55 protein-coding genes and 1 pseudogene (1 of these 56 running past the window's edge) are annotated in these 56,369 nt (G+C 59.0%); 25 read left to right on the forward strand and 31 right to left on the reverse strand.

Annotation, left to right across the window (positions count from 1 at the left end; translation table 11 throughout):
* Positions 1-337, reverse strand: partial view of an MOSC domain-containing protein gene (locus tag MO767_RS09500; protein ID WP_282480261.1) — the 5' portion only. The gene continues 191 nt to the left of window position 1, outside the view; only the first 337 of its 528 coding nucleotides appear in the window; its start codon is at positions 335-337; its stop codon lies off the left edge, out of view.
* Positions 334-960, reverse strand: a complete 627-nt coding sequence (locus MO767_RS09505; protein ID WP_008154887.1) for a DUF1780 domain-containing protein — start codon at positions 958-960, stop codon at positions 334-336. The genes MO767_RS09500 and MO767_RS09505 overlap by 4 nt, the downstream gene beginning before the upstream one ends.
* A gap of 128 nt (positions 961-1,088) precedes the next feature.
* On the opposite strand from MO767_RS09505, the gene MO767_RS09510 reads away from it, so the two are divergent.
* The 5 genes from MO767_RS09510 to MO767_RS09530 all read left to right on the forward strand — a co-directional run bounded on the left by MO767_RS09510 (position 1,089) and on the right by MO767_RS09530 (position 6,368).
* On the forward strand, positions 1,089-1,556 hold the full coding sequence (locus MO767_RS09510) for an FAD/FMN-containing dehydrogenase (protein WP_282480262.1): 468 nt from the start codon (positions 1,089-1,091) through the stop codon (positions 1,554-1,556).
* A 300-nt stretch (positions 1,557-1,856) separates the two neighbouring features.
* Entirely contained in the window at positions 1,857-3,224 is a 1,368-nt protein-coding gene (locus tag MO767_RS09515; protein ID WP_282480263.1) for an aromatic acid/H+ symport family MFS transporter, read from the forward strand.
* The gene (locus MO767_RS09520; RefSeq protein WP_282480264.1) at positions 3,221-4,441 is read left to right on the forward strand and encodes a benzoate/H(+) symporter BenE family transporter; all 1,221 of its coding nucleotides are present in this window, start codon (positions 3,221-3,223) and stop codon (positions 4,439-4,441) included. The genes MO767_RS09515 and MO767_RS09520 overlap by 4 nt, the downstream gene beginning before the upstream one ends.
* 17 nt (positions 4,442-4,458) lie before the next feature.
* On the forward strand, positions 4,459-5,724 hold the full coding sequence (locus MO767_RS09525) for an OprD family porin (RefSeq protein WP_282480265.1): 1,266 nt from the start codon (positions 4,459-4,461) through the stop codon (positions 5,722-5,724).
* A complete protein-coding gene (locus tag MO767_RS09530) occupies positions 5,721-6,368 on the forward strand; it encodes a methyl-accepting chemotaxis protein (protein WP_282480266.1) in 648 nt (215 codons plus the stop codon). Before MO767_RS09525 ends, MO767_RS09530 begins: the two co-directional genes overlap by 4 nt.
* Before the next feature lie 18 nt (positions 6,369-6,386).
* Here MO767_RS09530 and MO767_RS09535 read toward each other — a convergent pair whose 3' ends face one another.
* The gene (locus MO767_RS09535) at positions 6,387-6,629 is read right to left on the reverse strand and encodes a DUF2790 domain-containing protein (RefSeq protein ID WP_282480267.1); all 243 of its coding nucleotides are present in this window, start codon (positions 6,627-6,629) and stop codon (positions 6,387-6,389) included.
* Between the two features lie 121 nt (positions 6,630-6,750).
* Here MO767_RS09535 and MO767_RS09540 point away from each other — a divergent pair, with 121 nt between their 5' ends.
* The 3 genes from MO767_RS09540 (at position 6,751) to MO767_RS09550 (ending at position 8,729) form a co-directional block, all read left to right on the forward strand.
* Complete coding sequence (locus MO767_RS09540; protein ID WP_282480268.1) at positions 6,751-7,683, forward strand: LysR family transcriptional regulator; 933 nt, start codon at positions 6,751-6,753, stop codon at positions 7,681-7,683.
* A gap of 77 nt (positions 7,684-7,760) precedes the next feature.
* Complete coding sequence (locus MO767_RS09545; protein ID WP_008153325.1) at positions 7,761-8,450, forward strand: energy-coupling factor ABC transporter permease; 690 nt, start codon at positions 7,761-7,763, stop codon at positions 8,448-8,450.
* A gap of 63 nt (positions 8,451-8,513) precedes the next feature.
* Complete coding sequence (locus MO767_RS09550; protein ID WP_282480269.1) at positions 8,514-8,729, forward strand: hypothetical protein; 216 nt, start codon at positions 8,514-8,516, stop codon at positions 8,727-8,729.
* Positions 8,730-8,732: 3 nt separating this feature from the next.
* On the opposite strand, the gene yacG is transcribed toward MO767_RS09550, so the two are convergent.
* From yacG to pilB, 5 genes are read right to left on the reverse strand one after another with little or no spacing between them, the layout of a single operon-like run.
* Positions 8,733-8,933 carry a DNA gyrase inhibitor YacG gene (gene yacG / locus MO767_RS09555; RefSeq protein WP_140681081.1) on the reverse strand — a complete coding sequence of 67 codons (201 nt, stop codon included), beginning with the start codon at positions 8,931-8,933 and terminating at the stop codon, positions 8,733-8,735.
* Positions 8,930-9,553, reverse strand: coding sequence for a dephospho-CoA kinase (gene coaE / locus MO767_RS09560; RefSeq protein ID WP_282480270.1), 624 nt, complete (start codon positions 9,551-9,553; stop codon positions 8,930-8,932). Before coaE ends, yacG begins: the two co-directional genes overlap by 4 nt.
* Positions 9,550-10,422 (reverse strand): A24 family peptidase, encoded by an 873-nt coding sequence (locus tag MO767_RS09565; RefSeq protein WP_282480271.1) that lies wholly within the window; start codon positions 10,420-10,422, stop codon positions 9,550-9,552. The genes coaE and MO767_RS09565 overlap by 4 nt, the downstream gene beginning before the upstream one ends.
* A 1-nt stretch (position 10,423) precedes the next feature.
* Entirely contained in the window at positions 10,424-11,641 is a 1,218-nt protein-coding gene (locus MO767_RS09570; protein WP_282480272.1) for a type II secretion system F family protein, read from the reverse strand.
* 2 nt (positions 11,642-11,643) lie between these two features.
* The gene (pilB, locus tag MO767_RS09575) at positions 11,644-13,344 is read right to left on the reverse strand and encodes a type IV-A pilus assembly ATPase PilB (RefSeq protein WP_282480273.1); all 1,701 of its coding nucleotides are present in this window, start codon (positions 13,342-13,344) and stop codon (positions 11,644-11,646) included.
* A gap of 225 nt (positions 13,345-13,569) precedes the next feature.
* On the opposite strand from pilB, the gene MO767_RS09580 reads away from it, so the two are divergent.
* Entirely contained in the window at positions 13,570-13,977 is a 408-nt protein-coding gene (locus MO767_RS09580) for a pilin (protein WP_282480274.1), read from the forward strand.
* Positions 13,978-14,289: 312 nt separating this feature from the next.
* A complete protein-coding gene (locus MO767_RS09585; RefSeq protein WP_282480275.1) occupies positions 14,290-14,643 on the forward strand; it encodes a BON domain-containing protein in 354 nt (117 codons plus the stop codon).
* A gap of 299 nt (positions 14,644-14,942) precedes the next feature.
* On the opposite strand, the gene MO767_RS09590 is transcribed toward MO767_RS09585, so the two are convergent.
* The 16 genes from MO767_RS09590 to dksA all read right to left on the reverse strand — a co-directional run bounded on the left by MO767_RS09590 (position 14,943) and on the right by dksA (position 35,818).
* A complete protein-coding gene (locus MO767_RS09590) occupies positions 14,943-15,239 on the reverse strand; it encodes a DUF2845 domain-containing protein (protein ID WP_129441159.1) in 297 nt (98 codons plus the stop codon).
* Positions 15,239-18,190, reverse strand: a complete 2,952-nt coding sequence (locus tag MO767_RS09595) for a DUF748 domain-containing protein (protein ID WP_282480276.1) — start codon at positions 18,188-18,190, stop codon at positions 15,239-15,241. The genes MO767_RS09590 and MO767_RS09595 overlap by 1 nt, the downstream gene beginning before the upstream one ends.
* Before the next feature lie 93 nt (positions 18,191-18,283).
* Complete coding sequence (locus tag MO767_RS09600; RefSeq protein WP_282480277.1) at positions 18,284-19,300, reverse strand: class I SAM-dependent methyltransferase; 1,017 nt, start codon at positions 19,298-19,300, stop codon at positions 18,284-18,286.
* Positions 19,301-19,395: 95 nt separating this feature from the next.
* The gene (locus MO767_RS09605; protein ID WP_282480278.1) at positions 19,396-20,268 is read right to left on the reverse strand and encodes an oxygenase MpaB family protein; all 873 of its coding nucleotides are present in this window, start codon (positions 20,266-20,268) and stop codon (positions 19,396-19,398) included.
* 65 nt (positions 20,269-20,333) lie between these two features.
* On the reverse strand, positions 20,334-22,271 hold the full coding sequence (gene acs, locus MO767_RS09610; RefSeq protein ID WP_282480279.1) for an acetate--CoA ligase: 1,938 nt from the start codon (positions 22,269-22,271) through the stop codon (positions 20,334-20,336).
* A gap of 194 nt (positions 22,272-22,465) precedes the next feature.
* Positions 22,466-24,130, reverse strand: a complete 1,665-nt coding sequence (gene pgi, locus MO767_RS09615) for a glucose-6-phosphate isomerase (protein WP_282480280.1) — start codon at positions 24,128-24,130, stop codon at positions 22,466-22,468.
* Positions 24,131-24,359: 229 nt separating this feature from the next.
* Complete coding sequence (panD, locus tag MO767_RS09620) at positions 24,360-24,740, reverse strand: aspartate 1-decarboxylase (RefSeq protein ID WP_008153310.1); 381 nt, start codon at positions 24,738-24,740, stop codon at positions 24,360-24,362.
* A 198-nt stretch (positions 24,741-24,938) separates the two neighbouring features.
* A complete protein-coding gene (panC, locus tag MO767_RS09625) occupies positions 24,939-25,799 on the reverse strand; it encodes a pantoate--beta-alanine ligase (RefSeq protein WP_282480281.1) in 861 nt (286 codons plus the stop codon).
* Positions 25,796-26,596 carry a 3-methyl-2-oxobutanoate hydroxymethyltransferase gene (gene panB / locus MO767_RS09630; RefSeq protein ID WP_282480282.1) on the reverse strand — a complete coding sequence of 267 codons (801 nt, stop codon included), beginning with the start codon at positions 26,594-26,596 and terminating at the stop codon, positions 25,796-25,798. The genes panC and panB overlap by 4 nt, the downstream gene beginning before the upstream one ends.
* Before the next feature lie 255 nt (positions 26,597-26,851).
* Entirely contained in the window at positions 26,852-27,337 is a 486-nt protein-coding gene (folK, locus tag MO767_RS09635) for a 2-amino-4-hydroxy-6-hydroxymethyldihydropteridine diphosphokinase (RefSeq protein WP_282480283.1), read from the reverse strand.
* Positions 27,338-27,340: 3 nt separating this feature from the next.
* The gene (locus tag MO767_RS09640; RefSeq protein WP_008153304.1) at positions 27,341-28,741 is read right to left on the reverse strand and encodes a polynucleotide adenylyltransferase PcnB; all 1,401 of its coding nucleotides are present in this window, start codon (positions 28,739-28,741) and stop codon (positions 27,341-27,343) included.
* Between the two features lie 875 nt (positions 28,742-29,616).
* Positions 29,617-31,053 (reverse strand): sigma-54 dependent transcriptional regulator, encoded by a 1,437-nt coding sequence (locus MO767_RS09645; RefSeq protein ID WP_282480284.1) that lies wholly within the window; start codon positions 31,051-31,053, stop codon positions 29,617-29,619.
* Positions 31,054-31,075: 22 nt separating this feature from the next.
* The gene (locus MO767_RS09650; protein WP_162247459.1) at positions 31,076-34,030 is read right to left on the reverse strand and encodes a sensor histidine kinase; all 2,955 of its coding nucleotides are present in this window, start codon (positions 34,028-34,030) and stop codon (positions 31,076-31,078) included.
* Positions 34,014-34,190, reverse strand: a complete 177-nt coding sequence (locus MO767_RS09655) for a hypothetical protein (protein WP_003176118.1) — start codon at positions 34,188-34,190, stop codon at positions 34,014-34,016. Before MO767_RS09655 ends, MO767_RS09650 begins: the two co-directional genes overlap by 17 nt.
* Positions 34,191-34,267: 77 nt before the next feature.
* Positions 34,268-35,164, reverse strand: coding sequence for a tRNA glutamyl-Q(34) synthetase GluQRS (gluQRS, locus tag MO767_RS09660; protein WP_282480285.1), 897 nt, complete (start codon positions 35,162-35,164; stop codon positions 34,268-34,270).
* A 213-nt stretch (positions 35,165-35,377) separates the two neighbouring features.
* On the reverse strand, positions 35,378-35,818 hold the full coding sequence (dksA, locus tag MO767_RS09665) for an RNA polymerase-binding protein DksA (RefSeq protein WP_282480286.1): 441 nt from the start codon (positions 35,816-35,818) through the stop codon (positions 35,378-35,380).
* Positions 35,819-36,150: 332 nt separating this feature from the next.
* On the opposite strand from dksA, the gene MO767_RS09670 reads away from it, so the two are divergent.
* Both MO767_RS09670 and sfsA read left to right on the forward strand, forming a co-directional pair.
* Positions 36,151-37,323, forward strand: coding sequence for a pyridoxal phosphate-dependent aminotransferase (locus MO767_RS09670; protein WP_095133108.1), 1,173 nt, complete (start codon positions 36,151-36,153; stop codon positions 37,321-37,323).
* The gene (gene sfsA, locus MO767_RS09675) at positions 37,323-38,036 is read left to right on the forward strand and encodes a DNA/RNA nuclease SfsA (protein ID WP_282480287.1); all 714 of its coding nucleotides are present in this window, start codon (positions 37,323-37,325) and stop codon (positions 38,034-38,036) included. Before MO767_RS09670 ends, sfsA begins: the two co-directional genes overlap by 1 nt.
* Here the strand turns inward: sfsA and MO767_RS09680 are convergent.
* Positions 38,033-38,350 carry a Rieske (2Fe-2S) protein gene (locus MO767_RS09680; RefSeq protein WP_134422261.1) on the reverse strand — a complete coding sequence of 106 codons (318 nt, stop codon included), beginning with the start codon at positions 38,348-38,350 and terminating at the stop codon, positions 38,033-38,035. The genes sfsA and MO767_RS09680 overlap by 4 nt on opposite strands.
* A 166-nt stretch (positions 38,351-38,516) precedes the next feature.
* On the opposite strand from MO767_RS09680, the gene MO767_RS09685 reads away from it, so the two are divergent.
* Genes MO767_RS09685 through MO767_RS09700 form a run of 4 tightly spaced genes read left to right on the forward strand, consistent with a single transcriptional unit; the run spans position 38,517 to position 42,062 of the window.
* Entirely contained in the window at positions 38,517-39,389 is an 873-nt protein-coding gene (locus MO767_RS09685; RefSeq protein WP_282480288.1) for an ABC transporter substrate-binding protein, read from the forward strand.
* A gap of 50 nt (positions 39,390-39,439) precedes the next feature.
* Positions 39,440-40,423, forward strand: coding sequence for an iron ABC transporter permease (locus MO767_RS09690; RefSeq protein WP_282480306.1), 984 nt, complete (start codon positions 39,440-39,442; stop codon positions 40,421-40,423).
* The gene (locus MO767_RS09695) at positions 40,423-41,190 is read left to right on the forward strand and encodes a heme ABC transporter ATP-binding protein (protein ID WP_123367828.1); all 768 of its coding nucleotides are present in this window, start codon (positions 40,423-40,425) and stop codon (positions 41,188-41,190) included. The genes MO767_RS09690 and MO767_RS09695 overlap by 1 nt, the downstream gene beginning before the upstream one ends.
* A gap of 20 nt (positions 41,191-41,210) precedes the next feature.
* Positions 41,211-42,062: a ChaN family lipoprotein gene (locus tag MO767_RS09700; protein WP_282480289.1), complete on the forward strand. Its 852-nt coding sequence runs from the start codon at positions 41,211-41,213 to the stop codon at positions 42,060-42,062.
* Between the two features lie 232 nt (positions 42,063-42,294).
* Here the strand turns inward: MO767_RS09700 and MO767_RS09705 are convergent, their stop codons facing one another.
* The 4 genes from MO767_RS09705 to MO767_RS09720 form a co-directional block, all read right to left on the reverse strand.
* Positions 42,295-43,095 carry a cyclic nucleotide-binding domain-containing protein gene (locus MO767_RS09705; protein ID WP_282480290.1) on the reverse strand — a complete coding sequence of 267 codons (801 nt, stop codon included), beginning with the start codon at positions 43,093-43,095 and terminating at the stop codon, positions 42,295-42,297.
* Between the two features lie 15 nt (positions 43,096-43,110).
* Positions 43,111-43,383: a TfoX/Sxy family protein gene (locus MO767_RS09710; RefSeq protein ID WP_007971093.1), complete on the reverse strand. Its 273-nt coding sequence runs from the start codon at positions 43,381-43,383 to the stop codon at positions 43,111-43,113.
* A gap of 245 nt (positions 43,384-43,628) precedes the next feature.
* Positions 43,629-43,973, reverse strand: a complete 345-nt coding sequence (locus MO767_RS09715; RefSeq protein WP_282480291.1) for a pentapeptide repeat-containing protein — start codon at positions 43,971-43,973, stop codon at positions 43,629-43,631.
* 91 nt (positions 43,974-44,064) lie between these two features.
* The gene (locus tag MO767_RS09720; protein WP_282480292.1) at positions 44,065-45,621 is read right to left on the reverse strand and encodes a bifunctional aminoglycoside phosphotransferase/ATP-binding protein; all 1,557 of its coding nucleotides are present in this window, start codon (positions 45,619-45,621) and stop codon (positions 44,065-44,067) included.
* Positions 45,622-45,739: 118 nt separating this feature from the next.
* Between MO767_RS09720 and mrcB the strand changes: the two genes are divergently transcribed.
* From mrcB to MO767_RS09735, 3 genes are read left to right on the forward strand one after another with little or no spacing between them, the layout of a single operon-like run.
* A complete protein-coding gene (gene mrcB, locus MO767_RS09725) occupies positions 45,740-48,064 on the forward strand; it encodes a penicillin-binding protein 1B (RefSeq protein WP_282480293.1) in 2,325 nt (774 codons plus the stop codon).
* Positions 48,065-48,080: 16 nt separating this feature from the next.
* On the forward strand, positions 48,081-48,815 hold the full coding sequence (locus MO767_RS09730; protein ID WP_282480294.1) for a tetratricopeptide repeat protein: 735 nt from the start codon (positions 48,081-48,083) through the stop codon (positions 48,813-48,815).
* Complete coding sequence (locus MO767_RS09735; protein WP_090179935.1) at positions 48,815-49,150, forward strand: YqcC family protein; 336 nt, start codon at positions 48,815-48,817, stop codon at positions 49,148-49,150. The genes MO767_RS09730 and MO767_RS09735 overlap by 1 nt, the downstream gene beginning before the upstream one ends.
* Before the next feature lie 20 nt (positions 49,151-49,170).
* On the opposite strand, the gene MO767_RS09740 is transcribed toward MO767_RS09735, so the two are convergent.
* Complete coding sequence (locus tag MO767_RS09740; protein WP_282480295.1) at positions 49,171-49,593, reverse strand: DUF4124 domain-containing protein; 423 nt, start codon at positions 49,591-49,593, stop codon at positions 49,171-49,173.
* A gap of 400 nt (positions 49,594-49,993) precedes the next feature.
* On the opposite strand from MO767_RS09740, the gene MO767_RS09745 reads away from it, so the two are divergent.
* From MO767_RS09745 to msrQ, 6 genes are all read left to right on the forward strand, one after another.
* Complete coding sequence (locus MO767_RS09745; RefSeq protein WP_282480296.1) at positions 49,994-51,718, forward strand: acetolactate synthase 3 large subunit; 1,725 nt, start codon at positions 49,994-49,996, stop codon at positions 51,716-51,718.
* 2 nt (positions 51,719-51,720) lie between these two features.
* The gene (ilvN, locus tag MO767_RS09750; RefSeq protein WP_003176102.1) at positions 51,721-52,212 is read left to right on the forward strand and encodes an acetolactate synthase small subunit; all 492 of its coding nucleotides are present in this window, start codon (positions 51,721-51,723) and stop codon (positions 52,210-52,212) included.
* A 48-nt stretch (positions 52,213-52,260) separates the two neighbouring features.
* Positions 52,261-53,277 (forward strand): ketol-acid reductoisomerase, encoded by a 1,017-nt coding sequence (ilvC, locus tag MO767_RS09755; RefSeq protein ID WP_007948647.1) that lies wholly within the window; start codon positions 52,261-52,263, stop codon positions 53,275-53,277.
* 144 nt (positions 53,278-53,421) lie between these two features.
* Positions 53,422-54,276, forward strand: coding sequence for a CDP-diacylglycerol--serine O-phosphatidyltransferase (pssA, locus tag MO767_RS09760; protein ID WP_008156794.1), 855 nt, complete (start codon positions 53,422-53,424; stop codon positions 54,274-54,276).
* Between the two features lie 58 nt (positions 54,277-54,334).
* Complete coding sequence (gene msrP, locus MO767_RS09765) at positions 54,335-55,348, forward strand: protein-methionine-sulfoxide reductase catalytic subunit MsrP (RefSeq protein WP_282480297.1); 1,014 nt, start codon at positions 54,335-54,337, stop codon at positions 55,346-55,348.
* A complete protein-coding gene (gene msrQ, locus MO767_RS09770; protein WP_282480298.1) occupies positions 55,348-55,968 on the forward strand; it encodes a protein-methionine-sulfoxide reductase heme-binding subunit MsrQ in 621 nt (206 codons plus the stop codon). The genes msrP and msrQ overlap by 1 nt, the downstream gene beginning before the upstream one ends.
* A 114-nt stretch (positions 55,969-56,082) precedes the next feature.
* On the opposite strand, the pseudogene MO767_RS09775 reads toward msrQ, so the two are convergent.
* Positions 56,083-56,369, reverse strand: a pseudogene (locus tag MO767_RS09775) (hypothetical protein); the annotation flags it as partial.

Here is a 56,369-nt window from a genome sequence, read left to right on the forward strand (position 1 = left end):
ATATCGCCTGGCCAATCCTGAAACGTCGGCCCTTGAGGCTGAAGAGATTGATGCCGCTGACGACGATGTTGCGCCGCAAATCCTGCGCTAGCACCGGTTGATCCGCCGGGCGGCCCATCAGCGAATTAATCACCGCCAGATGCTCCCATTGCATCAGCGTTACTTGCCGCGCATTGCGTACGCCGGGACGCGCGTGATCACCGGTCAAACCGGCTTCAAGCCGCGCCTCCACGGCATCGAGTTCGATCATTTGAGAACGTGATTGCGGCCGCACGCCGATCCAGCGAATGCGACCCGTTTGCGGCACTTCGGCAATCAGCTCCTGCAATGGACTCACAGGCTGATCCCGACGTCGAACACAATGCTGCGACCCAGGTTGCTGCGCAGGAAATCCGGCGCATCCGGGTGCGCGAACAGCACACGGGCGAAGGTCGGACCGACCAGCGACAACGAACGCCAACCCTGGCGCAGGTATTCGGTCGGCGGCGGGAAGTGGCTGTTGAGGTCCAGCACTTCGCGCTTGAGGCTGGCGAAGGCGATGATGTCCAGTTCGCCCAGGTCCATGCCGCGTTCTTTATAGTTGTGGGCTTTTTTGCGCAAGGTTGGCGCCAGTCTCAGCAAGAATTCATTGGCCGGGATGCGCCGGGGTTTGGCCTCGCGGCGCACCAGCGAACTCAAGGAAAACGCGCTGCGCCTGCGTTGCAGCTCATCGCGCCATTCGTCATTGAGGCGTCGGCCTTCATCGAGCACGAAAAACACTTCGAAACTGGCGTCACGAAACAGCACGTCCGGCGGCTCCCCGGCCGGGGCGAATTCGTCGGCGCGATAGGGAATGTTCAGGCCTTGCAGCAGGCGCTGACAGACCCAACGCTCACGCTCCCATTTGCGGGCATTGGACAGGAACGCGTTGGCTTGCTCGGCCGCGATGGTGAGCAGGCGTAAATAATCTGAGTCATCCATAAGCCCAAGCTTAGCGTTCATTTGCGACAAGCAGAAAGCGTGAAACGTAAACAGGGGCACTGGGCGCTCAGAACGCGCGGTGTAGACTGATGGCCATTACGCACATGCGCTCGAACGAGGAGTTGAACGTGAAATATTGGCCTGTGTTGTTGCTCAGTCTTCTGCCTTTTTGGGTTCAGGCGCTGGAGGTGGGTGAGCGGCTGGCGCCGTGGACCTTGCTTGATCAGTTCGATCAGGCCTTCACACTCGATAACCAGACTCAGACGCTGCTGGTGGCGCGGAGCATGGACGCCGCCAAACTGGTCGCCGCCGCTCTGCAGGACCAGCCCAAGGGCTACCTGGAGGCTCGGCACGCGGTATTTGTCGCGGACATCCAGCGCATGCCTCGACTGATCGCGAAAATGTTCGCTGTACCGGCCATGCGCGATTATGCCTATCGAGTGATGCTTGACCGTGATGGTCGCGTGGCGCCGCGCTATCCCGGGCCTGTGGATAAAGTGCTGTGGTTGCAGCTCAAGGACGGTCAATTGGTGGCTCAGCACGAATACGCCACGGCTGCGCAATTGCGTGAGGCGCTGGAGAAGGCCCTGCGCTGATTGGTACAGAGCGGCTGTGACCGCAGACGCTGACATCTGAATCATCCATCAGCCCGCGCTTAGCGTTCAAATGTGATCGCAATGAAGGCAGTTCATCGGAGAGGTTCCGATCTGCCGGATTTGCGGCCCGCCATCCCCGCAACACTCCTCATACCACGCCCGGTTCAGGGCATTGCACAAAACGGATAACGATCTGCGCAAAGCGGATATTGCCCTGTGCCTGTCGCCTTTACCCTCGGCTATACGGACGTTAGCCGCGTTACCGACGCTCAAAAAAAACAACAACAAGAGAAAAATGCCATGCGCAAGATCGACGTACATGAGGTTATCGACAACGCACGATTCAACCGCTTTCACTGGATGGTGCTGTTCTGGTGTGCCCTGATCATCATTTTCGACGGTTACGATTTGGTGATCTACGGCGTAGTGCTGCCGATGCTGATGAAAGAGTGGGGGCTCAGTCCCTTGCAAGCGGGCGCACTGGGCAGTTATGCACTGTTCGGGATGATGTTTGGTGCACTGTTTTTCGGCCCGCTGTCGGACAAGATCGGCCGCAAAAAAGCCATCACGATCTGCGTGATGCTCTTCAGCGGTTTTACCGTGCTCAATGGTTTCGCCCGTAACCCCACCGAGTTTGGCCTCTGCCGGTTCATTGCTGGCCTGGGCATTGGCGGTGTGATGCCCAACGTTGTGGCGTTGATGAACGAGTACGCGCCGAAGAAAATCCGCAGCACGCTGGTGGCGATCATGTTCAGCGGCTATTCGGTAGGCGGCATGCTCTCGGCGGGGCTCGGTATCGTGCTGATCCCGAGTTCTGGCTGGCAATCGGTGTTTTACGTGGCGGTGCTGCCGTTGCTGTTGTTGCCGTTGATCATGTACTTCCTGCCCGAGTCGGTGGGTTTCATGCTGCGTCAGGGGCGCAATGAAGAGGCGCGCAACATCCTGCAGCGGATTGATCCGGCTTACGTCGCACACGCCAGCGATCTATTGCACATGAGCGAAGTGAAGGGTACCGGCACCCCGGTGTTGCAACTGTTTCGCGAAGGTCGTGCGCTGCGCACGCTGATGTTGTGGCTGGCGTTTTTCTGCTGCTTGCTGATGGTCTACGCCTTGAGTTCCTGGCTGCCAAAACTGATGGCCAACGCCGGTTATAGTCTGGGGTCGAGTCTGTCGTTCCTGCTGGTGCTCAACTTCGGTGCCATTTTCGGCGCGGTCGGCGGCGGCGTTCTGGGAGACAAACTCAACCTGCCGCGGGTGTTGGCGGTGTTCTTCGCCGTGGCTGCGGTGTCGATCACTTTGCTGGGCTTCAACAGCCCGATGCCACTGTTGTACCTGCTGATCGCCATCGCTGGCGCCACGACCATTGGCTCGCAGATTCTGTTGTACGCCTGCGCCGCGCAGTTCTACTCCATGACCATTCGCTCCACCGGTTTGGGCTGGGCGTCGGGCATCGGGCGCAACGGTGCCATCGTCGGACCGCTGCTGGGCGGTGCCTTGCTCGGGATTAGCCTGCCGCTGCAACTGAACTTCATGGCCTTTGCCTTGCCCGGTGCGGTGGCCGCGATTGCCATGACCGTGTTCGCCATCAGCAGTCGGCGCAGTGCTAAACAAGCGCTGTCGGGCCTGCGCCATGGTTCGCTCGACGGGGCTGTTGGCGACGTTTCATGAGAGCGTTAGTCCGGGACTTTTCCCTGTCTGCGGCAGTCGCCGGATTTATCGCCACGGTGATTTCCTACGCAGGCCCGTTGGTGATCATCTTTCAGGCCGCCGAGACCGCGCACCTCTCGCGGGAGGTGCTGTCGTCGTGGATCTGGGCGATTTCCATCGGCAGCGCTGTGCTCGGCATCGGTCTGAGCCTGCGTTACCGCGTCCCGGTGATCATCGCGTGGTCGGCGCCGGGTTCGGCGTTGCTGGTGGCGCTGTTGCCGGGGATCTCCCTGCCGGAGGCGGTGGGTGCGTATCTGGTCAGCAGCCTGATAATTTTTCTGGTCGGGGTGTCGGGGGCGTTTGACCGGATCATCAGCAAACTGCCGGCTGCGATTGCGGCAGCGATGCTGGCGGGGATTCTGTTCAGCTTTGGCACCGGGTTGTTCGTGTCGTTACAGGGCAAGCCGTTGCTGGTGCTGGCGATGTTCGCCACGTACCTGATCTGCAAACGGCTGATGCCGCGGTATGCGGTGTTGATGGTGCTGCTGGTGGGCTGCTCGATGGCTTTTCTCGCCGGTGATTTGCACAGCGAGGCGTTGGTGATCGGGTTGGCCACGCCGGTGTGGATCACGCCTGCGTTCAGCCTGAGCGCGACCCTGAATATCGCCTTGCCGCTGGTGATGGTGGCGCTGACCGGTCAGTTCGTTCCCGGCATGGCGGTGCTGCGCGCCAGCGGTTACGCAACACCGGCCGGCCCGATCATCGCCAGCAGTGCGGTCGGCACGGCGTTGTTGGCACCGTTCGGTTGCCATGGGCTGAATCTGGCAGCCATCACCGCGGCGATTTGTACCGGGCGCGAGGCCCATGAAGATCCCGGCAAGCGCTATGTGGCCGGGGTTGTGGGCGGGCTGTGTTACCTGGTGCTGGGGATCTTCGGCGCCACCCTGGTTTCACTGTTTTCCGCGTTTCCCAAAGAACTGATCGCAGCCCTGGCCGGGCTGGCGCTGTTTGCTGCGATTGCCGGGGCATTGGCCGGCGCAATGGCCGTGCCGAGTGATCGCGAAGCTGCGTTGGTGACCTTTCTGACCACCGCGTCGGGCATGTCGTTGTTGGGTTTGTCCGCTGCATTTTGGGGGCTGATTTTCGGCATGGTCACGCACGTGTTGTTAAACGCCCGTCGTCCCGTTCCCCGCAGCGAATCCGCTGCAGCTGAAGCACTTCAACCTGTCGATCAATAAAAATAAGAGAAAAAACAATGAAACAGATTCTTCCAACCGGTTCAGTGTTGTCCTTGGCTGTTGTCTCGAGTTTCTCCGCCGGTTCGATGGCGGCCGAGGGCGGCTTTATCGAAGACACCACCGCCACCTTGCAAGCACGCAATTACTATTTCAGCCGGGACTTCTCCGACATCGTCGGGGCCAACAAACAGTCGAAGGCTGAAGAGTGGGCGCAGGGGTTCATCCTCAACGTCAAATCCGGTTATACCCAGGGCCCCGTCGGTTTTGGTGTGGATGTCATTGGCCTGCTCGGCCTCAAACTCGACAGCAGCCCGGATCGGGTCAATACCGGTTTGCTGCCGGTGCAGAGTGACGGGCGTGCGGCGAATGATTACAGCCGTCTGGAAGGCGCGTTGAAGGTGCGCGTCTCCAAAACCGAACTGAAGGTGGGTGAGTTGCAACCTAACCTGCCGGTGCTGGCCTTCAGCGATATCCGTTTGCTGCCGCCCAGCTATCAGGGGGCGAGCATCAGCTCAAACGAGATCAATGGCCTGACCTTGCAAGGTGGCCACTTAAGTTCCACCAGCCTGCGCAACGAGGCCGGCGACGAAAAGATGCAAGCCATGCTCGGTCATGTACCGCAGCGTCAGGTCAGCAGTGATGGTTTCAACTTTGCCGGCGCCGATTACGCTTTCAACGATAAACGCAGTTCGGTCAGCGCCTGGTTTGGGCAACTGGAAGATATCTACAACCAGCGCTTTCTCGGGCTCAAGCACAGCCAGCCGTTGGGCAACTGGACCTTGGGCGCCAACCTTGGTTATTACGATTCGCGCGAAGACGGCAAAAAACTGCTGGGTAACATCGACAACCAGGCGTTCTTCTCCTTGCTGTCAGCCAAGCGTGGCGGCCACACGTTCTATGTCGGCTATCAGGGCATGTACGGCGACAGCGCCTTCCCGCGAGTCTTTGCCAACATCAGCCCGCTGGGTAACGAGGTGCCGACCTACGAGTTCGCCTACACCGATGAGCGCTCCTGGCAGGCGCGTTACGACTACGATTTCGCCGCCCTCGGTGTACCGGGGCTGACCAGTACCGTGCGTTACATCACCGGCAACAACGTCGACACCGGCAAGGGGTTTGAAGGCAAGGACCGCGAACGCGATCTGGACATCGGCTATGTGCTGCAGAGCGGCAGCCTCAAAGGCCTCGGGATCCGCGTGCGCAACGCGATGGCTCGCTCCAACTACCGCAGTGATATCGACGAAAACCGCCTGATCCTCAGTTACACATGGACGCTGCTATGAACCCTGAAAAAGAACAGCCACCGCACAAAATCGGCTTGCAGGTCACGCTGGAGCAATTGACCGAGTCCGTGCTGCAAACTGAGGAAGACATGCGCTTTGCCAATCAACTGGCGCGCACGGCAGGTGAACGGGTGAAGGCGAGTGCGCTGAGCATGCAGTCTTCGGCCCGTGTGCTGGAAGATCTGAACCTCTACATGCAGCGTCTGGATCAAGTGTTCGACGAGCTCGGCAGGCAGTCGATGCGCATCGGCGCGATTGTCGGCAGCATCCAGGACATCTCCCGTCAGACCAACTTGTTGGCGTTGAACGCAGCCATTGAGGCGGCGAGGGCGGGCAGCCATGGCCGAGGGTTTGCGGTGGTGGCCGATGAGGTGCGCAATCTCTCGCGTCAGGCAGCGGACTCCAGCGCGCAGATCCGGCAAATCGCTACGGGGCTGGAACAGTCCGCTGAACAGGCCCGCCAAGGTCTTCAGCAGTTGTCCGGCTCTACCCGTCTGGGCCTGGAAAAGGCCGGAGTGGCCCTGCACTCGATGGGCGAACTGCAAAGTGGCGCGGTTGCCAGGGTCGAGGTGGTCGAACGCATCATGGCGCGCCTGTCCGGCCTGCATGATCTGGCCTTGCAGGCGAAACGAATGATCGTGTGAGTCGTGCAGTGCCAGTGATTACAGGTTACTGGTGCAGTCACCCATAACCTCGTACGTCACGCGATGAGTCTGGCCTTGATGATCGACATACTCCATGGCCGCCGGCACAACCCTGCAGGCGGTCGCGGTGTTTGACACTGAAACCACTTCGGCGATGTCCAGCGGCTGTGCCGGGTTGTACGAGGTAGCGGCGGGTTCGTTGCCGGCGGCCATGGCCGAGGTGGCGACAACGGTCAGAAACAGGCTGATCAGGGTTTTCATCTTTCCGTGCTCCGTGTTGATTCCGATACCTGAATTCTAGTCTTTGCCCGCGACTGATAAAGGGGCCAGCGCCTGATGCAGCCTTACATGAAATGTAACAATCACCGCCCGTGGAGGGCTTATGGATCTGCTCAATAACTTGCGGGTGTTCGTCCGCGTGGTGGACTGCGCAAGTTTCACCGCCGCCGCCGATGCGCTGGACCTGTCGACCGCGCAAGTCTCGCGACTGGTGGCCGATCTGGAGCAGCATGTGCAAGCGCGCTTGCTGCAACGCACCACGCGGCGATTGAGACTGACCGAGGCCGGTGAACGCTTTTTGGTGCGCAGTCGGCAAATACTCGAAGAAATGGAGGTGGCCACGGCAGAGGCCCGCGGCGCCCATCTCAAACCGAGTGGACGGCTGCGGGTTCACAGCATGAATGCCTTGGGCGTGCTGATCACGCCATTGATCGCCCGTTACAGCGAGCTTTACCCCAATGTGGTGTTCGAGCTGACGCTGTCGCAGCGCAATCCCGACCCACTGGAGGAAGGGCACGACGTGGTGATTTCGATTGCCCACGAACTGGCCGATTCGCAAATGGTCGCCCAGGCCATCGGGCAGATTTACAGCGTGCCCTGCGCGTCCCCGCACTACCTGCAACGGCGTGGCGTGCCGCGCACACCGATGGCACTGAACGATCATCAGTGCCTGCGCATGCTCGACCCGTTGTACAGCGATGAATGGGTGTTCCGGGACGAAGAGGGCGAGCATGCCGTCAGCCCGGCCAGGACCTTTCAATGCAACGTCGCCGAATCGATGGTCAAGGCGTCGGAATCCGGCATGGGGATCAGCCTGATTCCGTTCTATACCGCGACGCGCCCCTTGAGCGATGGCACCTTGTTGCGCTTGCTGCCGGCCTGGCGCCCTCGTGAGCGCAACGTCTATGCGTTGTACCCGTCGCGGCGTTTTCTCGATGCCAAGGTTCGGACCTGGGTGGACTTTCTCAAGGCCGAATTACCCAAGCTATTCGCTGAACACGAGGCGGTGATGAACGATCCACGGCATTGGGCCTGAAGTCGAAGGGTGAACAAGGGGGGGGTGTAGACTGAGGGCCTGTTCCCTTTCGGCAAGACAAAGGAGTGTGCCCAGCCATGATCGGCGCCGAGTTGCTGTCACCTGAAACCCTCACGGCGGGGTGGTTGATCTATGTACCAGTGCTGATCTGGGCCGTAGCGCGAGCACCGTGGGTCGAACTGTTCAGCGACAGTCGCCGCCAGCATCTGTTGTTCGGCACGGTGTTCGCGCTGTTCATGCTCTGGCTGGTGCGACAAGACTTCGACACCGGCGTGTCCTACCACTTTATCGGCATGACCGCCGTGACCCTGTTGCTCGACTGGCCGCTGGCGATTGTCGGCGGGTTGGTCGCGCAAGCGGGATTAGTGCTGCTCGGGCGGCAAGATCTGGCGGCGATGGGGGTCAACGGCGCGCTGCTGATTCTGCTGCCGGTGCTGGTCACCGAATGCTGCGCCATCCTGGTGGAGCGAGCGCAGCCACGTAATCCCTTTGTGTATATCTTCGTGTCCGGTTTTTTTGCAGCGGCGCTGTCGGCGTTGCTGTGCCTGCTGCTGGCGCTGTGGCTGCTGTGGTTCGACGAACGTTTCGCCATGCCGTATTGGCTGGAAGATTTTGTCGGTTATCTGTGGCTGCTGATTTTCCCGGAAGCGTTCATCAACGGCATGGTGGTCAGCGCGCTGGTGGTGTTTTGCCCCGAGTGGCTGGAGACGTTCAATCGCACGCGCTACCTTTCGGCACCCTGGAAAGACGACGATCCCAAATCTTGATCCACATCAAAGGCAAAAATCGCTCACGAATCCATGCTCTGGAAAACCTTCAGGAGCATCGAAATGAGTGTCTACGAATGGGCAAGGCAGGAGTTGCGTCAGAGTCTGGATGGGGCGCAGGAAGTGGGGTTTGATCCGGGGTTGAGCCTGCGTGCCTTGCTCAGTGCAGTGGTGCAACAGAGCAAGGCAATGCGCAGCGCCGAAGACCTGGCCGATGAGTTGCGTTTTCTTGCGGAAAACCTCGATGACAGCCAGGACTACGGTTTTATGCGGCCTTGAAGATCAGTGACGCGGCTCGAAGTCTTCGCTGAACAGATCGTCTTCGGCATCCGGGCTGACCGGAATCTTGTGTTCTTCCGAGGCCCAGGCGCCCAGGTCAATCAGCTTGCAACGGTCGGAACAGAATGGCCGGAATTTGTTTTCCGGGCTCCATTCAACAGGGGCGCCGCAGGTTGGGCAATCGACGGTTGGGGTTTGGCTCATGACTGGCCTCCACGCAAAGTAAGGTAAAAGTGATGCAGGCGTTCGACCTCGCTGTGCAGCCAGGCGAGGTCTCGGTCATTGACCACCACATCGTCGGCATGGCTCACGCGGTCCTGTCGGCTGGATTGGGCCTTGAGGATCGCCTGGACCTGTTGCTCGCTGGTCTGGTCACGCTGCAGGGTGCGCTCGATCTGTAATTGTTCCGGGGCATCGATCACCAGAACCCGTTGGGTCATGGCGTACTGCCCGGACTCGATCAGCAGCGGCGAAACCAGAATCGCGTAAGGCGATTGTGCCTTGGCCAGATGATCGGCGATTTCCTTGGCGATCAGCGGATGCAGCAACGCTTCGAGCCAACGACGTTCCTCTGGCACTTCAAAGATCAGTTTGCGCAACGCCGCGCGATCCAGCTGCCCGTCGGCTTGCAATACGCCGGGGCCGAAGTGTTCGGCGATTTTGGCCAGCGCCGGGCGCCCCGGCTCTACCACCCAACGCGCCGCGTGATCGGCGTCCACCACGTGTACGCCCAGGTCGATGAAGTGCTGGGCAGCCGCGCTTTTGCCGCTGCCGATGCCGCCGGTCAGGCCGAGAATCCAGGGTTTTTCCACAGGGGTATTCATTTCAAACCGACAAACTGCCAATAGAAGTCGGTTATTTGACCACCCCAGAGCAAGGCAATCCAGCCGGCAATTGCCAGAAAGGGTCCGAAGGGGATCGGCGTGGAGGTTTTCGCGTTGCGCAAACGCAGCAAAATCACGCCGACAACGGCGCCCACCATCGACGACAACAGGATGGTCAGTGGCAGGATCTGCCAGCCGCCCCAGGCGCCGAACATCGCTAACAACTTGAAATCACCGTGGCCCATGCCGTCCTTGCCGGTGATCAGCTTGAACAGCCAGAACACTGACCACAACGCCATATAGCCGGCCACCGCGCCCCACAATGCTTCATGCAGGGACACGAAAAGTCCGAAGCTGTTGACGATCAGCCCCAGCCATATCAGCGGCAGTACCAGCGCATCCGGCAGCAGTTGGTGCTCGGCGTCGATCAGGCTCATCGTCAGCAACCCCCAGCTCAGGAGCAGCGCCATGCAGGCCTGCCAGCCGAAACCGAAATGCCAGGCGATGAACGCCGAGAGCAGGCCGCAGGCCAGTTCGGTCAGCGGGTAGCGTTTACTGATGGCTGCCGTGCAGTTCGAGCATCGACCTCGTAAGAACAGATAGCTGATTACCGGAATGTTTTCCCAGGCACGGATTCGATGGCCGCACTGTGGGCACTGGGAATGGGGCAGCATCAGGTTGAAGGTCGGTAGCGGTGTTTCGCCTGGCAAGCCCAACACTTCACGAGCCTCCTCACGCCATTCGCGGTCCAGCATTTTTGGCAGGCGCCAGACCACCACGTTGAGAAAGCTGCCAATCAGCAGGCCGACCAACAGGGCTGCGATGACGAAGGTCAACGGGTGGAGGGTCAGAATGTCGTTCAAGGGCATGTCAGATCGCTGTACCGAGTTGGAAGATGGGCAGGTACATCGCAACCACCAGGGCACCGACGATAACACCCAGCACCACCATGATGAACGGCTCCATCAGGCTGGTGAGGTTATCGACCATGTTGTCCACTTCGTCCTCATAGAAGCTCGCGACCTTGTCGAGCATGTCGTCCAGCGCGCCGGACTCTTCGCCAATCGCGGTCATCTGGATCGCCATGTTCGGAAAGATACCGGAGGCGCGCATGGAAAAATTCAGCTGCATACCGGTCGACACGTCCTGCTTGATGCGCAGCACCGCTCGCTTGAACACGATGTTGCCGGTAGCGCCGGCCACCGAATCCAGGGCTTCCACCAGTGGCACACCCGCCGCAAAGGTAGTCGATAGCGTGCGGGCGTAACGGGCCACGGCGGACTTGTACATCAGCGTGCCAATCAGCGGCAATTTCAGCAGCCAGGTGTCCATTCGGTCCCGAAAGCCTTGCGACGTTTTAAACGCGTGGCGCACGCCGAAGATGGTCGCGATCAGCACGCCGAGCATCGCCCACCACCAGTCCTGCATGAATTGCGAGAGGCCGATGACCATCACGGTGAAGGCTGGCAATTCGGCGCCAAACCCTTTGAACACCGATTCGAACTGCGGCACCACTTTGACCAGCAAAATCCCGGTCACAATGATCGCGACGAACACCACTGCCAGTGGGTAGGTCATGGCTTTCTTGATCTTGGCCTTGAGGCTTTCGCTTTTTTCCTTATAGGTCGCCACTCTCTCCAGCAGGGTATCGAGGGCACCGGCCTGTTCGCCGGCATCGACCAGGTTGCAGTAGAGCTCATCGAAATACTGAGGTTTTTTGCGCAGGGACGCGGCGAAGCTGTTACCCGCCGCGACTTCCTGTTTCACCTCGTCAACCAGTGTGCGCATGGCCGGGTTATCGAAGCCTTCGCCGATGATGTCGAAGGACTGCAACAGCGGTACACCGGCCTTCATCATGGTCGCCATCTGCCGGGTGAACAGGGCAATGTCCTGGGCCTTGATGCGCTTGCCCAGGTTGAAAATCGAGGTGGACTTCTTGCGCACCTTGCCGGGGTTGATGCCCTGTTTGCGCAACTGGGCCTTGATCAATGCCGGGTTGAGGCCGCTCAACTCGCCGGTTATTTTTGCGCCTTTGCGGTCCGTGCCTTCCCAGGCATAGACGCTGATTTTTGCTGCTTTGACCGCCATATTCAGTCCTTGGTGACCCGGTTGATTTCTTCAAGGCTGGTGATGCCTTGCATGGCCTTGAGCAGGCCCGAGGTGCGCAGGTCATTAAAACCGTCCTTGCGCATCTGGATGTCGATTTCCAAGGAATTGCCTTCGGCCATGATCAGCCGTTGCAGGTCGGGCGTGTTCTTCACCACTTCATAAATCCCCACTCGCCCCTTGTAACCGCCGTTGCACTGATCGCAACCGACAGGCTCATAGATCGTGAATGAGCCGATGCGTTCCTCGGGGAAGCCTTCCTTGATCAGCGCTTCCCGGGGAATCTCGATGGGCTTCTTGCAATGGCTGCACAGCTTGCGAGCCAGGCGCTGGGCAATGATCAGGCTGATCGAGGTGGCAATGTTGAAACCCGCAATGCCCATGTTGTGCAGGCGAGTCAGGGTTTCGGCGGCGCTGTTGGTGTGCAGGGTCGACAGCACCAGGTGACCGGTCTGGGCCGCTTTAATGGCGATTTCGGCGGTTTCGAGGTCGCGGATCTCACCGACCATGATCACGTCCGGGTCCTGTCGCAGAAATGAGCGCAGCGCCTGGGCGAAGTCCATTCCCTGCTTGGGATTGACGTTGACCTGGTTAATGCCTTCCATGTTGATCTCCACCGGGTCTTCGGCGGTGGAGATGTTGATGTCCACGGTGTTGAGAATGTTCAGCCCGGTGTAGAGCGACACGGTCTTGCCCGAGCCGGTCGGCCCGGTTACCAGAATCATCCCCTGCGGCTGCTTGAGAGCGGCCATGTACAGTTCTTTCTGGTCGGGCTCATAGCCGAGGGCGTCGATGCCCATTTGAGCGCTGGACGGGTCGAGGATCCGGATCACCACTTTCTCGCCCCACAGGGTCGGCAGGGTATTGACCCGAAAGTCGATGGATTTGCTCTTGGACAGGCGCATCTTGATCCGCCCGTCCTGGGGCCGGCGCCGTTCGGAGATGTCGAGGCTGGCCATGACTTTCAGCCGTGCGGCGATGCGATTGGCCAAGTGAATCGGTGGCTTGGCGACTTCACGCAAAATACCGTCGGTGCGCATCCGCACACGGTAGGTTTTTTCGTAGGGCTCGAAATGCAGGTCGGAAGAGCCGCTTTTGATCGCGTCCAGCAACATCTTGTGAACGAAGCGCACCACGGGCGCATCATCGGCATCCTGGCCGGCGATAGTGTCTTGTTTGTTGTCATCGATCGACTCGATGTCCACGTCATCGAGGTCAACGTCGGCCATGTCTTCCAGGCCGGTGCCTTGGGTATCGAAGAATTTTTCGATGGCGTCGTTGAGCTTGTCGTCCTCCACCAGGATGGCTTCGGTATTCAGCCCGGTGCTGAACTGGATGTCATTGATGGCTTGATGATTGGTCGGGTCGGAAACGCCTACGAACAACTTGTTGCCGCGCCGCCAGAGGGGCAGGGCGTGGTGCTGGCGAATCAGCTTCTCGCTGACCAGACCCTTGGGTTGGGTTTCCTTGTCCAGACAGTTGAGGTCGAGCAAGGCCATGCCGAAGTGTTCCGAAGCGATCTCGGCGACCTGGCGGCTTTTCACTAGCTTGTTCTGCACCAAATAGGTGACCAGCGGGGTTTTATCACGTTGGGCTTGCTGATACGCCTGTTGCGCGCTTTTGTCAGTGAGCAGCTCGGCCAGGACCAATTGCTTGGTCAGACCGCTAAGGGCGATGTCATTCATTGGGATACCGGACGCAGACAGTTCATGACTTATAGCCTAGTCAAGCGGAGGAACCTAACCAGCGTCTCTCAAGTGACAAAAAGTGTCAGATAGTGCGGCTTCTGGGGGTAGGAAAGGGCGTTGCACTCGCCGCGCGTCCAGCCAACAGGGAGCACGGCGCTTGGCATGGGCTGTGCTGCGGCTAGTTCAGATCATGAGATTTCGACTCATGCATGGAGCTTGTCTATGAATACTCAGAAAGGTTTTACGCTTATCGAACTGCTGATCGTGGTAGCGATCATCGGGATTCTGGCGACGTTTGCGTTGCCTGCTTATTCGAAGTACCAGGCGCGGGCCAAGGTTACAGCCGGTCTGGCGGAGATTACGGCGTTGAAGGTCCCGTTTGAGGATCTTATGAATCAAGGGACCAATCCGGATCTGGCGGGGATCGGCGGGAATGCAACGACGGGCAACTGCACAACGACAGCTTCTGGCACTGCAACTGACGGCAAGGGCACTATCGTTTGCACAATTCTCAATGCCCCAGGGCCGGTGCTGAGTAAAACAATCACCCTTACGCGTACGTTGACTGGCTGGACATGCGCCACGACGGCTGAGAAGGATTACGCGCCAAAAGGCTGCCCTGGCGCCTGATTTTTTCACGCACAACGAATGCCCCGCCTCTCACGATGCGGGGTTTTTTTTGTTCTGCGCGCGGTCGAATAGGATATTGAAGAAAACCCCCGGCAATTCATGGCCTTAGGCCTGCGGTAAAACCCGCAACTTGCATGTCGATAATTTGGAAATCATGCATTTTGCATGATTCCAAAAATCAGGTGTTTTTATAAGCTATTGATTTATATGTATTTATTGTCTGTTTCGAAGTTGGCACAGCGTTCGCAATATCTCCAGTAACCCTGCTGACAAGACACGCAGCAGACTTTATGAAAAACAGGAGTTACTCGTATGAAGAAGTTCGCTATCGCTGCCGCTACTGCTACCGCGCTGACCCTGACTATGGCCAGTGCAGCATTTGCACAGACCACCACCACCCAGGCCCCGATGACTCTGGCGGCGGGTGAAATGACCAAGGCTAAGGAATCCACTTCCGATACCTGGATCACCACTAAAGTCAAAACCGACCTGGTGACCGAAAAAGGCATTCCTGGCACCGACATTAAAGTCGAAACCAACAAAGGCGTCGTGTCCCTGTCGTCCACCGTTGCGGTAACCGACGCTCAGAAAACCACCGCCGTGGCTATCGCCAAGAAAATCAAAGGCGTCAAAGCGGTCTCCGCTGACGGCCTGAAAGCCGAGTAAGGCAAGACTTCTCGCCTGGACTGGGAGAAGGCGCGGCAGGCGGGCCGAGCAATACGTCAGCCGCTTCTGGAGAGTTCATGCGAAAGGCCATAAGGATGTGGCCATTACAGGCCCCGGGCATTCGTGTCAGGGGCCTGTTCTATATGGGGCGACGCAAAACAACTGTGGGAGCGAGCTTGCTCGCGATGAGGCCATAACATTCAACATCTGTGTTGATTGTTATACCGCTATCGTCGGAACGCCGCCCGGAGCAAGCTCGCTCCCACATTGACCGGGGCCTACATAAGATTGGGGTGGATTCAGTTACCGCGCTTGCTGGTGATCTGCTTCAAACGATTACCTTCAAAACGCAGGTACTGGTACATCCCGCCGTTGGGCCCGTAGGTCCATTCCTCGACTTGAAACTCTTCCCGCCGGTTAGCGCTGCGCTTGTAGCCCAACAGATCACGGCTGACCGGTTCACCGCATTTCTGCAGTACTTCGCTGGACCTGTCCCCGACACTGACCAATTGACTGCCGCAGCGTAGGGTATCGGCTGCCGAGGCCTGACTGGCAGCCATTGCCAGTGCCAGGTACATCAGCCATTTCGCGCCCATCACTCGGCATCCAGATGCAACGGCGTCACCACTCGGCCGTCACTTTGCGCTTCGCCGAGGTTAGCGTCGATGAAGTACACGCGGTCATCGGCCAGCTGACCCTTGTCGACCAGATAGTCCTTGATGCTGCTGGCGCGTTCCTGACCCAACTGACGCAACAGCACGTCGCTGGAACTCCAGAACTTGATCACGCCTTCGCGCATTTTTACCGTGCGTTCTTCCTTGCCAAGATCCTTCCACTCGGCGGGCGGCTGCGTCTTCAGGCGCGTGCGGTAAATTCCTTCCAGCAGCGAACCCTTCTCGTTGTCCGGTACTTGCACCAGCGAGGCCTGAGCCGGCACTTTGTCACCGCGGCGCTGGAGCATTTTGTAGTAGTTGTATTGGTATTCCCGTTCCAGACGTTGCTCGGCGATCAGTGGGCCATCGCTGCTTGCGGCAGCCGTGCCTTCGATTTCCAGGCGCAAGGCCGGACGTTCCTTGAGGGCCTGGGACAGTTTGACCAACGAACCCTCGGCATCCTTGCTCAGGTCGCTTGAACCCGGCGCAAACGAGACAGTGCCCAGATCTTCCGAGCCGCCGCCACTGACCAGCCCGCCAATCATTTTGAACGGCGCTGCAGCAGCTTTGACGATCAGATTGCGCAGGGTCTGCCAGACAATCGGCATGATGCTGAACTGTGGGTTGTTCAGGTCGCCGGTCACCGGCAGTTCGATGGAAATCTTGCCGTCGACGTCCTTGAGCAACGCGATCGCCAGTTTCAGCGGCAGGCTCACGGCGTCCGGACTGTCGACTTTCTCACCCAGTTGCAGCTGCTCGACCACCACTTTGTTTTCGGCCTTGAGCTGGCCCTTGGTGATCAGGTAATGCAGGTCGAGATTGAGTCGGCCCTTGCGGATGCGGTAGCCGGCGAACTTGCCGGAGTAGGGCGTCAGCGTGGTCAGTTCAACACGTTTGAAGCTGGTGGCAATGTCGAGGCTGGCCATCGGGTCGAACGGGTTGACCGAGCCCTTGATGGTGACCGGTGCATAGCGGTCGACCTTGCCTTTGATATCGACACTGGCTGGTTTCGCCTGACGGCTGTCGATGGTGCCGATCTGGCCGTTGAGTTGTTGCACGGCGGTGGCGAAGTTCGGGGTCAGGCTGAAGTCGGCGAAGTTGGCCGAGCCGTCGTTGATGGCACTGCCGCCAATGTGGATGCCCAGCGGTTTTTCCTTGCCGGCAGGTTTGGCAGCAGCCGTTTTGGCGCCGGAGTCGGCCGGTTGCGGAATCAGCAGGTCATCGATGTTGGTGGTGCGGTCATCGTTGATCATGAAGCGCGCATAAGGCTGGAACAGATTGACCTTGTCGATCGACAGGCTGTCGCCGTGCTGATAATTCAGACCTTCGAGCACCAACTGCTGCCACTTGAGAAAGTCGCGGGTTTTGAGGGTGTCGAGGGTATGCAGTTGGTCGACCTGAGCACGGCCGGTGACGCTGAATGCCAGCGGCTCGGTGCTTTTCAGATCGACCGTCAGATCACTGCCGAGCATGCCGCTGCGCAGTTCCAGGCGAATGAACGGGGTGATGTAGGACTGGGCGACGCGCAGGTCGATGTCCTTGGTTTGTACTTTTAACTTGGCGCTGACCGGGGCGAGATTGACGATACCGTCTGCCGTGATCTTGCCTTGCTTGCCCACGCCCGTATCGAGCTTGAGGTTAAAAGGCGAGCCATTGAGGCTGTCGAAATTCTGCAGGTCCAGGTTCAGCGGGCCGACGTCCAGCGCCACGGCGGGTTGCGCCTTGCGGTCAGCCAGGTGCACCTGGTAATCGCGCAGTTGCACGTCTTTGAGTAGAACCTGCCATGGTTTGCTCGGTGGCGCCGGTTCGGGTTTCGGTGAATCGGCAGCGGCTGGGGTGCTGGCCGGTTCGGCCTTGGCTTTGACGGCTGCTTTGGACGGTTGGCTGGCGAACAGTTTCTGCCAGTCGAGTTGCCCGTCGGCTTCTAGGGCGGCCCAGGTTTCCAGTTTTTTGCTGCGGATTTTGCCGACGACCACTTGCTGCTTGGCCAAGTCTACGGTGGTTTCGCTGATGTCCAGACGCTCGAGTTTCGCCAGCGGTCGACCGTCCGGTGCTTTGATCGCGAACGGCGCGATGCTGACGGCAACGTTGCTCAACAGCAGTTCGGTTTCCTTGGCCAGGTTGAGTTTGTAGTCGGTGCTGAGGCTCATGACGCCGTCTTCGAGCACCAATGGCAACGAGTCACGCACATAGGGCCAAAAGGATTTCATCTTGCCGTTGGTGATCTTCAGCTTACCTTCGGAGGCGATCGGGATCAGGCTGAAATTGCCGGTCCAGTCGACCTGTCCACCTGCCGGGCCGATGGCCACCAAGGTCATGTTGGCACTGTCTTCAGGCAGGGTACTGAGGTTTTTCAGTTCGAAGTCGAGTTTGTCGTAGAGGAATTCGATGGGTTCGCTGGGGCGTTGATCCTGGAAGTGCACGACACCGCCGGCCAGTTTGATCCGCTCGATGCGCAACGGGAACGGTTTGGCGTTCGGGTCGGCCGGGGCCGGTTCACTGACGGGGATTTTGAACAGGCCAAGCAGATTGAGCTTACCGTCCTTGCCGAAGAGGATTTCGGTCTTGGATTTGTCTATTTCGATATCGGACAGGTGCAGCGCCTTGGTCCAGAGGCTGTCGATCTGCAGGTTGGCGTACAGGCGTTCGAAGCCGATCTGTTCCTTGCCCGGCTCGCCGATGATCAGGCCCCACAGGGTCACTTCAAGGCTGAACGGGTTGAGTTCGATACGCTGGATCGTCGCGGGCGTCGTTGCGTAATTGGCCAATTGTTGATTGGCCACCCGCAACGCGATACCCGGCAAAATCAGAAACCCCAGCAGACTGTAGAGGGCTAGAGCGGTCAACAGAGCGCCAATAGCGCGAATCAATCCTTTGGGCATGTGCGGCTTCATCTGTCTGAATCGGAGTGCGTTGGAGTATGGCACGCGTTTCCGGTTCCGAAGTGATCATGCTTTATAGGATTTATCTGATTTTTCAGACGAATCTCAGAGCTGCAGAATCAGGGTTTTCAGCGGCGGCTGTGCATCCATTGACGGAAAATCGCCGCCAGGTTTCATCACTGTCCACTCGCGCACTGGCCGGCCGGCTTTCTCTGCACAACGCAAAACCTGGTCGCGCCAGTCGTCCATGCTGACTTTTGCCAGGTTGTTGCAGCAGATCAACACGCCATTATCGGCGGTGGTCAGCAGTGCCGGCTTCAACAGGCTCTGATAGTCGCGCAGCAGGTCGACAGTGCCGAAAGCGCTCTTGGCCCAGGCTGGTGGGTCCAGCAGCACCAGGTCGTACTGACGCTGTTCCAGACGTTGATAGCTTGGCAGTTTCTGCCCGCGGCGCTGGCTGATCGGCAGGCCGGCCAATTGGCGAATGGCCGGGAAGTAGTCGGACTGGATGAAGTCCATGGTCGGCAACTGGGGATTGAGCAGGCCGTTCTCACGGCCGACGGCCAGGTTGCCCTCAGCGAAGTCGAGGTTACAGACTTCGCTCGCGCCACCGGCCGCAGCACTCAGGCCGACGCCACAGGTATAGGCGAACAGGTTCAGCACACTTTTGTTTTTGCTGTGCTGCTTGACCCAGCCGCGCGTGTTGCGCAGGTCGAGGAACAGCAGCGGATCCTGGCCGGCGTGGCGACCGCGAACCCGGTAATTCAAGCCCCATTCGTGACCGACCAAGTCTTGCAAGGCGGCCTCGTCGGCGCGGTAGACGGTATCTTCACGGTCGATGCGCGAGTTGCCACGGGAGCGATCGTTGTAGACCAGCAGCGTTTCGAGGCCCAGGTGCTGATTGATGGTGTCGTGCAGTTGCAGCAGTGCATCTCGCTCCAGCGACTGGTGAAAGCTTTGCACCAGCAATTGCGGGCCGTAGCGGTCGATTGTCAGGCCGCCGGCGCCTTCCTGGCTGCCGTGGAACAGGCGATAGCAATCGGTGCCTTGCTGATGCAGTTCGGCCAGCAGGTCCTGACGACGATCGAGGGCGGCGCGCAGCGCCTGATTCAAGGAAGACATGCCGGGCGCCTTGCAGGAGGGAATTTGGCGCGGGAGTTTAACAGCTTGCGCAGAGAAAAACTGATCGTTCCCGCGCGTGGGAATGATCGGAGGGATCAGGTCAACAACCCCATCCGTCGTTTGGCCCGGTGCACCGAGCCGTTACGCACCGCCCAGCGCAGCATTGGCACGCTGCGATTGACGCTGGCGCGGATCAGCTTGCGTTGCAGCGGGCTCTGGCTGACGCCCAGCATGTCACTGGCCCAGTCCGGCAGCAGGTCGATCCCGGCCTGCATCATCAAACCGCCGAAAGGTTTGGCCAAACGGCTGGGGGACGGGGCGTTCAACAACAGCCGTAACACTTCGCGACTGCGCTCATCGCACAGCAGCTGTGGACGAATGCGCTCAAGGTAATCGGCAATCTCCTGACGTGAACGCGGCACGTCACGGGCGCCGAGCCGTTCGGCAACCAGCGCGATTTCCGCGTAGTAACGGTCTTGATCAGCCAGGGACAGGTCCGGATTGCGGTAACGCAAATGGGCTGCGAGGAAGTTGCTGACTTCGGCCACGTGCACCCAGGTCAACAGATCGGGATCACTGGCGGCGTAGGGCCGGCCATCCGGTGCCGTGCCGGTCACTTGCAGGTGGATGGTGCGAACTTTCTCGATCAGCCAGTCGGCGTCCTTTCGCGAACCGAAGGTGGTGCCGGAAATGAACTGCCCGGTGCGACGCAGTCGGCCGAGCATGTCCTCGCGGAAATTCGAATGGTCCCAGACCCCGGCCAGGGCCAGTGGATGCAGTGCTTGCAGCATCAGGGCGCTGATGCCGCCGATCAGCATGCTGCTGAAGTCGCCATGCACTTGCCAGCTCACCGAATCGGGACCGAACAGGCCGGGATCACCCTTGGGGTTTTCCAGGTCGAGCTTGCCCAGAGACAGACCGGTCAGGCTCATGACCTGGGTTTCGATGCGGGTTCGAATGAATTCCATGGCGACTCAGTGGCGGAAAAGGAGGCGCGGCCATTAAGGGCCGCGCAGGCTTTTGAAACAAGCGATTACTGGTTCAGGCGTTTATCGACCAACTCCTGGACCACGCTCGGGTCAGCCAGGGTCGAGGTGTCGCCCAGGCTGTCCAGTTCGTTGCAAGCGATCTTGCGCAGAATGCGCCGCATGATCTTGCCCGAGCGGGTTTTCGGCAAGGCCGGCGCCCACTGGATCAGGTCCGGTTTGGCGAAGCTGCCGATTTCCTCGCTGACGTGAGCCAGCAGTTCTTTCTTCAGTTCGTCACTGGGCTCGGTGCCGTTCATGGGGGTGACGAAGGCGTAGATGCCCTGACCCTTGATGTCGTGGGGGTAACCGACCACCGCCGCTTCGGCGATGCTGTCGTGCAGCACGAGCGCGCTTTCCACTTCCGCGGTGCCGATGCGGTGTCCGGAGACGTTGATCACGTCGTCGATGCGCCCAGTGATCCAGTAATCGCCATCCTCATCGCGCCGGGCGCCGTCGCCGGTGAAGTAGTAACCGGGGTAGGGCTTGAAGTAGGTATCGACCATTCGTTGCGGGTCGCCGTAGACGCTGCGGATCTGCGCCGGCCAACTGGACTTGATCGCCAGCACGCCGCTGCCGGCGCCTTTGATTTCCTTGCCCGCTTCATCGAGCAACACCGGTTGCACGCCGAACATCGGTTGCGTGGCGCAGCCGGGTTTGATCCGTTGAGCGCTGACCAGAGGGCTGAGCATGATGCCGCCAGTTTCGGTCTGCCACCAGGTATCGACGATCGGACAGCGCTGTTCGCCGACAGCATTGAAGTACCACTCCCACGCTTCCGGGTTGATGGGCTCACCGACACTGCCGAGTAATCTGAGGCTCGCGCGGGAAGTTTCCTTCAACGGTTCGGGGCCTTCACGCATCAGGGAGCGCAGGGCGGTCGGGGCGGTATAGAAAATGTTCACATGGTGCTTGTCGATCACCTGCCAGAAGCGCGCGCTGCTGGGGTAGCTTGGCACGCCTTCGAAGATCAGCGTGGTCGCGCCGTTGGCCAACGGACCGTAGACGATGTAGCTGTGGCCGGTGACCCAGCCGACATCGGCGGTGCACCAGAAGACTTCGTCGTCGCGGTAGTCGAGCACGTACTTGAAGGTCATCGCCGCTTGCAGCAGATAGCCGCCGGTGGTGTGCAGCACGCCTTTGGGTTTGCCGGTGCTGCCAGAGGTGTAGAGGATAAACAGCGGGTCTTCGGCGTCCATCGGTTCAGGCGGACAATCGTCGCTGACGTCGCGCAGCGCCTGGTGATACCAGATGTCCCGGCCCTCGACCCAGTCCACTTCGCCCTGAGTGCGCTCGACCACGATGACGGTGCTGACGTTCGGGCAACTTTGCAGCGCCTTGTCGACCTTCTGCTTGAGCGGCACGAATTTGCCACCGCGCACGCCTTCATCGGCGGTGATCACGGTGCGGCAGTCGGCATCGAGAATCCGGTCACGCACAGAGTCCGGAGAGAAACCACCGAACACCACCGAATGCACCGCACCAATGCGCGTGCAGGCGAGCATGGCGTAGGCAGCTTCGGGGATCATCGGCATGTAGATGCACACGCGGTCGCCTTTCTTCACGCCACGGCTTTTGAGCACGTTGGCCAGGCGACAGACGTTGTGATGCAGTTTTTTGTAGGTGATCTGCGCGGATTCGGCAGGGTCGTCGCCTTCCCAGATGATCGCGATTTGATCGCCGCGCTTTTCCAGGTGGCGGTCAATGCAGTTGTAACTGACATTTAACTTTCCGCCGGCGAACCAGCTCGCCTCGCCGGTTTTCAGGTTATAGCGCTGGACGGTATCCCACGGCGTACTCCAGTCGAGAAAGCGTGTGGCCTGTTCGGCCCAGAAGGTGCTGGGGTGTTCGATGGATTCGCGGTACAGGCGCTTGTAGTCGTCTTGACTTAATTGTGCAGCCCGGCGGACGGCATCGGCTTGAGGGAACGTGCTGATATCGAACATGACGGTTCCTTATTCTTGTTTTTGCGACAAGAGATAAAGATGCGCCGAGTGACCAACGGGTTCAAGTCATACACAAAACAACTGTGGGAGCGAGCTTGCTCGCGATAGCGCTCTGTCAGTCAACTTTTTCGTTGAATGTTAAGCCGTCATCGCGAGCAAGCTCGCTCCCACAGGTTTAGCGGTAGTGCGTCAAATCACCCGCGGTGACGACCGCGGAAGTAGTTGATCAGGCCTTGGGTTGAAGCATCGTCAGCCGGGGTTTCTTCGCTGCCGACCAGGCGGTTGTAGACGCCTTTGCCGAGCTCTTTACCCAGCTCCACGCCCCACTGGTCGAAGGCGTTGATGCCCCAGATCACGCTTTGCACGAAGACTTTGTGTTCGTACATCGCTACCAATGCGCCGAGACGACGCGGGCTGATGCGCTCGACCACCAACGTATTGCTCGGACGGTTGCCCGGGATCACCTTGTGAGGCGCGAGTTTCTGTACGTCTTCTTCGCTCATGCCTTTGTCGCGCAACTCGGCTTCGGCCTCGGCAAGGGTCTTGCCCAGCATCAGCGCCTGGCTTTGCGACAGGCAGTTGGCGTACAACCATTGGTGGTGGTCGGACACCGGGTTGAAGCTGACGATCGGCACGATGAAGTCGGCCGGGATCAGTTGAGTGCCCTGGTGCAGCAACTGGTGATACGCATGCTGACCATTGCAGCCCACGCCACCCCAGATCACCGGACCGGTGTCGGTGGACACTGGAGTGCCGTCCTGGCGGACGCTCTTGCCATTGGATTCCATGTCCAGCTGTTGCAAGTGCTTGGTGATGTTGCGCAGGTAGTGGTCGTACGGCAGGATCGCGTGGCTTTGCGCGCCCCAGAAATTTCCGTACCACACGCCGAGCAGGGCCAGCAGCACCGGCATGTTCTGTTCGAACGGTGTGCTCTGGAAATGCTGGTCCATGGTGTAGGCACCGGACAGCAGTTCCTTGAAGTTCGACATGCCGATGGCCAGGGCAATCGGCAAACCGATGGCCGACCACAGCGAGTAACGACCGCCAACCCAGTCCCACATCGGGAAGATGTTTTCTTCGCGGATCCCGAATGCCACCGCCGCTGCATTGTTGCTGGAGACGGCGATGAAGTGACGGTACAGCTCGGCTTCAGAACCACCCTGAGCCAGGTACCAGGCACGTGCGGCCTGGGCGTTCTTCAGGGTTTCGAGGGTGTTGAAGGATTTCGACGAAACGATGAACAGCGTGGTTTCGGCGCGCAGCTTCATGGTCAGTTCGTGGAACTCACTGCCGTCGATGTTCGCCAGGTAATGGCAGCGCACGCCTTTCTGGGCGTAGGACAGCAGCGCTTCGGAAACCAGCTCCGGGCCGAGGAACGAGCCACCGATGCCGATGTTCACCACGTCAGTGATCGGCTTCTCGGAGTAACCGCGCCACAAACCGTCGTGGATACGGCCCACGAGGTCGGTGATCTGGTTCAGGACCTTGTGCACTTCCGGCATCACGTTGACGCCGTTGACCGACAGCTTGTCGCCGACCGGACGGCGCAGGGCGGTGTGCAAGGCCGGACGACCTTCTGAGGAGTTGACGATTTCGCCTTCGAACAGCGCTTTGATCGCGCCCTGGAGATCGACTTCGTTGGCCAGGCCCACCAGCAGATCTCGGGTCTGGGCGTTGATCAGGTTCTTCGAGTAGTCGAGAAACAGGCCGCAGCTGCTGAGGGTGAATTGGGTAAAGCGCTGAGGATCTGCATTAAAGGCTTCGCGCATGCTGAAATCCTGCATGGCTTGGCGGTGGTCATTCAACGCTTGCCAGGCGGGCAGAGCGGTAACGTCTTGAGGGGTGCGGTAATACGCCATCGCTGCGGGTTTCCTTTTTACTTGAACGGCCTTTTGAACACTAAAAATACCAGAGCGCTGTGGGTGGGCGTCCGGTCAACTGCGTCGACACGATTTCATGACACAGGGCGAATACAGTAAACCTCGCGCTGCGATCTGTCTTGACTTTGTCTGACCCGTTCCCGGTACTTTTTTATACAGCGAGCAGGGAACGGTCCGACAAATGGAAGGGGGAGGGGCTAAGAGTGGATCAGGCGACCTGAACCGGAATGGCATTGCTGGTGTGGCTCAGTTCATTACCCGGCGCCATGTAGAGCATGCGTGGCTTGAAGTTGAGCAGTTCGGCTTCGCTGTAGTGGGCGTATGCGCAGATGATCACGCGGTCACCGACCTTGGCCTTGTGCGCCGCGGCACCGTTGACCGAGATCATGCGCGAACCTTCTTCGCCACGAATTGCGTAAGTGGTGAAGCGTTCACCATTGTCGATGTTGTAGATCTGGATCTGTTCGTACTCACGGATACCGGACAGGTCCAGCCATTCGCCGTCGATGGCGCAAGAACCTTCGTAATCGAGTACAGCGTGGGTGACTTCGGCGCGATGCAGCTTGGCCTTGAGCATGATGGCGTGCATGAGTGTTTCCCCAGGTCGGAATCGAACGGCGGGCATTGTGCCCAAAGGCTTGAGGGCCAGCAATACGGCGTTTTGAGTCACCGCCGAACCCCTGTGGGAGCGAGCTTGCTCGCGATGGCGATCCGTCAGTCACATCCTGTGTTGGATGTGCCTACGTTATCGCGAGCAAGCTCGCTCCCACAGGGGGGTTACGGTGTTTTAGGCAGTAGCGTCGAGGTTCAGATGCAGGTTATCGATCAACCGCGTAGTGCCCAGGAACGCCGCCACCAGAATCACCAGATCCCGATCCTCCGGGGTCGCCGGACGCAAGGTTTGGGCATGGCGAATTTCCAGATAGTCAGGACGCAAACCAGCCGCTTCAAGCTGCTTGATCTGCGCGCTGATTACGGCCGGGAAATCCCGTTCGCCCTGTTTGATCGCGTCGGAAATCTGGCTCAAACCGCGATACACAACCGGCGCAACGGCCCGCTGTTCTTCGCTGAGGAAACCATTGCGCGACGAGAGCGCCAGGCCATCGGCTGCACGTACCGTCGGTTCGCCGATAATCTGGATCGGCATGTTCAGGTCATGCACCAGGGCGCGGATCACCGCCAGTTGCTGGAAGTCTTTCTGGCCGAAGATCGCCAGATCCGGCTGGACCATGTTGAACAGCTTGGTGACCACCGTCGCCACACCTTCGAAATGCCCGGGACGGCTGGCGCCGCAGAGGCCTTCGGAGAGTTGGGGGACGCTGACGCGGGTCTGGCCGACTATGCCGTCGGGGTACATTTCTTCAACGGTTGGCGCGAACAGCAAGTGGCAACCGGCCTGGAGCAGTTTCTCCTGATCGGCTGCGAGGGTGCGCGGGTACTTGTCGAGGTCTTCGCCGGCGCCGAACTGCAGCGGGTTGACGAAAATGCTCGCGACCACGAAATCCACCCGTTGGGTGGCTTTGGTCACCAGTGCCACATGACCGCTGTGCAGGTTGCCCATGGTCGGCACGAAGCCGATGCGCTTGCCTTCGCTGCGGGCACGGGCCACGGCGGCCCGCAATTCGCGTACGGTTTTTACGGTGTTCATGCAGAGAATCCGTGTTCGATACCAGGGAAAGTCGCCGCTTTGACTTCAGTGACGTACGCACCAAGCGCCGCTTGAATGTTTTGTTGCCCGGCCATGAAGTTCTTCACGAACTTCGGCACACGGCCAGTGATCGACAGGCCGAGCATATCGTGCAGAACCAGTACCTGGCCGTCGGTGCCACTGCCGGCGCCAATGCCGATCACCGGAATACCCACAGCCTGGGTGATTTCTTCGGCCAGTTCACTCGGAACGCATTCGAGCAGCAACATCGCCGCACCAGCCTGTTCCAGGGCGATCGCATCGGCACGCATCTGCCGCGCCTGGTTTTCGTTGCGACCCTGGACTTTGTAACCGCCGAGGATATTCACCGATTGCGGTGTCAGCCCCATGTGCGCGCACACCGGGATACCGCGCTCGGCCAGCAGACGGATCGAGTCCGCCAGCCACAACGCACCTTCAACCTTGACCATGTGCGCACCCGCCTGCATCAACAGGGCACTGTTGGTCATGGCTTGTTCGGTGGTGGCGTAGGCCATGAAGGGCAGGTCGGCGAGGATCAACGCATCGGTGTTGCCACGTTTGACGCACGCCACGTGGTAAGCCATTTCAGCGGTGGTGACCGGCAGGGTGCTGTCGTGACCTTGCAAAACCATGCCAAGGGAGTCGCCCACCAGCAGCACTTCGACACCAGCCTCATTGCAGGCGTGGGCGAAGGTGGCGTCATAGCAGGTCAGCATGGTGATTTTTTCACCTTTTTGCTTGAGACCTTGCAGAGTGGTCAGGGTGATGGCTGGCATGAAAAGTTCCTCATTCAGGCGCTGTGGAAACTACTGCGAGTAACGCGCGTGATTCTTCGTTAAATACAGGCGCACGGTCTGTTGTCGTGCTTTTAAGGCCTGGATTGCGCCCTTCAACGCCGTGTTGGCGGCAGCGGGACGCCTATAGTCGTGAGGAGAACTCGGGAAGTCAATTGTGTGTGTTACCGCATTGTTACGCGTGGGGTGTTACCGGGGTAACTGATGCGATTCAGCAGGATTAGTGACGGTGGCCACTCAGGCGGCCGGAAGACGTTCCAAGCCGACGAACGGGCAGGCAGCGAGTAAATCACTCAGGCTGCGACCATCGGCCAGACGCAAATCCGCAGGCGCCAGTTCGGCCAGCGGATAGAGAACGAAAGCTCGCTCTTGCATATGGTAGTGAGGCACCTTGAGGCGAGGTTCATCGATCAGCCGATCACCGAACAATACGATGTCGAGATCCAGCGTACGCGGCCCCCAACGTTCAAGGCGCTCGCGGCCCTGCCCGTTCTCGATGGCTTGCAGCGCATCAAGCAGCACCAGCGGCGGGAGCGTGCTGTCGAGGGCGGCAACCGCGTTGGTGTAACGCGGTTGGCCGGGCAGCAGCGAGTCGCTCTGATAAAACGCGGAAACGCCGATCAGTTCGGTCTGCGGCAACTGCGCCAGCGCGTCGACGGCGCTGCGCAATTGTTCGGCGGGGTCAGCCAGATTGCTGCCCATGCCGATGTAGATGCGTTCCATGGATTACTCGCCCGTGGCGCTCGGTGCGCCAGCGGTGCGTTTGCGCTTGGCGCCACCGCTGCGGCGACGTTTGCGTGGCGCGCCGGTGCCGTCATCCTTGCCGCTGAGGTCGCGGATCATGTCTCGACGTTCGCTGTCGTTGGCGTCCTGATAATCCGTCCACCATTCGCCCAGGCCATCGGTCTGCTCGCCGGCGCTTTCGCGCAGCAGCAGGAAGTCGTAACCGGCACGGAACCGTGGGTTGTCCAGCAAAAGATCGGCGCGCTTGCCGCTGCGGCGTGGCAGGCGCTCTTGCATGTCCCAGATCTCGCGGATCGGCATGGTGAAGCGTTTCGGAATCGCGATGCGCTGGCACTGTTCGGCAATCAACTCGTGAGCCGCTTCCTGCATGGCCGGAATCGGCGGCATGCCACGCTCTTGCAGGCGCAACACGCGAGCCGGCAGGGCAGGCCAAAGCAGCGCCGCAAACAGGAACGCCGGGGTCACCGGTTTGTTCTGTTTGATCCGCAGATCAGTGTTGATCAACGCTTCGCTGATCAGCGTGTGGGTGTACGTCGGGTTGTATTCCAGCGCCTCGGCACTGGCCGGGAACAGCGGATCGAACAACTGCAGGTCGACCAGCATCTCGAAGGTGTCCGCGGCATGGCCGGAGAGGAACAGCTTGAGCACTTCTTCGAACAGGCGGGCCGATGGAATCTCGCGCAGCATCGGCGCCAGTTCACGGATTGGCGCGGCGCTGTGTTTTTCGATGCCGAAATTCAGCTTGGCGGCGAAACGCACGGCTCGCAGCATCCGTACCGGATCTTCCTGGTAGCGTTGCTTCGGATCGCCGATCAGGCGGATCAGGTGATTGCGGATGTCGTGTACGCCGTTGGCGTAGTCGAGGATGCGCTCGCTGACCGGATCGTAATACAAGGCGTTGATGGTGAAGTCGCGGCGTTGCGCGTCTTCTTCCAGCGTGCCATAAACGTTATCGCGCAGGATGCGCCCGCTCTCGTTGCGTGAGGACTGGTTGCTGTCTTCCTCTTCATCGTTTTGCGGGTGATTGGCGCGGAAGGTCGCGACTTCAATGATTTCGCGACCAAAGTGGATGTGCACCAGCTTGAAGCGACGACCGATGATCCGCGCGTTGCGGAATTCGGCTCGCACCTGTTCAGGTGTGGCACTGGTGGCGACGTCGAAATCTTTTGGCGTGATGCCGAGCAGCATGTCACGCACGCAGCCGCCGACCAGGTAAGCCTGGTAACCAGCGTTCTGCAGGCGTTCGACGATGTTCACCGCGTAGCGACTGAATTGGGCCTTTTGCAGCGAATGTTGGCCGCTGTTGAGCACTTCAGGCGTACTGCGAATGTGTTGCGTATGACGCTTGGGAGAACGGAATGACTGGAACAGCTTCTTCAGCATGGGATGCACTGTTTGAAGGAATGTTCGGCCAAAACGAAGAATGACCGCATGATGGGCGGGGATTCTAGCATTTAGTCGGGGGATGGTGTAGGAAGCTGCGCAAGCGCTTGAAGCAGGGGGCTTGATGGTGCGGATTGGCTCTGTGTAGCAGCTGCGAGGCTGCGTTCGACTACGCAGTAGTCGTAAAACCAGAGATTGCGGTATGTCAGAAGAAGCCGGGTGCCTGTATTGCGACTGCTCCGCAGTCGAACGCAGCCTCGCGTTGCTCGGCAGCTGCTACAAAGTGCCGCTACAAGGGCCAAACGGCAGAAACTACAAGGGGAGCCGAAGCTCCCCAAGAAAGTAGTTGCATGCTCTATTTTTATTTTTGATTCGGGCTTTTTGTTTTTGTTGAGTGCCCTCGCCATGAAGATTTTCCTTCATGACCCTCCCAATCGGGAGTCAAGAGCAAACGGATTGCTTTGGTCGCTGTGTTGCAGTGATCTTGCGATCCAACCAGTGCAGGCTCTGTCTTGTGACAGTTTTGTTGTTCTCGGCCTGGTCGTGGGGCAAGCCCCAAATACAACGCCTCTCCAAAAGAATCAGTTAGCTGCGCCTCTCGCCGTCTTGTTTTTATTGTGCGTGAGTCGATACGTCTTATTTTTATTGTCTTGTGCATTGCTTGTTATTGTTCTTGTACTAAACATATAGCAGGGTGCGTGCCAACTTTTGCGAGGCCCAGCAAAACAAGGGGTTAGGCTGGCTGGTGAGGTTTTCAGAGGCCAAAAAAAACCGGGGCTTCGTTACCGTAAGCCCCGGCTTCTGTTACGTGAAAAAGCTGAGGTAACAGTTTTTTCACAAAGTCACGTGTTACCCGCGCATCAGACAGGCACGGTTCAGCTCTCGCTCGCCACTCCGGTCTTGCGCCGCGGAATGCCCAGGCGCTGACGGCGTTCCCACAGGCATTTGCGACTGACACCGAGTTTGCGCGCCAGCTCGGTTTCGGTCATGTGGTCCTGGTGCTCGAGTACGAAGTGCTGGAAGTAGTCTTCCAGTGACAGGTCTTCGGTCGGCTCATGGCTATTGTTACCAGCGGCGCTGCCCTGTTGTGGGGGCAGGCCGATGAAATCGTCATCGTCCAGATCGCTCAGTTCTATGTCGATCCCCAACAGCTCGGCGGAAATCTCCGGGCTCTCGCACAGGATGACGGCACGTTCTACGGCGTTTTCCAGCTCCCGAACGTTACCCGGCCAGGAGTAATGACGAATCGCCTGCTCGGCATCCGGGGCGAACTTCAGGTCGGTGCGGTTGACCCGCGCGCTCTGCCGCGCCAGGAACGCGGTGGCAATTTCGTTGACGTCCGCGCCGCGCTCGCGCAGGGCCGGCAATTTCAGGGCGATCACGTGAAGGCGGTAATACAAGTCTTCACGGAACTGGCCGATCTTCGCCAGGCTCTTGAGGTCCCGATGAGTCGCGGCGATCAGACGCACATCGACTTTTTGGGACTGCACCGAACCCACACGACGAATTTCACCTTCCTGCAGCACGCGCAGCAGGCGGGCCTGGGCTTCCAGTGGCAGTTCGCCAATTTCGTCGAGGAACAAGGTGCCGCCGTCGGCCGCTTCCACCAGACCGGCGCGCCCGGCGCTGGCGCCAGTGAACGCGCCTTTTTCGTGGCCGAACAGTTCGGACTCGATCAGGCTTTCCGGAATGGCAGCGCAGTTCACCGAAATCATCGGCGCCTTGGCGCGTTTGGACAAATTGTGCAGGGCGCGCGCCACCAGTTCTTTACCGGTGCCGGATTCGCCCTGGATCAGGACGTTGGAGTCGGTTGGCGCGACTTTGCGGATCTTGCTGTAAAGATCCTGCATCGGCGGGCAGGAGCCGATAATGCCGATTTCGCCGTTGTTGTTGCTGGCGCCCGGTTTCGCGGCGCCATTACCGGCTTTGCCGACGGCAGGTTCACCGCTGGCTTGCACCGCTTGACGGTCACGCAGGATTCGCGCGACAGCTTGCAGCATTTCATCGTGATCGAAAGGCTTGGCGATGTAATCCACCGCACCCATCTTCATCGAGTCGACTGCCGAACGCAGGCTGGCGTAGCTGGTCATGATCAGCACCGGAGTGCCTTGGCCAAGTTTGATCAACTCGGTGCCAGGCGCGCCAGGCAGACGCAGGTCGCTGACGATCAGGTCGAACGTGGGAATGGTGAAGCGTTCTTGTGCTTCCTGCACTGAACCGGCTTCGCTGACCTGGTACTGGTTACGTTCCAGCAGGCGGCGCAAGGCGGAGCGGATAATTGTTTCGTCTTCGACGATCAAAATGTGCGGCATTGATTCGATACTCTCGACGGTCTCAGTTCACAGCGGACGTCGCTTCGACATGACGCGGCAAGGTCACCCGGATACGGGTGCCGCGCTGGCTTTGAACATCAGCCGGGCTGTCGATGGTGATTTGTCCATAATGCTCTTCAACGATGGAATAGACCAGTGCAAGGCCCAGACCGGTGCCTTCGCCAGGATCCTTGGTGGTGAAGAAAGGTTCGAACAATCTATCCATGATGTTCTTCGGAATACCGCTGCCTTCGTCTTCCACGATCAAGTCGACCGTGTGTTCGCCGGCTTCGCTTTTGACCCGCACCGCGCTGCCGGGAGGCGAGGCGTCGCGGGCGTTTGAGAGCAGGTTGATCAGTACTTGTGCAAGCCGCTGGGGGTCGCCTTCGACCCAGTGATCGGGATCGCACAGGTTGTAGAACTGCACTTCGAAATTGCGTCGGTTCAGGGCCAGCAAACCGATGGCATCCTGGGCCACTTCGGCCAGACAGACGGGCTCGTCGCTGTGCTGATGGCTGCCGGCGTGGGCGAAGCTCATCAGCGACTGAACGATGCGCGACACGCGTTTGGTCTGCTCCAGGATCTGCCCGCTGATTTCCTTCAGTTCGCTGTCTTCTTCGCGCTCTTCGCGCAGGTTCTGCGCCAGGCAGGCGATGCCGGTGATCGGGTTGCCGATTTCATGGGCCACGCCAGCGGCGAGTCGGCCGATGCTGGCCAAGCGCTCGGAGTGCACCAGTTTGTCTTCGAGCATCTGGGTTTCGGTCAGGTCTTCCACCAGTAGAACCAGGCCGCTGTTACCCGGGGCCAGCGGTTCATCGATCGCGGCTTTGTGCAGGTTCAGCCAGCGGGTCTGGCCATCGAGGGCCAGGTGCTGTTTGTGTAAATGCTCGTCCGGCAGATTGATGAAGCCTTGCAGCAGCTCTTTCCAGGGATCGGCAATGGTGCTCAGGCGCGAACCAACCACACGCTGCGCGGCAATCCCGGTCAGCTCCTCCATGGCTTTGTTCCACATGAGGATTTCCTGATCCTTGGCCAGCGAGCAGACGCCCATCGGCAATTCCTGCAAGGTCTGGCGGTGGTAGCGGCGCAGGGCATCTAGTTCGGCGGCAAGCCCGGTCAGGCGCGAGTGGTAATCCTCGAGGCGACTTTCGATGAAGTGGATGTCTTCGGTGACGTAGTTTTCGCCGCCAGCCTTATAAGGCAAGAATGTTTCGACCATGTCTTGAGCCACGCTCGGCCCCATCAGGCCGGAGAGGTTGGCTTCAATACGGTCGCGCAAGCGGCGCAAGGCGTAAGGCCGGCGCTCATCGAAAGGCAGATAGAGGTCACGCAGAGCCTGTTCGACTTCTTTCTGCGCAGCCTTGGCGCCCAATGGTTTTGCAAGCTGTGTGGCGAACTCCTGGGGTGACGCGGCGTGCAGCTCGCGGCGTTGCGGCCGGCGCACGTTGTCCACGGCACAGGCTTCGGCGGCGCTGGCCTCTTCGCTGCTGGCGTTGGTGAACAGCGAGATCAAGGTGAACATCAGCACGTTGGCCGCCAGCGACGCGATCGCCGCCATGTGCCAACTGGTGTCGTCCAGCACGTAGATCATGTTGAGCAGCGGAATGTAGAAGCCTTGCAGGTTGCCGACCAGCGGCAGCAGCATGGTCACCAGCCACACCAGAATCCCCGCGAGCAAACCGGCGATGAAGCCGCGGCGGTTGGCGGTCGGCCAGTACAGTACCGACAGCACACCTGGCAGGAACTGCAGGGTGGCGACAAAGGCGACGATGCCCAGATTCGCCAGATCCTGTTCCGCGCCCAGCAGCAGGTAAAAACCGTAACCGGCCATGATGATCGCGACGATCAGCGCCCGGCGGGTCCACTTCAGCCAGCGATAGATATTGCCTTCGGCGGGCGGCTGATAAAGCGGCAGCACCAAGTGGTTCAGCGCCATCCCGGACAGCGCCAGGGTGGTGACAATGATCAACCCGCTGGCCGCCGACAATCCACCGACATAGGCCAATAGCGCCAGGGCCTTGTTATTGGCGGCGATGCCGATGCCCAGCGTGAAGTATTCCGGGTTGGTGGTGGCGCCGAGTTTCAGTCCGGCCCAGAGAATCAGCGGTACCGCCAGGCTCATCAACAGCAGGAACAGTGGCAAGCCCCAGCTCGCACTGACCAGCGAGCGCGGGTTGAGGTTTTCGGTAAACGTCATGTGGTACATGTGCGGCATCACAATCGCCGAGGCGAAGAACACCAGCAGCAGCGTGCGCCATGGGCCTTCCTGCAATGGCGTGTGCAAAGCGGCGAGGGCGGTCTGGTTTTGCAGCAGCCACAGTTCAAGCTGTTGCGGGCCGTCGAACACGCCATAAAGGGCGTACAGGCCGACGCCGCCAATGGCGATCAGCTTGATCACCGACTCGAAAGCAATCGCGAACACCAGGCCTTCGTGTTTCTCGCGGGTGGCAATGTGGCGGGAACCGAAGAAAATCGTGAACAGCGTAATCAGTGCGCAGAAGCTCAGGGCTACGCGATGTTGTACCGGCTCGCGGGTGAGGATGCCGATGGAGTCGGCCACCGCCTGAATCTGCAACGCCAGCAGCGGCAGCACGCCGATCAGCATGAAGATCGTGGTCAGTGCGCCGGCCCAGGTGCTGCGGAAGCGGAAGGCGAACAGATCGGCGAGCGACGACAGCTGATAAGTGCGGGTGATCTTCAGAATCGGATACAACAGCACCGGCGCCAGCAGAAACGCGCCGGAGACGCCCAGATAGCTGGATAAAAATCCGTAGCCGTATTGATAGGCCAGGCCCACCGTGCCGTAAAACGCCCACGCACTGGCATACACGCCCAGCGACAGGGTGTACGTCAGCGGGTGGCGAATGATCGCCCGGGGGATCATGCCCCGTTCGCTGACCCAGGCTACGCCGAACAGCACCGCCAGGTAGGCGGCGCTGATCAGGATCATCTGGGTCAGGCTAAAGCTCATCGGCATCTTTTTGGCTCTGCAGGATGAAGGTCACGACGATCAGAATCAGCCAGAGCAGATAAGGGCGATACCAGGCGCCAGTGGCGTCGATCCACCAATCCATGATGGCCGGGGAGAACAGATAAATCCCCACTACCAGGAGCAGGACCAAGCGATAGATGTACATCCCGGCCTCTCTTTTTTATGCGCGTGCCCGAAAACGTGCGGCGATGGTAACGGATGGGCGCGCCACTGCAAGTGTGATCACTGTAGTTGTGCTTCGGGCAGGTTGAGTGCGCGCGGGATCAGCACTGCATCCCAGTGGGCGATGCCCCAGTTCAACACTTCCCGTGGGGTGGCGTAAGCCAGTTCGGCACCGGGATTGTGCCCCAGTGCGCGCAATGCACGCAGCAACAAGGGGGTTGCCTGATCTTCGGTCAACGGCGGCGAGCGATAGGACTTGCCGAGCTTGTTGCCATCGGGCTGGGTAATCAGCGGGATATGCAGATAACGCGGTTGCGGCAGGCCAAGCAGTTCTTGCAGGTAGAGCTGGCGCGGTGTTGAGTCGAGCAGGTCGGCGCCGCGGACGATATCGGTAATGCCTTGCCAGGCGTCGTCCAGCACCACCGCCAGTTGATAGGCGTAGAGCCCGTCGCGGCGACGAATCACGAAATCGCCGACTTCCCGGCCCAGGTGTTGGCGGTATTCGCCTTGCACCCGGTCGATGAAGTGGTATTCCAGCTCGGGGACGCGCAGGCGAATCGCCGCATCTTTGGTGCCGTGGCCGGCGTTGCGGCACAGTCCCGGATAAATCCCGTGATAGGGCGCAAGTGTTTTGCGCGAGCAGGTGCACGCGTAGGCCAGGCCATGATTGAACAGGCGATTGAGGACTTCGGCGTAGGCATCGTGCCGGTCACTCTGTCGGACCATTTGGCCATCCCACTCGAAACCGTAGCTTTCCAGCGCCTTGAGAATGGCCGCTTGAGCGCCGGGCTCTTCCCGTGGTGGATCGAGATCTTCCATTCGCATCAGCCAGCGGCCACCCACCGAGCGCGCGTCGAGGTACGAGGCCAGCGCTGCGACCAGCGAACCGAAATGCAGATGTCCACTGGGCGTGGGGGCGAAGCGCCCGATGTAGGTGGGGGAGGCGATGGCAGTCATGGCTGGATATTACTTTGTTGGCGCCTGATAAGCGCACGGCTTGATACCGCTATCGCGAGCAAGCTCGCTCCCACATTTGATCTGCGGCGTTCACAAATCCAGTGTGGGAGCGAGCTTGCTCGCGATGGCGATCTTAAAGTCACAGCAGGTATCAGCAAATGTCAGAAACAAAAACGGAGCGTTCGCACGCTCCGTTTTTCGTTCAAGTCGAGATTACTTGCCGACTTGCTTTTCCTTGATTTCCGCCAGGGTCTTGCAGTCAACGCACATATCGGCGGTAGGGCGGGCTTCCAGTCGCTTGACGCCAATTTCGACGCCGCAGGACTCGCACCAGCCATACTCTTCGTCTTCGATCAGTTGCAGCGTCTTGTCGATCTTTTTGATCAACTTGCGCTCGCGATCGCGGGCACGCAGCTCGAGGCTGAATTCTTCTTCCTGGCTGGCACGGTCTGCCGGGTCCGGGAAGTTGGCCGCTTCGTCTTTCATGTGATCAACCGTACGGTCGACTTCCTGCATCAAGTCCTGTTTCCACTTATTCAGGATCTTGGTGAAGTGAGCGCGCATGGGCTTGCCCATGTATTCCTCGCCCTTTACTTCTTTGTAGGGGTCGAAACCGCTGATCGACTGGTTTTGCTGCTTTGCTTGGGTGGGCATGAAATGGACCGCCTCTACTCTTGTAATCCATTGCGCAGGATTGCTCCATCACCGACACCTGCCGGCCCTGCGGCTGCAAGCGGGCGAACTTACCAGATCAAATCGGACCGCGCTACTCCCGGATGTCGAGGTAGTGGCCCGCGATGCTTGCAAATGATTGCAAAGCCTTGTCTGGTGGCGCTGGAGACCTGATCAATTATTGATTTTAGTCAATCCTGGGGCACACGCTTGAGTCGTTTGAGACCGGCGTTAAAACGGTCTGACCGCTTTAGGTTCTCGCTTGTTCCTGTGCTTGGGTAGAATTGGTTTTTTTCCCCGTTGAAGGAAGGCTAATGGCTCAGTCCTACAGTGCCCGCAGTCGCGCGATCGAACCTTTCCATGTCATGGCGCTGCTGGCGCGGGCCAATGAACTGCAAGCCGCTGGTCACGACGTGATCCACCTGGAAATCGGCGAACCCGACTTCACCACCGCCGAGCCGATCATTCAGGCCGGCCAGGCCGCATTGACGGCGGGGAAGACCCGTTACACCGCTGCGCGCGGCATTCCCGAGTTGCGTGAGGCCATTTCCGGCTTTTATCAGCAACGATACGGTTTGAACATCGACCCGCAGCGAATCCTCATCACGCCTGGCGGTTCTGGTGCGCTGCTGCTGGCCAGCGCCTTGTTGGTGGACCCAGGTAAGCACTGGCTGCTGGCGGACCCGGGATACCCGTGCAACCGGCACTTTCTGCGGCTGGTGGAAGGCGCAGCGCAACTGGTGCCAGTTGGTCCGGACGTGCGCTATCAGCTGACGCCAGACCTGATAGCGCGCCATTGGGACCACGACAGCGTCGGTGCGCTGGTGGCATCGCCAGCGAACCCGACCGGGACGATCCTGACCCGCGATGAGCTGGCGGGCCTGTCTGCCGCGATCAAGGAGCGTCACGGTCATCTGGTGGTGGACGAGATCTATCACGGACTGACTTACGGCACTGATGCGGCCAGCGTGCTGGAAGTCGATGACAGTGCCTTTGTACTGAATAGTTTTTCCAAATATTTCGGGATGACCGGTTGGCGCCTCGGTTGGCTGGTGGCGCCGGAAGCAGCGGTCGGTGAACTGGAAAAACTCGCCCAGAATCTCTACATCAGCGCCCCGAGCATGGCTCAGCACGCCGCTTTGGCCTGCTTCGAACCGGCCACGATCAGCATTCTGGAAGAGCGTCGCGCCGAATTCGGCCGTCGTCGGGATTTCCTGCTGCCAGCCCTGCGAGAGTTGGGCTTTGGTATCGCCGTTGAACCTGAAGGCGCGTTCTACTTGTATGCCGATATCAGCAAGTTCGGCGGCGATGCCTTCGCGTTCTGCCGACATTTCCTGGAAACCGAACACGTGGCGATTACTCCGGGTCTGGACTTCGGTCGTTATCAGGCCGGCCATCATGTGCGGTTTGCCTACACCCAAAGTCTCCCGCGCCTACAAGAAGCGGTCGAGCGGATTGCGCGCGGCTTGAAGAGCTGGCAAGGCTGATGCGTTTTCATCCTCCCCTCGAAGAAGGCCGTTTGATTCGTCGTTACAAGCGTTTTCTCGCCGATATCGAAACCGTTAGCGGCGAGTTGCTGACCATTCACTGCCCGAACACCGGCTCGATGCTCAATTGCCAGGTCGAAGGCGGGCAGGTCTGGTTCAGCCGTTCCAACGACCCCAAGCGCAAGTTGCCCGGCACCTGGGAAATCGGCGAAACGCCGCAGGGGCGCTTGTTTTGTGTGAATACCGGGCGGGCCAACGGCTTGATCGAAGAAGCACTGCGAGCCGGCGTCATCCCTGAACTGAACGGCTTTACTGAACTGAAACGTGAAGTAGCCTACGGTCAGGAGAGCAGTCGCATCGATTTTCGCCTCGATTACCCGAGCGGGCCGGCTTATGTGGAAGTCAAAAGCGTCACTTTGGGCTTCGATGGTTCTTCGGTGGCAGCGTTTCCCGATGCGGTGACCCAGCGAGGGGCCAAGCATTTGCGCGAATTGGCGCATTTGGCCCGGGACGGAATTCGTGCGGTGCAGTTGTATTGCGTCAATCTCACCGGCATCGACGCTGTGCGTCCTGCAGAAGAAATCGATTCGGCCTACGCCGCAGCCTTGCGTGAGGCGGTGTCGTGTGGGGTTGAGGTGCTGGCCTATGGCGTGCACTTGACCCACGAAGAAATGGTGGTCGATCGGCGTCTGGAGGTGTTGCTGAACGGCTAAAGACTGACCCAGATCCCTTGCTCGTCTTCGCGGCAGGCGACTGTGGTCAGGGACTGCCCGGCACAAGGGCCGGCGACGCATTCGCCGTCTTCGATCAGAAACAGTGCGCCGTGGGTCGCGCACTGGATGAGGCTGTTGCTGGGGTCGAGAAACTGGTCAGGCTTCCATTCCAGTCCGACGCCACGGTGCGGGCAGCGATTGATGTAGGCGTAAACCTGGCCGCCACGGCGCACGGCAAAGAGCTTCTGGCCGTCGATGTCGAAACCGCGACTGCTGGCATCGGCCAGCTCAACACCTGCACAAAGAAACTTCATGTCTATCCTCAAGTCCTGCGGCTCGTGACTGGATATGTCCGAGCTTGACGTTCAAATGCAAACAATTATCAAATGGCCGCCTTGCCCTTCGGGTACAGATGCCAGGCGCCAAGGATACGTGGCCTGTCATCTCGATGCCCGGGAAAACCCTTAAAGGAAGCTGTTTATGCGCCTGAGTACCCGCGTTGCTGCGCTTTGTGTCGGACTCCTCGTCAGCCACCACGCCGCAGCGGCCGAGTTGCCACAACGTTGGGTCAGTGCCGGTGGTGCTTTATCGGAATGGATCAGCGCGCTGGGCGGTGAATCGAAACTGGTGGGTGTCGACACCACCAGTCAGCACCCGGAATCGCTCAAGGCATTGCCAAGCATCGGGTATCAGCGGCAATTGTCGGCGGAGGGTATTTTGAGCTTACGCCCGCAGATACTGGTCGGCACCGAGGAAATGGGACCGCCACCGGTACTTTCGCAGGTTCGCAGTGCAGGCGTGCAGGTCGAACTGTTCTCGGCCCAGCCGGACCTGCCGACCTTGCAGGGTAATTTGCAGCATTTGGGCAAGTTACTCGGCGCTGAAGATCAGGCCTCACAATTGTTTCAGACGTATCAACAGCAACTCGATCAACAAAAGATCCGGGTCACTCGGGCGCAGTTGAAGGAAAAATCGCCGGGCGTGCTGTTGTTGCTTGGCCACGCGGGCGGCAAACCGCTCATCGCCGGCAAGGACACCGCCGCCGATTGGTTGCTGCAACGGGCCGGTGGGCACAATCTGGCCACGCATACCGGCTATAAACCCTTTTCTGTTGAATCCCTGGTCAGTCTGGATCCCGAGGTGCTGGTGTTTGCCGATCGTGCACTGACCGGCGATGCGGCACGTGCGGCGTTGTTCAAGGAGAACCCCATCCTGTCCTCGACCCGCGCGGCCAAGGGCGGGCGAGTCATGGAGCTTGATCCGACCTTGTTGGTTGGGGGCTTGGGGCCGCGGCTACCCGAGGCGTTGAAAAAATTGTCTGACGCTTTCTACCCCGGTTCGGCCGGCCAATGACCATCCTGGTTAAACCCCGCGCTTTATTCATGGGTCTGATCCTTCTGTGTATGTTGGCCATCTGGCTGTCGTTGGCGCTTGGGCCGGTGAGCTTGCCGTTGTTCGACACCTTGCGTGCAGCTCTGCGGCTGGTGGGTGTACCGATCGCGCCCGACGGGCTGGAGCAGGCCGAGCTGATCCTCGGGCAGATTCGCTTGCCGCGAACCTTGTTGGGTTTGGCTGTGGGTGGCGTATTGGCACTGTCCGGTGTGGCGATGCAGGGGTTGTTTCGTAATCCTCTGGCCGATCCGGGGCTGGTCGGCGTCTCCAGCGGTGCGGCATTGGGCGCGGCGATCGCGATTGTCGGAGGCTCGGTATTCGGCGGACTGCCCGAATCCTTCGGGCCTTATCTGTTATCGCTGTTCGCGTTTCTCGGCGGGCTGGGCGTGACGGCATTGGTGTATCGACTGGGCCGGCGCAACGGGCAGACCAATGTCGCGACCATGCTGCTGGCCGGAATTGCGTTGACTGTGCTGGCCGGCTCCGCCGTGGGACTGTTCACGTATCTGGCGGATGACGCGACGCTGCGCACCCTGACGTTCTGGAACCTGGGCAGCCTCAATGGCGCCAGCTATTCGCGGCTCTGGCCGTTACTGCTGATCAGTGCCGGCGTGGCGCTGTGGCTGCCGCGCCGGGCCAAGGCCTTGAATGCGTTGTTGCTGGGTGAGTCGGAGGCTGGTCACCTGGGCATCGACGTCGAAGGGCTCAAGCGCGAGTTGGTGTTCTGCACGGCGCTGGGTGTCGGTGCCGCGGTGGCTGCGGCGGGGATGATCGGGTTTGTCGGTCTGGTGGTGCCGCATCTGGTGCGACTGCTGGCCGGTCCGGATCATCGTGTGCTGTTGCCAGCGTCAGTATTGGCGGGGGCCAGTCTTTTGTTGTTTGCCGATCTGGTGGCCCGACTGGCCCTGGCGCCGGCCGAATTGCCGATCGGGATCGTCACGGCTTTCATCGGCGCGCCGTTCTTTCTGTATTTATTGCTCAGAGGGCGTGCCTGATGTTGCGAACGCAAAATCTGCAAATCCGTAGGGGCCGAAAGATTGTCCTGACGGACATCACGCTTGAGCTCAAACCAGGCGAAGTCCTCGGTGTGCTGGGACCTAACGGCGCCGGTAAAAGCACCTTGCTCGGCGCCTTGTGCGGCGAGTTGCAGGCTCATCATGGCAGCGTCTGGCTCGACGAGCGCGAGTTGAGCGATTGGGCGGGGACGGCGCGAGCGCAGCGTTTGGCGGTATTGCCGCAGGTGTCGACCTTGGACTTCGCCTTTCGTGTCGAAGAGGTGGTCGGCATGGGCCGCTTACCCCATCAAAGCGGTCGGGTCCGCGATGACGAGATCGTTGCCGCCGCATTGCACGCTGCCGATGCCGGGCATTTGAGTGGCCGCAGCTATCTGGCCTTGTCCGGTGGCGAACGTCAGCGGGTGCATCTGGCGCGGGTTCTGGCGCAGCTCTGGCCGGGCGAAGCGGGGCAAACGTTGTTGCTTGATGAGCCAACGTCGATGCTCGACCCGCTTCATCAGCACACCACGTTGCAAGCCGTGCGCGAGTTCGCCAATCGTGGCGCAGCGGTGCTGGTGATCCTGCATGATCTGAACCTGGCAGCGCGCTATTGTGATCGCCTGTTACTGCTCGAAGGCGGGCGCCCTGTGGCGCTCGATACACCGGAGCAGGTGTTGCGCCCGGAACCACTCAAGGCCGTGTTCGGGCTGGAAGTGCTGGTGCAGCAGCACCCGGAGCGTGGGCATCCGCTGATCATCGCCCGCTGAGTTTTTTATGGAGTGAAAACATGCGTGGGATTTTGATGCTGGCCTTGCTGTTGCTGAGTGCCTGTCAGCATGTTTCGACTCCACCACCGGTTGTGGGCGAGATTCGGGACTTGCGCAGCGGCCAGGTTCTGGCGGCAGAGGAGCTGGTTGAGCGGTTGGAGTCGCCTTCACGACTGATCGTGGGCGAGCAGCATGACAATCGCGATCACCATCAACTGCAGTTGTGGTTATTGAAGTCGCTGGGTGAACGGCGAGCTCAAGGCAGTCTGCTGCTGGAAATGCTCACGCCGGATCAACAGCTGCGCGTCGATGACGTCCATCACGCCTCGACACCACCGACGGATTTACCCGGTGCATTAGCGTGGCAGTCGGGTTGGGACTGGAATCTGTACGGACCCATCGTTCGCTTCGCGCTTTCCCAGCCATACCCGCTGCTGGCTGCCAATCTGGACACGCTTGAAGTCCGCGCCGTTTACGCCAACCCTCCGATATTGAACGGTTCGCGCTCCAACGCAGCTTCTGTGAAGGACGAGTTGCTGAAGCAAGTCAGCGACTCCCACTGTGGCCTGCTGCCGAAATCGCAGATGCCGGCAATGCTGGCGGTCCAGCAGCAACGTGACAGACGGATGGCCGAACGCCTGCTGGCGGCACCCACTCCTTCACTGCTGTTCGCCGGCGCTTACCATGCGCGCAAGGATGTCGGCGTGCCGATTCATGTACTTGATCTGGGAGTGCCTCAGGCGCCTGTGGTGCTGATGCTGGCGGAGCAGGGCAGCGAGGTTACACCGGCCATGGCGGATTACGTCTGGTACACGCCTGCCACGCCACCGCAGGATTATTGCGCGCAAATGCGTAAGCAATTTGGCAAGTGATCGACCGACTTTTCTCCAGGCAAAAAAAACCCGGCAAGAGCCGGGTCAAATAACCGTGATTAGCCTGATGAGGAGATATCTGAGAGTCCGAACCAAGGGCTTTTCAAATATCGACCAGTCTCGCGACTGGATGTGCTAATCATGGCGATTCTCATTATCAAGTCAACCGCTAATTTCTCAATTATTTGAAATGCGCTTTCCGATCGCTGGAAACGCCCGTAATCTTTGGGTTTCAGCCTGTGCGGGTGAGCGAACTCATCAGAATGATCTGCTTGTTCAGCAGATCGATATGTCGGGCCATGCTCGCAATCAGGCTATGGGCGATCTTCGGATTGCTTTGGGTCAGGCTGAGAAACTGGTCCTTTGGGATCAGCATGACGGTGCTGGGTTCGCTGGTGATCACGCTGGCGTTACGCTTCTCGCCAGTGAACACCGCCATGGCGCCAAAAATCTCGTCCTTGGGTATATCGCCAACTTTGTGCCCGTCGACAAAGGCTTCGGCGTGGCCATCGATGATGACGAACACCTGATCCGGTTCATCGCCCTGACGGATCAATACTTCGCCGCTGGCCACGCGCTGAAAGCCATTGGTGTTTTTAAACTCGGGTTGTTTCAGGCGGGCGACGGCGTCGGACAGCAGGGCGGACTGACCGGCCATGTATTGAAGGAACAGCTCCGAACGCTCCGGGTCGGCGTAGATATGCTGAAAAACCTCGGATCGCAGATAAGGCGTCAGTGCTAACGGGCTATCGCTGCGAAAGCGGCAACGCGGCAGCTCTGCGCCCTGGCGCAAGCCGATCAGATCTCCCTCGTGCAGATAGAACAATGCCCGATCGTCGATGCATCCATGCAGCAGGCCATTTTTCAACACAAATAGTTGATTGCCGGGTAACAGGGCGGCCAGATCATCGACGGCTGAAAATTCCAGGGTCGGCCCGCACGGCATCAAACCTTCCAGCAGCCGGACGGGAATATGTTGCAATCGGTTGATCAGCGCGTCGGCGTAAGCCGGTTGTTCCCCAAGTAGGTACATGGTTGCTGCGTCCGTTCAGTTCTTGTGACGTGACGAGATAGCTTCCAGCTGTTTGTTTAAGGCTTCCTTGCGCTCGGCGGGAATGTCGTTCCAGTGCACATCCATCAGGGCACCTTCGATGGCATACAACAACACCTTGGACGCCCGAAACCCGCGCGTGCGCACGGCCCGATAAGCATCCACTGCCCCCAGGCGACGCAAGTCCGAGGCACTGTGGATGCCCACGGCATGCAGCCATTGCGCCGACGTCTTGCCAAGATTCTTCAGGTGCTGCAGTTCATCATTCATCAAGCCTCCTTGCGACGGCCGAACGGTGCGTGGGCGAGCTTCTCAGGAGTGTAGCCATCAGTAGGAAAAGCGTGATTGTTTGGTCGGTTTCGACGCAAAAGCTTCTAAGAAGCGAAGTCTTAAAGCTGCGTGAAAGTCTGCAAGCGCGGTAGGAGGAGAGGGTGGTGGAATCAGAGCTACGGGCAAAATATGCCCGGCGTTCAGCGCAATGCGGGGGCGCCGAACGGGTCAGTTAAAAGTCGCTTTTAGCGGGTGCGATAACGCAGGCGTGTACCGAAATTCATCGACATCAGGATCTCGTCAGCACTCAGCTCTGGCGGGAAGTAGGTGCCGGAGATCTGTGCGTGAGCAAGGCTCGCTCCTTCCAGGGAGGCGTTGCGAAAGTCGATGCCGCGCAAGTCGGCAGAGCGGAAATAGGCATCGGTAAAGTCGACGCCGTCGGCGTTCAGTTCACGCAGGTCCAGCCCCCGGAAATCGCCACCGACCATGTCGATAGGGCCGTCTTTTGGGCGCTCGTTGTTGAAGCCAGTGATGTCGTCTTTGTGCAGCAATGCATAAAGCGGGGTGTCGAGAAGTTTCGGCTGGCTCATGTCAGATCACCTGTTGGTTTTATGACGCCAGTATAGTGCCACTATTTGGCAGCCGTGAAGCCGGCGAAGGCTTCACGGCTGAAATAGTTTCTTACAGGCCTGGCAGGCGCTGGCGAATCTGTGCAACGACGGTGTCGAGGGTTCCGCTTTCATTGGTCTGAACGCGTTTGCTGCAGAGAATCTCTGCTGGCGTCAGAGCCTCGCGAGTGGCTTGCTGGGCTTCGATAACCGCCAGGTTGGCGTCGGACGGGTCCTTTTTGTCTGCCTGACGCAGGGCCAGCCAGCTCTCGATCACCGCTTGCGGCGCATTGCAATCGAGGATCAGGAATGGCGCGCCGGTGGCTTCGGCGATTTTCGCTGCGCCGTCGCGCTGGTCGCGCTTGAGGTACGTCGCATCGATCACCACGGGGAAGCCAGCACGCAGGATCACTGCGGCAACTTCATGCAGGTGGGTGTAAGTGGCAGCGCTGGCGTCGGCGCTATAGATGCCGGCCTGAGGGTCGTTTGGCACGGTTTGCTCGCCGAACAGACGTTTGCGCTCTACATCGGAACGCAGGCGAATGGCGCCCAATGCTTCCACCAGGCGCATGGCCACATGGCTCTTGCCGACGGCAGAAACACCGTGGGTGATGGCCATGAAGCGCGAAGGAATGGTGCTGTAGCTTTCCGCGAGGTTGGCGTAATTGCGGTACTGGCGCAGGGTGGTGGCTCGCAGCACCGGGTCGGCCTCGGCCGGCATACTGAACAGGCTGACCTTGGCGCGAACCAGTGCGCGGTAGGCTTTATAGAAGTTCAGCAACTCAAGACCCTGGTAATCGCCGGTCAATTCCAGGTATTGGCTGATGAAGCGGCGCGCCAGACTCTTCAGGCCACGGTCTTCCAGGTCCATCGCCAGGAAGCCAGTGTCGGCGTAAACGTCGGTGAAGCGGAACGGTTCGTTGAACTCGATGCAGTCGAAGATCACGACCTTGCCGTCGATCACGGTGGCGTTGCCCAGGTGGATGTCACCGTGGCATTCGCGGATGAAACCTTCGGCCTTGCGCTGGGCGAACAGCGGCTTGAGGCGTTCGAAGCTGCTTTCGGCCCAGGCTTGCAGCGCATCCAGTTGCAGCAGATCGGCCTTGTCGCTGAGGAACGGGCGGATCTGTTCGAAGTTCTGGCGTACCGGTGCCATCACGCTGTCCGGCGTGCCGGCTTCGTGTTCGGCAGGCACTTTCGGTGCGCTAAGGTGGAATTGGGCGATCTGCGCGGCCATCTCGTCGATGTGCGCGGTAGTCAATTCGCCGTTGGCTTGCAGCGTGCTGAGCAGTTGGCTCTGTGGGAATTGACGCATTTTCAGTGCGTAATCGACGACTGGGCCCTCGCCGGCCAGTTGTGGGGCTTCGGCGCTGCCGGTGATTGGTAATACTTCGAGGTACAAATCGTTGGTCAGGCGCTGGTTAAGACGCAACTCTTCCCCGCAAAAATGCTTGCGAGCATCAAGGTTGGTGAAGTCGAGGAAGCCGAAATTCACTGGCTTCTTCACTTTATAAGCAAAGGGGCCGGTGAGGATTACCCAAGAAATATGGGTTTCGATGACCTGGAACCCGTCTACGGGATGCGGGTAGAGGGCCGGGTTTTGCAGGGCAGCGATCAGGGACTGGCTCACAGGCGATCCTTCAGAGTCTGGGGAAAATTCACGGCCGCCATTATGGCCGCAAGTCCGTCTGACGCAAACCTCGGAGGGCTCCTGTTGAGTATGAATAAAGTGCGTATAATCCGGCGCCATGACTCGTACTCGATCCCCCCGCACCCCCAAAAAACCACCTTCCAAGGGCCTGCGCCCCTGGCTTGGCTGGGCCCTTAAACTCAGTCTGGTCGGCCTTGTGGTGCTGGCCGGGTTCGCGGTTTACCTCGACGCGATCGTCCAGGAGAAGTTCTCCGGCAAGCGCTGGACCATCCCGGCCAAGGTGTACGCGCGTCCGCTGGAGCTGTTTACCGGCCAGAAGTTGAGCAAGGAAGACTTCCTCACCGAACTCGACGCCTTGGGCTACCGACGCGAAGCCGTGAGCAATGGCCCCGGCGCGGCGGCGGTCAGTGGCAACACCGTCGACTTGAATACCCGTGGCTTCCAGTTCTATGAAGGCCTGGAGAAACCTCAGCCTGTGCGCGTGCGGTTCTCCGGCGACTACGTGGCCGAACTTTCGGCGACCAACGGTTCGAAGCTTTCTGTGGTGCGCCTTGAGCCGCTGTTGATCGGCGGGATTTACCCGAAAAACCTCGAAGATCGCATTCTGATCAAGATCGATCAGGTCCCGCCCTATCTGCTGGAAACCCTGGTCGCCGTGGAAGACCGGGATTTCTATAGCCATTGGGGCGTGTCGCCCAAGTCGATTGCCCGCGCCGTCTACGTCAACACCTCTGGCGGCAAGATGACCCAGGGCGGCAGTACGCTGACGCAACAGTTGGTCAAGAATTTCTACCTGACCAGCGAACGCAGCCTGACCCGTAAACTCACCGAAGCCATGATGGCCATGTTGCTTGAGCTGCATTACGACAAGCGAGAGATTCTTGAGGCTTACCTCAATGAAGTGTTCGTCGGTCAGGATGGCCAGCGCGCAGTGCATGGCTTCGGCTTGGCAAGCCAGTTTTTCTTCGGGCAACCGTTGTCCGAACTGAAACTGCATCAAGTCGCAATGCTGGTGGGCATGGTCAAGGGGCCGTCCTATTACAACCCGCGTCGCAACCCTGAACGGGCGCTTGAACGGCGCAATCTCGTGCTCGATGTACTTGAGCAACAAGGTGTTGCCACCGCCGAGCAGGTCGCTGCCGCGAAGAAAATGCCATTGGGTGTGACGACTCGCGGCAAGCTGGCGGACAGCTCGTTCCCCGGCTTCCTCGATCTGGTCAAGCGTCAGCTGCGCGAAGACTATCGCGACGAAGACTTGACCGAAGAAGGCCTGCGGATCTTCACCAGTTTCGACCCGATCCTGCAGATGAAAGCCGAGGCGTCGGTCGACGACACCTTCAAGAGACTCTCCGGGCGCAAGGGTTCCGATGAGGTTGAAGCGGCCATGGTCGTGACCAACCCGGAAACCGGTGAAGTCCAGGCCATGATCGGCAGTCGTCAGGCGAGTTTTGCCGGCTTCAACCGTGCGCTGGACGCTGTACGACCGATCGGCTCTTTGATCAAGCCGGCGGTTTATCTGACAGCCCTTGAGAAGCCGAGCCAGTACACCTTGACCAGTTGGTTGTCGGACGATTCTTTCTCGGTCAAAGGCGCGGACGGTCAAGTCTGGAAACCGCAGAACTACGATCGCCGTTCCCATGGCACCGTATTCCTGTATCAGGGCCTGGCGCATTCCTACAACCTGTCGACCGCGCGTCTCGGGTTGGCGGTGGGCGTACCGAATGTCCTGAAGACCTTGGGGCGCCTGGGCATAACTCGAGAGTTTCCGGCATTCCCGTCGATGTTGCTGGGGGCTGGTGGAATGACCCCGATCGAAGTGGCGACCATGTACCAGACCCTGGCCAACGGTGGTTTCAATACGCCGATGCGCGGGATCCGTAGCGTATTGACCGCTGAAGGCGAACCGCTAAAGCGTTATCCGTTCCAGATTCAGCAGCGTTTCGATCCGGCCTCCATTTACCTGATCCAGAGCGCCATGCAGCGGGTCATGCGTGAAGGTACCGGTAGTTCGGTTTACAACGTGTTGCCGAAAACCCTGACCCTGGCCGGCAAGACCGGCACCAGTAACGATTCGCGGGACAGCTGGTTTGCCGGTTTCAGTCAGGACCTGCTGGCAGTGGTCTGGCTGGGTCGCGATGACAACGGCAAGACACCATTCACCGGTGCCACCGGTGCGCTGCAGGTCTGGACCAGTTTTATGCGCAAGGCCGATCCGTTGCCGCTGGACATGCCGCAGCCAGACAACATTGTTCAGGCCTGGGTCGACTCGCGTACCGGACAAGGCTCTGATGCCAACTGCCCAGGTGCGGTGCAGATGCCGTATATTCGCGGCAGCGAACCGCCTCCCGGTGCCGCTTGCGGTGGCGGAGTTCCTGCTTCCGTTGAAACGGTGATGGATTGGGTCAAGGGCTGGATGAATTAAGCAAAGAGGATTTCAAGTGAACAAGTGGTTGATTCCAGCGATTACCGCCGTGGCGTTGCTCAGCGGTTGCTCCTCAGTACAACGCGGTTCGATTCCGGTTGTGGATTCCGGTAGCGCCGTTTCGAACAGTGAACGGGTTTCGGCGAATGGCGGTTTCCGTAAAACGACGACTAAACGTCCTGCGCAAGCCCAGACTCAGGCAATCCCGCAAGGTGATACCGGCGTCGTCGTGATGGTGCCAGGTGGCGGGGCAGTGACGTCGGCACCGATCAGCACTACGCCGATCACACCAGGCCCGATTACCCCGGGGCCGATCGATACCGCGCCGGTCCAGTCGGCACCGGTCAATCAGGGCAGCTACAGCATGCCGTCGACGCCGAGCGGGATTCCTTCGGCGAACTCCGGTGGTTTGTCTGCCGACGAGCAATTGGACGGTCCGGTTCTGGCCTTGCTGACTACCGCTCAGCAGCAACAGGCGAGCGGTGATCTCAACGGTGCTTCCTCCAGCCTCGAGCGCGCGCAGCGTGTTGCGCCGCGTGAGCCGCAAGTGCTTTATCGTCTGGCTCAAGTGCGTATGGCTCAAGGCGATGCGCCACAAGCCGAGCAGTTTGCTCGTCGTGGCCTGACCTTCGCCAACGGTCGTCCGGCACTTCAGGCCAGTCTGTGGGGATTGATCGCTCAGGCGCGTGATAAACAGGGTGATTCTGCTGGCGCAGCATTGGCCCGTCAGAAGGCCAAGGTTTCTCTGTGATGGATGCACGCTTTCCGAAGATTGCCGAACAGTTGCTGTTGATCGAGCGCGAGCTGCGGATTCAGGGGTGGTGGGACGAGGTCTCGCCCTCCGCCGAAGCGCTTTCCAGTGTCGAACCATTCTCGGTCGATACGCTGGATTTCGAGCAGTGGCTGCAATGGATCTTCCTTCCGCGGATGAAGGTGATCCTCGAGCAGGATCTGCCCTTGCCAAACGCTTCGGGAATTCAGGAGATGGCCGAAATGGTCTTCGCCGGCCGTAATGTTCAGGGCAAGGACCGGCAGTTGCAGGTGCTGCTCAAAGAGTTCGACCTGCTGATCACCGCCTCCCGCTGAATCCGATCCGTTGTAGGGGTCTACTGGCAGTTATCCGCAATCTGTTTCTGTGCTTCGCTAATGCGCTCCTGCCGCTGCTGGTCGGTCAGGCGGCGCATCTGGCCTTCGACATCCTCCCGTATTCGCGGATTGTTCTGCAGTTGAGCCAGGTTCGTCCGAGCCTGTTCGCAGAATGCCTTTAGCTGGGCTTGCTGCTCAGTGACCTGCTTTTTAACTTTATTGTCGATAGCCTGTTGATCACCGATGGTGCCGCTGCGTGGCGGCGGGGGCTGGTTGCTGGCAGGCGAGGAAGGCGTGACCACGGTGGTGGCTTCCTGGCCTTGGGGCGGCTGGGCGTCAAAGTGGGTAATGCCCTGGGCATCGACCCATTTGTAGATCTGAGCGGCCATGCACAAAGGGCTGATGCCCATCAGCAGGCTGACGGTCAGGAAAAACGTTCGCATGCCATTTCCTTGTATTGGGTTGCGCAATTGAAGCTAACACAGTTGCTGTTTAGCGGTTTTTTCTTGCTTTCTCATGTGCTTAGTTCAATAAAGCACATAGACGACTTGACTTGGAGAGGACGAAACAGAAGAATCCAAAGTCCGCTGTAGAGGGACTGCCAGAAGCAGGCCCGCTCAGCAGATCATGAGGCGCACATCCGCGCCGACCTGTTACACCCGCAACGCGTTACCTCGCGCTGGGTGGGAAAGGCCCGCAACACTGGGACGATCCCAATACTTGCTCAGTCAGTGCTGACGTAGTCGGCGACCACCGTCGCTCATGCTCTGCTGAGAAGTAAACCTATTAAGACCCGTCCGCCTTTGATGTGGACGGTATTCTGGCGTTTTAGAGGTGAACAACGTGGAGCTTTTATCTGGCGGTGAGATGCTCGTCCGCTTTTTGCGTGACGAAGGCGTCAAGTACATCTACGGGTACCCGGGTGGTGCTCTTCTTCATGTCTACGATGCCCTGTTCAAAGAACCGGAAGTGACCCACATTCTGGTTCGTCACGAACAGGCTGCGACCCATATGGCTGACGGCTATGCCCGTGCCACCGGTAAAGCCGGTGTGGTACTGGTAACCTCCGGCCCGGGCGCAACCAACGCCATTACCGGTATTGCCACGGCCTACATGGACTCCATTCCTATGGTGGTCATTTCCGGCCAGGTGCCTAGCACCATGGTGGGCACCGATGCGTTCCAGGAAACCGACATGATCGGTATCTCCCGGCCGATCGTGAAGCACAGCTTCATGATCAAGCACGCGTCGGAAATCCCGGAAGTCATGAAGAAAGCGTTCTACCTCGCGCAATCCGGTCGTCCTGGTCCGGTCGTTGTCGATATCCCGAAAGACATGACCAACCCGGCCGAGAAGTTCGAATACATCTTCCCGAAAAAAGCCAAGCTGCGTTCCTACAGCCCGGCCGTTCGCGGTCACTCCGGGCAAATCCGCAAGGCGGCAGAAATGCTCCTGGCGGCCAAGCGTCCTGTGATGTATGCAGGCGGCGGCGTGATTCTCGGTGGCGGCTCTGCGCCGCTGACCGAGCTGGCGAAGATGCTCAACCTGCCAGTGACCAATACCCTGATGGGGCTGGGTGCCTACCCTGGCACCGACCGTCAGTTCATCGGCATGCTCGGCATGCACGGCAGCTACACCGCTAACCTGGCGATGCACCATGCCGACGTGATCCTTGCTGTCGGCGCTCGTTTCGACGACCGCGTGATCAACGGCCCGGCCAAGTTCTGCCCGAATGCCAAGATCATTCACATCGACATCGACCCGGCTTCGATTTCCAAGACCATCAAGGCAGACGTACCTATCGTCGGTCCGGTCGAGAGTGTCCTGACCGAGATGGTCGCGATCCTCAAGGAAATCGGCGAGACCCCGAACAAGGAGTCCGTTGCCAGCTGGTGGAAGCAAGTTGATGAGTGGCGCGGTGACCGCGGCCTGTTCCCTTACGACAAGGGCGACGGCAGCGTCATCAAGCCGCAGACCGTGATCGAAACCCTGTGCGAAGTCACCAAGGGCGATGCCTTTGTGGCATCCGACGTGGGCCAGCACCAGATGTTCGCGGCGCAGTACTACACGTTCAACAAGCCGAACCGCTGGATCAACTCAGGCGGCCTGGGCACCATGGGCTTCGGTTTTCCGGCGGCCATGGGCATCAAGCTGAGCTTCCCGGATGACGACGTCGTCTGCGTGACGGGCGAGGGCAGTATCCAGATGAACATCCAGGAACTGTCCACCTGTCTGCAATATGGCTTGCCGGTGAAAATCGTCATCCTGAACAACGGTGTTCTGGGTATGGTTCGCCAGTGGCAAGACATGAGTTACGGAAGCCGTCACTCGCACTCCTACATGGAATCGCTGCCTGACTTCGTCAAGCTGGCAGAGGCCTATGGTCACGTTGGCGTGCGCATCACCGACTCCAAAGATTTGAAGTCGAAGATGGAGGAAGCGTTCGCGATGAAGGATCGTCTGGTGATCATCGATGTTTCGGTCGATACCAGCGAGCACGTCTACCCGATGCAGATCAAAGACGGCTCCATGCGCGATATGTGGCTGAGCAAGACGGAGCGTACATAATCATGCGGCACATTATTTCCTTGCTTCTGGAAAACGAACCGGGCGCTCTGTCTCGTGTAGTCGGCCTGTTCTCGCAGCGCAACTACAACATCGAAAGCCTGACCGTGGCACCTACCGAAGACCCGACCCTGTCGCGTCTGACGTTGACCACGGTTGGCCACGATGAAGTTATCGAGCAGATCACCAAGAACCTGAACAAGTTGATCGAAGTGGTCAAGCTGGTCGACCTGTCGGAGAGTGCTCACATCGAGCGCGAACTGATGCTGGTCAAGGTCAAGGCCACCGGCGCCCAGCGCGCCGAGATCAAACGCACTACCGATATTTATCGTGGGCAGATCGTTGACGTCAGCGCTAGCGTGTATACCGTTCAATTGACCGGTACCAGCGATAAGCTCGACAGCTTCATTCAGTCCATTGGCACCGCCTCGATTCTGGAGACCGTCCGCAGCGGCGTAACCGGTATTGCCCGCGGCGACAAAGTACTCAGCATCTAAACCAAATTAGCGAATGGCCTGAACGGCCTGGATATATAGGGGAATTTCATGAAAGTTTATTACGAAAAAGACTGCGACCTGTCGATCATCCAGGGCAAGAAAGTTGCCATCATCGGTTACGGTTCCCAGGGCCACGCTCAAGCGTGCAACCTGAAAGATTCCGGCGTTGACGTTACTGTTGGTCTGCGTAAAGGTTCGGCGACTGTTGCCAAAGCCGAAGCTCACGGCCTGAAAGTGACCGACGTTGCTTCCGCTGTTGCGGCTGCCGATCTGGTCATGATCCTGACCCCGGACGAGTTCCAGTCCGCTCTGTACAAGAACGAAATTGAGCCGAACATCAAGAAAGGCGCCACCCTGGCCTTCTCCCACGGCTTCGCGATCCACTACAACCAGGTTGTTCCGCGCGCTGACCTCGACGTGATCATGATCGCGCCGAAAGCTCCGGGCCACACCGTGCGTTCCGAGTTCGTCAAAGGCGGCGGTATCCCTGACCTGATCGCTATCTATCAGGATGCTTCCGGCAACGCCAAAAACGTTGCACTGTCCTACGCTGCTGGCGTTGGTGGTGGTCGTACCGGCATCATCGAAACCACCTTCAAGGACGAGACTGAAACCGACCTGTTCGGCGAACAAGCCGTTCTGTGCGGCGGTACCGTTGAACTGGTTAAAGCTGGTTTCGAAACCCTGGTTGAAGCTGGCTACGCGCCGGAAATGGCCTACTTCGAATGCCTGCACGAACTGAAACTGATCGTTGACCTCATGTACGAAGGCGGTATCGCCAACATGAACTACTCGATCTCCAACAACGCTGAATACGGCGAGTACGTGACCGGTCCGGAAGTGATCAACGCCGAATCCCGTCAGGCCATGCGCAACGCCCTGAAACGTATTCAGGACGGCGAATACGCCAAGATGTTCATCAGCGAAGGCGCTACCGGTTATCCTTCGATGACCGCCAAGCGTCGTAACAACGCCGCTCACGGTATCGAAATCATCGGCGAGCAACTGCGCTCCATGATGCCGTGGATCGGTGCCAACAAGATCGTCGACAAAGCTAAAAACTAAGTCGCGCACTTGTACGAAAAACGCGGCCTAGGCCGCGTTTTTTCGTTTGGGTGGCTGGTTCTGGTATAAAGCTGCATCGTTTGCGGCCGAACCGTCGTCCCAGACACCTGTCCAAACTATCCACCCCGTTGCAAGGTAATGTCCATGAGCGAACGTCCCGAAGAGCCAAACCAGGCTTCTGACGCCGAAAGCCTGCTGCCCATCGATGAACACATCGAGGAAGGGCATGACGCTGAAGGTCGTAAAGTCCGGCATCGTGGTATCTATCTTCTGCCGAATCTGTTTACCACTGCGAATCTGTTTGCAGGGTTTTATTCCATCATCAACTCGATGAGCGCCCAGAGCGCCTTGAGTGCCGGTGATTCGATTGGTGCGAGCAAGTATTTTGCTTTTGCAGCGATCGCGATTTTTGTCGCGATGGTGCTCGACGGCCTCGATGGTCGCGTTGCCCGTATGACCAATACCCAGAGCGCCTTCGGTGCCGAGTACGACTCGTTGTCGGACATGGTCGCCTTTGGTGTCGCGCCGGCATTGCTGGCGTTCGGTTGGGCCTTGGGAGATATGGGTAAGGTCGGCTGGATGGTTGCCTTCATTTATGTAGCCGGTGCAGCGTTGCGTCTGGCGCGTTTCAATACCCAGGTCGGCACTGCGGACAAGCGCTACTTCATTGGTCTGGCCAGTCCGGCTGCTGCTGGTGTGGTTGCAGGCATCGTCTGGGCGTTCAGTGATTACGGCATTCAGGGCTCGAAGATGTCCTTCCTGGTTGCGCTGATGGTCGCTGCCGCCGGTATGCTGATGGTCAGCAACATCAAGTACAACAGCTTCAAGGAGCTGGATTTGAAGGGGCGTGTACCTTTCGTGGCCATCCTCGCGGTGGTGTTGGTGTTTGCCGTAGTATTCAGTGATCCGCCGCGCATCCTGCTGCTGGTTTTCCTCGCTTATGCAGCCTCCGGCCCGGTTCAATATCTGTTACGTCTTCGTCGGCACAAAAACGCTTAGCTTCCCTCATACTCCGCAGTCTATTGGTGCATCTGTTCTCCAATGCTGCGGAGTTGCCATGCTGATCAAAGTCTCCAAAGCGTCTGACTGCCATGAGTCGGACGTCACGCCTGAATCCTTCTATCTATCTCGTCGCAATGTTCTCGGTGCCGCCGTTGCCGGTTTGGCCGTGAGCAGCCTGCCGCGTTGGGCTGCTGCTGATGATGCTGCGCGTTATGCGGATGTCGAGCCTGGCAAGGCGCCTTCCTGGTTTGCCGAAAAACTGCCTGCTACCAAATGGGGGGCGGTCAACGTCAACGATGAGGCGATCACGCCATTCAAGGACGCGACCCATTACAACAACTTCTATGAGTTCGGCACCGATAAAGGTGATCCTGCCGCCAACGCCGGCGCGCTGAAAACCGAACCTTGGAGTGTGGTGGTGGACGGGGAGGTGGGCAAGCCGGGACGGTACGCGCTGGAAGACTTCATGAAGCCTTATCAGTTGGAGGAGCGCATCTACCGTCTTCGCTGTGTAGAGGCTTGGTCGATGGTCATTCCCTGGATCGGATTTCCCATCTCGGCCCTGCTCAAGGAAGTCGAGCCGACTTCCAAAGCCAAATTCATTCGCTTAGAAACCCTGGAGGATCCCAAGAGCATGCCCGGGCAACGTTCTGGTTTTGCCTTGATTGACTGGCCTTATGTGGAAGGGCTGCGCCTGGATGAGGCGATGAATCCGTTGGCGATTCTTGCCGTGGGTATGTACGGGCGGGAGTTGCCGAATCAGAACGGCGCGCCTCTGCGTTTGGTGGTGCCGTGGAAGTACGGCTTCAAGAGCATCAAATCCATCGTGCGGATCAGTCTGGTCAGTGAGCAACCGAAAACCACCTGGCAAAGCATCGCCGCGGATGAGTACGGCTTCTATGCGAACGTGAATCCGACAGTCGATCATCCGCGCTGGACGCAGGCTCGGGAGCGGCGTCTGCCGAGCGGATTGTTCAAGCCCAATGTGCGGGACACCCAGATGTTCAATGGCTACTCGGATGAAGTCGCCTCTTTATATACGGGGCTCGATTTGCGGAAGAACTACTGATGCGATTTCTGTTTTGGCGAATTGGCGTCTTTATAGCTGCTGCGGTCTGGCCATTACTTTGGTTGTATCAGGCCTGGGAGGATGTGCTGGGACCTGATCCGGGCAAGGTGCTGGTTGACCGGTTGGGGCTGGGGACGCTTGTCCTGCTGCTCATTACGTTAAGCATGACACCTGTGCAGAAGCTTACCGGTTGGGCGGGGTGGGTTGCTGTTCGGCGGCAACTGGGGTTGTGGTGCTTCGCTTATGTGGTTTTGCATTTGAGTGGGTATACGGCGTTCATCCTCGGCTTTGATTGGTCGCAGTTGGGTGTCGAATTGCGCAAACGGCCGTACATTATTGTCGGGACGCTGGGGTTTCTCTGTTTATTGGCCTTGGCGGTGACCTCAAATCGCTATAGTCAGCGGCGTTTGGGGGCTCGCTGGAAGAAATTGCATCGTCTTTCCTATGTGGTTCTCGGGCTTGGATTGCTGCATATGTTGTGGATCGTGCGTGCTGATCTTAAGGAGTGGGCGGTTTACGCCTCTATAAGTGCATTGCTATTAGTGTTGCGGCTACCCCCTGTAACTCGTCGAATCCCACGATTAATAGCCAAAAAGACACCTTCTGCACGAAAGGCGTAATTAAGTGTTGACGGCAGATTCTGGAAGTCTATAATTCGGCCCACTTCCGGCGCAGTCGAAACGGAAAACTCCTTGGTAAACAATGAGTTACGCAGTTTTCGACAGCGGGCTGCTTCAGATCATCGAAGCCCAGAAGGAGTTGAAAGAGTGGTGTTGTTTGGCTCTTTTAACGATTCGATCTTCTCGGTCGAAAGCGGAGAAAAAGAGGTGTTGACAGCAGCGAGTAACGCTGTAGAATTCGCCTCCCGCTAACGAGAGATCGCAAGCGCAAGTGGTTGAAGTTGCAAAGGAAACTTTGAAAACTTCGAAAAATAACCGCTTGACAGCAACAGAGGCTGCTGTAGAATGCGCGCCTCGGTTGAGACGAAAGATCTTAACCAACCGCTCTTTAACAACTGAAT

This window comes from Pseudomonas sp. UYIF39, assembly GCF_029963765.1.
In the GTDB taxonomy this organism is placed as follows: Bacteria; Pseudomonadota; Gammaproteobacteria; order Pseudomonadales; family Pseudomonadaceae; genus Aquipseudomonas.

Coding starts and splice junctions, on each gene's coding strand:
- MO767_RS09650 (WP_162247459.1), bottom strand. CDS start 34,030: ATGCCGATGAGCTTTAGCCTGACCCAGATGATCCTGATCAGCGCCGCC.
- MO767_RS09580 (WP_282480274.1), top strand. CDS start 13,570: ATGAATACTCAGAAAGGTTTTACGCTTATCGAACTGCTGATCGTGGTA.
- mrcB (WP_282480293.1), top strand. CDS start 45,740: ATGACTCGTACTCGATCCCCCCGCACCCCCAAAAAACCACCTTCCAAG.
- MO767_RS09565 (WP_282480271.1), bottom strand. CDS start 10,422: ATGCCCTTGAACGACATTCTGACCCTCCACCCGTTGACCTTCGTCATC.
- panC (WP_282480281.1), bottom strand. CDS start 25,799: ATGAACACCGTAAAAACCGTACGCGAATTGCGGGCCGCCGTGGCCCGT.
- MO767_RS09695 (WP_123367828.1), top strand. CDS start 40,423: ATGTTGCGAACGCAAAATCTGCAAATCCGTAGGGGCCGAAAGATTGTC.
- MO767_RS09535 (WP_282480267.1), bottom strand. CDS start 6,629: ATGAAAACCCTGATCAGCCTGTTTCTGACCGTTGTCGCCACCTCGGCC.
- panD (WP_008153310.1), bottom strand. CDS start 24,740: ATGCACGCCATCATGCTCAAGGCCAAGCTGCATCGCGCCGAAGTCACC.
- MO767_RS09540 (WP_282480268.1), top strand. CDS start 6,751: ATGGATCTGCTCAATAACTTGCGGGTGTTCGTCCGCGTGGTGGACTGC.
- MO767_RS09670 (WP_095133108.1), top strand. CDS start 36,151: ATGGCTCAGTCCTACAGTGCCCGCAGTCGCGCGATCGAACCTTTCCAT.
- folK (WP_282480283.1), bottom strand. CDS start 27,337: ATGGAACGCATCTACATCGGCATGGGCAGCAATCTGGCTGACCCCGCC.
- MO767_RS09700 (WP_282480289.1), top strand. CDS start 41,211: ATGCGTGGGATTTTGATGCTGGCCTTGCTGTTGCTGAGTGCCTGTCAG.
- MO767_RS09605 (WP_282480278.1), bottom strand. CDS start 20,268: ATGGAATTCATTCGAACCCGCATCGAAACCCAGGTCATGAGCCTGACC.
- MO767_RS09680 (WP_134422261.1), bottom strand. CDS start 38,350: ATGAAGTTTCTTTGTGCAGGTGTTGAGCTGGCCGATGCCAGCAGTCGC.
- MO767_RS09590 (WP_129441159.1), bottom strand. CDS start 15,239: ATGGGCGCGAAATGGCTGATGTACCTGGCACTGGCAATGGCTGCCAGT.
- MO767_RS09505 (WP_008154887.1), bottom strand. CDS start 960: ATGGATGACTCAGATTATTTACGCCTGCTCACCATCGCGGCCGAGCAA.
- MO767_RS09520 (WP_282480264.1), top strand. CDS start 3,221: ATGAGAGCGTTAGTCCGGGACTTTTCCCTGTCTGCGGCAGTCGCCGGA.
- msrP (WP_282480297.1), top strand. CDS start 54,335: ATGCTGATCAAAGTCTCCAAAGCGTCTGACTGCCATGAGTCGGACGTC.
- dksA (WP_282480286.1), bottom strand. CDS start 35,818: ATGCCCACCCAAGCAAAGCAGCAAAACCAGTCGATCAGCGGTTTCGAC.
- MO767_RS09525 (WP_282480265.1), top strand. CDS start 4,459: ATGAAACAGATTCTTCCAACCGGTTCAGTGTTGTCCTTGGCTGTTGTC.
- MO767_RS09735 (WP_090179935.1), top strand. CDS start 48,815: ATGGATGCACGCTTTCCGAAGATTGCCGAACAGTTGCTGTTGATCGAG.
- yacG (WP_140681081.1), bottom strand. CDS start 8,933: ATGAGCCAAACCCCAACCGTCGATTGCCCAACCTGCGGCGCCCCTGTT.
- MO767_RS09545 (WP_008153325.1), top strand. CDS start 7,761: ATGATCGGCGCCGAGTTGCTGTCACCTGAAACCCTCACGGCGGGGTGG.
- MO767_RS09715 (WP_282480291.1), bottom strand. CDS start 43,973: ATGAGCCAGCCGAAACTTCTCGACACCCCGCTTTATGCATTGCTGCAC.
- panB (WP_282480282.1), bottom strand. CDS start 26,596: ATGCCAGCCATCACCCTGACCACTCTGCAAGGTCTCAAGCAAAAAGGT.
- ilvN (WP_003176102.1), top strand. CDS start 51,721: ATGCGGCACATTATTTCCTTGCTTCTGGAAAACGAACCGGGCGCTCTG.
- MO767_RS09640 (WP_008153304.1), bottom strand. CDS start 28,741: ATGCTGAAGAAGCTGTTCCAGTCATTCCGTTCTCCCAAGCGTCATACG.
- MO767_RS09600 (WP_282480277.1), bottom strand. CDS start 19,300: ATGTCTTCCTTGAATCAGGCGCTGCGCGCCGCCCTCGATCGTCGTCAG.
- coaE (WP_282480270.1), bottom strand. CDS start 9,553: ATGAATACCCCTGTGGAAAAACCCTGGATTCTCGGCCTGACCGGCGGC.
- acs (WP_282480279.1), bottom strand. CDS start 22,271: ATGTTCGATATCAGCACGTTCCCTCAAGCCGATGCCGTCCGCCGGGCT.
- MO767_RS09685 (WP_282480288.1), top strand. CDS start 38,517: ATGCGCCTGAGTACCCGCGTTGCTGCGCTTTGTGTCGGACTCCTCGTC.
- pilB (WP_282480273.1), bottom strand. CDS start 13,344: ATGAATGACATCGCCCTTAGCGGTCTGACCAAGCAATTGGTCCTGGCC.
- MO767_RS09645 (WP_282480284.1), bottom strand. CDS start 31,053: ATGCCGCACATTTTGATCGTCGAAGACGAAACAATTATCCGCTCCGCC.
- MO767_RS09530 (WP_282480266.1), top strand. CDS start 5,721: ATGAACCCTGAAAAAGAACAGCCACCGCACAAAATCGGCTTGCAGGTC.
- MO767_RS09585 (WP_282480275.1), top strand. CDS start 14,290: ATGAAGAAGTTCGCTATCGCTGCCGCTACTGCTACCGCGCTGACCCTG.
- msrQ (WP_282480298.1), top strand. CDS start 55,348: ATGCGATTTCTGTTTTGGCGAATTGGCGTCTTTATAGCTGCTGCGGTC.
- pssA (WP_008156794.1), top strand. CDS start 53,422: ATGAGCGAACGTCCCGAAGAGCCAAACCAGGCTTCTGACGCCGAAAGC.
- MO767_RS09705 (WP_282480290.1), bottom strand. CDS start 43,095: ATGTACCTACTTGGGGAACAACCGGCTTACGCCGACGCGCTGATCAAC.
- MO767_RS09710 (WP_007971093.1), bottom strand. CDS start 43,383: ATGAATGATGAACTGCAGCACCTGAAGAATCTTGGCAAGACGTCGGCG.
- gluQRS (WP_282480285.1), bottom strand. CDS start 35,164: ATGACTGCCATCGCCTCCCCCACCTACATCGGGCGCTTCGCCCCCACG.
- MO767_RS09655 (WP_003176118.1), bottom strand. CDS start 34,190: ATGTACATCTATCGCTTGGTCCTGCTCCTGGTAGTGGGGATTTATCTG.
- MO767_RS09570 (WP_282480272.1), bottom strand. CDS start 11,641: ATGGCGGTCAAAGCAGCAAAAATCAGCGTCTATGCCTGGGAAGGCACG.
- ilvC (WP_007948647.1), top strand. CDS start 52,261: ATGAAAGTTTATTACGAAAAAGACTGCGACCTGTCGATCATCCAGGGC.
- MO767_RS09550 (WP_282480269.1), top strand. CDS start 8,514: ATGAGTGTCTACGAATGGGCAAGGCAGGAGTTGCGTCAGAGTCTGGAT.
- MO767_RS09690 (WP_282480306.1), top strand. CDS start 39,440: ATGTTGGCCATCTGGCTGTCGTTGGCGCTTGGGCCGGTGAGCTTGCCG.
- MO767_RS09740 (WP_282480295.1), bottom strand. CDS start 49,593: ATGCGAACGTTTTTCCTGACCGTCAGCCTGCTGATGGGCATCAGCCCT.
- MO767_RS09595 (WP_282480276.1), bottom strand. CDS start 18,190: ATGAAGCCGCACATGCCCAAAGGATTGATTCGCGCTATTGGCGCTCTG.
- MO767_RS09515 (WP_282480263.1), top strand. CDS start 1,857: ATGCGCAAGATCGACGTACATGAGGTTATCGACAACGCACGATTCAAC.
- sfsA (WP_282480287.1), top strand. CDS start 37,323: ATGCGTTTTCATCCTCCCCTCGAAGAAGGCCGTTTGATTCGTCGTTAC.
- pgi (WP_282480280.1), bottom strand. CDS start 24,130: ATGGCGTATTACCGCACCCCTCAAGACGTTACCGCTCTGCCCGCCTGG.